Here is a 45,484-nt window from a genome sequence, read left to right on the forward strand (position 1 = left end):
CCGGCTGACAATTTCGCCTTCCGGTTTATGATACAGCAGGACCTTGGGCAAACTTTCTTCCAGATTGAGACGGATCACACGCTTGCCGATGCGTACGAGATCATGCGCGCCGACCCGGTCGCCTACCACAGCAGTTTTGCCGTTGATACTGACTGCGCCGGAAGCAATTAACACTTCCATTTCCCGCCGTGAACCCAATCCCTTTTGTGCCAGAAGTTTCTGTAATTTGAAAGTGGGTGTTGCCGGTGCGCTGGGAAGCGCTGGTGTTTGTTCTGCTTCATCAGTTTGTATTTGTATAACGGGTACTTTTTTCTTTATTGGCCTGATGGGCCTGTTTACTTTCATGAATGCTTAAATCCGGGAAGTGTGCTGACGAAAAAAACTACTTGATGAAACGTGAGTGGAAGGATTTTAAACCATTTAGCGTTTAATTATGAATTTATCAATCGCTACTTTGTAAATTCTGTCACAGAGATAGATAACATCTGGTGCGTCAAAGTGAATACTCGCTTGGCAAGCGCGAGTAATTTTATGATCAGAGATTGAATTTATTATGCTTACTAAAATATCAGATTGCCTGCTACCAGACCGGTACCATCATTATGGGTCACGATACCGAGAACCTGGACATCCGAAGCAACAATCGTATCATCGCCGCCGGATCCAGCGGTATACAGTACGATCGCTGATTGTGTGGTAGAAAAGTTCATGACGAATAGACATTCTTCACCCGTTGCGATTCCGGTGAAGTCGATTTCTTCTCCTAACTCAGAAATTAACCCGGCTAGCCCGGAAGTAGTATATGCAGCTAACGCAATCTCAATTTCGGCATCGGACAGCACGATTGCTTCCTGATCAGTACCGCCAACAATGGCTTGATTTCCCAAATCAGCACCATCACTCGTTGCATAATCCAAGATCCCATCGCTGTCATCATTCAGTAGTGTTTTTAAAGTTCCAGTGATCTGAAACAGGTCATCGGTAGCGTCGTTAGCATTGGCATCAAATTGGGTTATTGCGTCAGCGCCGCTATTCGCGCCGGCCGCCGCACCATCTGAAGCGGAACTGTAAATCACTGTCTGCCGGGTATTATCGTTTGCACTGCTACCCAAAGTAATTGTATCCGCGCCGGTATTGCCTGTGATGCTGTCATTGCCGGCGCCACTGGTGATACTGTCATTGCCGGCGCCGCCGATGACCGTATCGTCGCCAGTGGCTCCAGCAAGTGTATCGTTACCGGCACCTCCGGTGATGCTGTCATTGCCAGTGCCGCCATTAATTGTGAAGGTACCATCCGTTTCTGCGCTGCCAATGAATGTCAGCACGCCGGAATTGGCGGCATTCGTGAGTGTCAACGTTGAACTGGATGCAACCAGAATATCTTTCGTAGTGATAGTGACCGCGGTATTTGTATTGGCAAGTGTGATGGTTTCAATATTTCTGATGTTGTCGAAGTCATTGGACGTAGTAAATGCTGTATTTCCGGTTAAGGCGACTGTATCTGTACCCGAGCTTCCATCTACAACATCTGAGCTGGTTAAACCGGTGGCAGCGGCAAATGTGAAGGTTTCGTTACCTGTGCCGCCGGTAATCGTGTCGTTACCTTGGCCCGCTGTGATGGCATTGTTTCCCGCGCCACCGTCAATGATGTCATTACCTGCTCCCCCTGTAATAACGTCTGCTGCCCCACCGCCGGTAATATTGAAAGTGCCATTTGTTTCTGCGCTCCCATTAAACGTTAAGATGCCCGTGGTCAGTGTCGTTGCTTGAATTGTTAAGGTGGCCCCGGCTGCGACCAAAATATCTTGGGTGGTAATCGCGACATTTGTCGTGGTATGCGTGAACGAGATGACCTCGATATTGCTGACATTGTCAAAATTGGTCGCAGTAACCGCTGTAGTGCCGGTCAGGGAAATTGTGTCGATCCCAGTTCCGCCATCCACTGTGTCTGCCGTAGTTAAGCCCGTGCTTGCCGCAAATGTCAGTGTGTCATCACCGCCACCACCGGCGATGACGTCTGTACCGGTGCCGCAAGTAATACTGTCATCGTTATTGCCGCCGGTAATTGTGTCATTAGCAGCTGCGCTACTGGTAAGATTAAAATCGCCATCTGTTTCTGCGGCGCCGTTAAAAGTTAGTCCGCCGGTAGTCGCAGTGGATAACGTCAGCGTGGCACCCGCAGCAACCAAGCTATCCTTAGTTGTAATCGAGACAGCCGTGGTCGTGTTTGCTAATGTAATGACTTCAATATTAGAGACATTATCGAAATCGGTGGCTGCGGTAAAAGCGGTATTCCCAGTCAGAGCAATCGTATCCGATCCTGCGCCACCCTCCACAGTATCTCCACTGGTTAAGCCAGAAACAGCAGCAAAAGTAAATGTGTCATTACCAGTACCCCCGGTCAGTGTGTCATTCCCCAAGCCAGCGGTAATACTGTCATTACCGATTCCACCGGTAATGGTGTCATTTCCAGAGCCACCGGTAATAGTATCGTTACTTGTCCCCCCGGTGATATTGAACGCACCGTTGGTTTCTGCGGCGCCATTAAATGTCAGTATTCCCGCATTTGCCGCATTGGATAATGTCAGCGTGGCAGCTGCCGCTACCAGCGCATCCACTGTAGTAATGGCAATCGCCGTGTTGGTCATGCTGGGTAGTGTAATGACTTCGATGTTACTCACATTATTGAACTGAGTCGCAGTAACCGCTGTGGTGCCGGTCAATGTCACCGTATCCGTCCCGGTGCCGCCGTTGACTGTATCGGTAGTCAATCCTGTTCCTGCGACAAAGGTAAACGTATCATCGCCAGCCCCGCCCGTAATGCTATCGATACCTGTGCCGCCCGTGATATTGAATTTACCATTTGTTTCTGTACTGCCAATAAATGTCAGCACACCTGAATTGGCCGCATTCGATAGCGTCAAAGTAGCGCCTGCTGCTACCAAAGTATCTTGCGTAGTAATTGCAACCGTCGTATTTGTATTGGCGATTGTAATGACTTCGATATTGCTAACATTGTTAAAGTTAGTTGCAGCAATCGCTGTGTTACTAGTTAGTGCGACCGTATCCGTGCCAGCACCGCCGTTTACCGTGTCGGCACTGGTCAAACCAGTGCCGGCAACAAAAGTAAACGTATCTTCACCAGCGCCTGTGGTGATGCTGCTTGTGCTCGTGCCCGTGGTTATATTGAATTTCCCCGTGGTATTGGCATTCGCCCCAGTCAATGTTGTTCCGGTAAATCCAGTGATCGTCACAGTATCGCCATCCGCTACGCCTGAAATTGCTAGATTGGATGCGCCGGCAGCGATGGCGATTCCATCGTCAACCGTATTATCCGCCACGGTAACGCCGATTGTGCCACTGGTCGGGTTTGAAACAGTCATATCTCCAACCAGGTTCGTGACATTGATTGTGCCAGCCGCAGCACCGCTCGAGGTAATGGTTAGGCCAATGTTATTGGTTAAAGCGGCCGCGTTGATATTTACGGTATCGGATGCCGCGCCAGCGGCCACATTCACTGATGTCGCAGCGGTTCCTGTTGTAATACTGATTCCGTTATCCGCTGCATTGGCTGTGGTTACTGCCAGCGTTCCGCTCAGATTGGAGGCAACCATATCGCCGACCAAGCCAGTGACTATCAGCGCCGAAGCGCTTGCTGCTGCTATGGTGAGTTCTGTATTCTGCGCCAGCGCCGTCGCATTTATTGTGACGGTGTCCGTGGCATTATTCGCAGTCAGATTCAGCGCGGCTGAACCGGTTGTCAGTGTGCGGGCGTTGGTCGTGTCATCACCCAATTCATAGGTTTCAATATTGGATAAGGCCGTCACTGCACCATCACCGCTAATGGTGATTTTTTCCCCGCTAACTCCGGTGCCCGCCGCCGTGACAGTGCCTGTGAAATTCTGATTTTGTGATGCTGATAAGGTGACCAATGCCCCCGACGTCAATGTCAGCACTTCTACATTGGTTATGGTGCCGCCGCTAACATTTGCACCGGTATTCAAGCTGAGAACATCGTCCACTGTATTATCACCCGTGACGGTGCCAGTATAGGTCAGTGTACCTAGGCTAAAAGTGATCGCATCGGTTGTCGAGCTGGCGGTAACATTCGTGCTCGCACTAGCAACGGTTATAGTGCGCGCGTTCGTTGAGTCATCGCCCACAGTGTAATTTTCCACATCTGTTAATGTTGTGATGGCACCATCACTGATAATCGTGATTTTCTCACCATTTGCGCCCGTGCCAGCCGCCGTGATTGTGCCGGTAAAAAGTTGATTCTGTGAGGCTGACATGGTTACGTCATTGGTTCCGGTAACACCTGTCGCATCAAAGGCCAAATTAGGAAAATTGATTACAATCGCCGAGGTAATATTGGAGCCATCTTGTACGCTCAATGTGTTGGTGCCTGAACTTCCATCCAGGATAACCGTGGTCATTACTAGAGGCGTCCAGGTTGCCGCAGTGGAAATCGACAAGATGTCATTTGCCGAAGTGCCTGAAAACGCAGTCGCGCTGGTTGCTAAATAGGACTGGACAGTGGTTGGAGTCGAAGTGCCTCCGGCACCACCACCAGTTGATGGTGCCGGAGGCAGTGGCAATGGATCAGGCAATCCGTCACCGGTTACATCACCCACCGTGGTGCCAGCTATCGTGATTGCGTCGTTTAAAGTTGATCCTGTTGTGCTACTGACTGTACTCTCGATATTTCCTGTGGCAGAACCGGATTTCATCGTTGATTCAATGTGTTCGGATACAATCTGAACAGCGGCAATGCTGGACAGTATTTTTGATTTGTCAGAACTGCTTGTAGAAGCATTAACAACTGCTTCGTTTAAATTAGCAATGGCCTGTGAAGCATCGGCTGCCAAAGCGCCAATTTTGAATAACATGGAATTATTAGCGCCTGATAATTCGGTAGTTTCCTGAATGATCTGTGCGATGGTATTGTCGGCAGTCAAATCAATTAAACCGGTATTACTTACATTACTCGCTAGTGATGCAGCGAGTGCTTCATAGGTTAAATCAATAGCTGCAGCTTCATTCGTTAGAACGCCTGCGCCACGCAGTAATGCCCCGGTCTGACTGATGAGAATACTTACCTTAACAGCTGCAGTATGAATGGCTAAAGCAATATTTGATTCAGTTCTGCCAGTATCTGTTCGGCTGGTTTCAAAAATGGGATCAAAGTGAAGCAAATCGACACCGGGATGTAAACCCAGCGATGCCAGCACCTTTACGGTGGCATCTGTCACGGTCATGCCATTAATTTGCGTTAACTTGTCAATGAGTGTGGTTAGCGGAGTAATGACTGTCGAACCTGGAGGGGCCATCATGCTTCCGGTGAATGCTACTCCAGTGGAAATGTCGATTCCGCCGGATACAATTAGTTGACCAAAACCATTCACCCCAGGTAAAACAAAATTGCCCAATGTATCCGACGTGGTACTGGATTCATTGCTGTTGTGAATCCCATCACCATTTAGATCTGAGAATATAATCGCATCCTTGATATAACCATCGATTATTTTTCCACTCACACCCGATTCTAAAACCGCTTTCACTGAGGAAACGCTATCGGTATCTGCAGTAACATCTGCAGTGATATGCTGTAAAACAGTCAGACTCGTGGCTGATCCGCCCTGATCAATTGAATAGTAAGCAGCTACTTCGACTTTGTTATTAAATTGCTGAGCTGCGACACCCCAATGCGTATTGTCGGTATCGATCGATGCCAGTGCTGTGGCCGCCCAGTGAATGATTTCCCCACGGCTTTCCCCAACATCCAGCATTTTCTCTATTTCTACGGCGGCCCATGTCTTATCTTCCTGGCTTACTAGGGCCCCGACTGTATTTTCTACAAACTGATGGGCAAACGCACTATTGGAAAGCGTGTCAGAATAGAGTGACTGTTTGAAAACATCTGTTTGCGCAAGATTATTGGCCAGTTCTTTAACAGAACTGCCAGTATTGTTAATAAAAGCAACGAATTCATTTAAATAGCGTGCGCCTGGCGCCGCACGGAACATCGCTTCAACTGTTTGAACCACTTCCAGTTGTTTGTCATCCATGGTATTCCTCAAATTTACTTAGGCAGCATCGATGATGCCACGTAATTAATTGATTCTACCGAATGGATAGGTAAATGAATTACCAGAATAAGGTAAATAAATTACCGTATATCGTTATTATATATAAGTAATAATTCACTTTAGAAAGGTAATTTGATACCTGGCGGCAAGCCCAATCCGCTGCTCAGTTCCGCCATTTTTTCCTGGGTGGTGGATTCCACACGGCGTACAGCATCATTAAAAGCTGCGGCGACAAGGTCTTCCAGCATTTCTTTGTCATCGCCGACAAGACTGTCGTCAATGCTGATTCTTTTGACATCATGACGGCAAGTCATGACGACCTTGACCATGCCCGCCCCAGATTGACCTTCCACCTCGATGGTGGCGAGATTTTCCTGCATTTGCCGCATGTTTTCCTGCACCATTTGTGCTTGTTTCATCATGTTTCCCAGATTACCTTTCATCATTACTATCTCCTTTATTTGGAATGGATTTAATAGAAGGAACGATTAGTTTTGCATCAAATTGCTCGATCAATTCTTGCACAATCGGGTCTTTTTCAATTGCTGCAATGGCTTGTTCCTGTTTTTCTTCTTCTTCACGTTGTTGCAGTGCCACGGGTGTCAATCCTGTCAGACTGCCAACGGAAAAATTAAGCACGACAGGTTTGCCAAAATAACTATTTAATTCTGTCCGGATTTTATCCTGATATTTCTTTTCCAGCAGGTGCTTATGCACATCCGGCACATATAGCTCTATTTTTTCCGTTGAAAGAACTCTGGCTTCGCTATGCTGTGCCAGCATTTTAGCCATCCCAGTTAATTTTAATTGCTGAGTCAATTTTGGCCAATCCAGACCGGATAAATCTACACGGATATTGTCAGGTAAGGGCTGCGCAATCTGCTCAGGCTCCGCTCGCTGCGTAGTATCCGCTTTATTGGTTGGCTTGGTATCCATTGATACAACATGCCGCAGTTGATTATTTGCTGAAAGATCATCCGGCATGAAAGTCAACAAGCGCATCAGCGTCATGGTAAAACCGGCATATTCATCCGGTGCCAAACCTAGATCACTGCGTCCATGCAATGTAATCTGATAAAACAACTGAATGTCATCGGGCGAAAACGTTTTTGCCAATGTAAAGATACGTGCATATTCCGGTGTATCTTCACTGATAGCTTGTGGAACGGTTTGTGCCAGTGCGAGGCGGTGCAGTAAAGCTGCCAAATCCTGCAAGACTGAATCAAAAGAAAGGCATTGTGCTTCCATTTCATCGGCCAATGACAATAATTTTAAACCCTTCTTCTGTACCAGCGCTTCCAGCAGATCAAAAAGATAGCCTTGATCAATGCTACCCAGCATATCCCGCACACCGGCTTCCGCAACACTTCCTTCACCGAAGGCAATGGCTTGATCCAGTAGACTTAAAGCATCGCGCATACTGCCTTGAGCCGCACGGGAAATTAATTGCAGCGATGGGATGTCACATTGGATTTTTTCTTGCGCCAAAATTCTTTTAAGGTACTCGGCAATTTGTGTTTGCGGAATTTGCTTCAGATTGAATTGCAAACAACGGGACAAAACAGTGATCGGTATTTTTTGCGGATCGGTTGTTGCCAATACAAATTTAACGTGGGCGGGCGGTTCTTCCAATGTTTTCAACATAGCGTTGAAAGCTGATTTGGAAAGCATATGAACTTCATCAATGATATAAATCTTGTAGCGCGCGCTGGTAGGGGCATACAGCGTATTTTCCAGTAATTCACGCATATTATCGACCTGCGTGTTGGAGGCTGCATCCAACTCAATAAGATCAATAAAACTGCCAGAATCAATTTGCAGGCATGCCGGACAAGTACCGCACGGAGTTGCGGTTATGCCCGCTTCACAGTTGAGCGATTTGGCTAGAATACGGGCGATGGTTGTTTTGCCAACGCCGCGCGTGCCGGTCAGCAAATAAGCATGGTGCAGTCTGTTTTGCTCAAGCGCGTTGCTCAGAGCCTTGACCACATGCTCTTGTCCGGTTAATTCCGAGAAACTTCTTGGGCGCCATTTACGCGCAAGGACTTGTGTTTGAGACACGTTTTTTGATTGAATTGGAAAAGCGAATTTAACCGATTAATCCAATAAATAGTCCGAAAATATAGAAAAATCGATTCCAACGATATGTGTTGGGTGGCGAGCCAGACCCCCGGCACTCGCAATAAACAGCTGTGGCTGCTTCCTTCCGGACCTGACCAGATTCACCATCTTGCAATGCGGGGAGGCCCGCCATAAAACTTATCAAAGTGGCGGGAGTATACCAGTAGATGATTGATTACTTCAATTCGATTACTGAATAATGTGTGTTAGGAAAGTTGCGCGAGAAGATGGAAATCTCTGCGCATAAATGATCCTGGCCATATTTTGAAATTAATTTATTATGCAAAATAGTTATTTACACCAAGTAATCAAAGAATCTATCTCAAAATGGCTTCTCTTGGCTGCGCTACCATTCTTGGATTTCTTTCTAGAGTGAAGGGGTATTTGTGCCAATTTATTCCTTTACATAAGAAATTGGTTACAACACTGGTGGATGGTCTATCAACGCAGTGATAAAAAGAAAACTATCAACACAGAATAGTGTGGATTTTTTGACTAGAACAATCACCGGCATCAACCGGTGATTGTGTTTGTGGAATTTTTGTGCAGAAAATATGAATTCTTTTCTGTCAAATCACAGTTGATGATTTGAGTTAATGGCTGCTTTATTGACGCGTTGATTAGACTCTGCTGCCATTCTTTTGTGGAGATCCGCATTACTCAGGTTTTCTTGCAAAGCCTTTTCGTATTCGCGAATATTGGCAGTCGTGTGTGACAGAAGATCCTGGCCTTGACGTCCGTAATAATAAGGATGTGCCTCATAGTCCGCGAGTATTGCCCGGTTCTCTTGTAGCTTTGTTTTGGCGTCATTAGCCAGATTTTCGTACTGTCTTGCTACCGCATCATGGTCGCCACTAACGGCATCGGTTGGGGAAGCGCTAGCTGAACTGATTTGTGCAAAGAAGATCAGTGAAATAAACGCAAGCAGTGGTAGTTGTGATGAGAGTTTTAGTGCTTTCATGGTAAGTATCCTCCAGATAATTATTTAACCAACGATGCCATCTTAACTTCACTAACGCACTGTGTATATTGGGGAAACCCTTGTTTTTTACTAAAGGAAACCATTAAATAGAGATTACTCTGACTGGTTTGGCTGGTACAATCAAGCAGAGCGTGCTCATCAAAGTATTGCTAGGAGGCTGTCCGAGAATAGAGGGTCTACTGCAGAAAAGCTATTTTGGTCATATTTTCCGATTATTCTCGTTAAATAGAATAACTATTCGCCTCAAATAAACGAAAAATCTGTCTAAAAATAGCTTTCCCTCGCTACGATCACTATTCTCGGACAGCCTCCTAGGCGCACCGATGCGATCAAACGCTCAAAATCAATTTATTTCTTTAGATTTCCTTAACACATGAATTTATTTTTGGATCTTGATTTACCATCAGATTGGCTTGTTGGAGCGAGCTGCTTCGCATCGTGAACCAGGCTGCCATTATCCAAACGCTGCAAGCCAGTCTGCCCAATCTGCTGGCCATCTATGCTTTCGGCAGCCGCATTCAAGGCACAGCACAAATGGATAGCGATCTCGATCTGGCGGTGCTGGTCGCGGGTTATGCCGAGCCTCTGGTATTGTGGACGCTAGCCGGTGATCTGGCAGATGTGGCTGGCTGCCCGGTCGATTTGCTCGATCTGCGTGCAGCTTCTACCGTGATGCAATACCAAGTCATCACCACCGGTCAGCGCTGGTGGACGTCGGATGTGCAAGCGGCGTTGTTCGAGGCCGCCATCTTGAGTGAGAAAACAGAATTGGATACCGCCCGTGCCGGGTTGCTATCCGACATTCAAAAAAGGGGAAAGGTGTATGGCTGATGATGTGCTGATCAACAAGGCTGCCACCATCGAGCGCTGTGTGAAGCGGGCGAGGGAGGAATATGTAAAATCCGGCTCTTTTCCCATGGATTTCACCCGGCAAGATGCAGCAATTCTGAACATTCAACGTGCTTGCGAAGCAGCGCTGGACATGGGGCAACACCTAATCCGGCGTGAAAAACTGGGGGTGCCGCAAAGTGCGCGTGATGTATTTGAGCTGCTGGCGCAGGGCGGTTGGATCGATGCCGAACTTGCCGATAAGCTCAAACGTATGGTGGGTTTTCGCAACATTGCCGTGCACGACTATCAGGCGCTGCAACTACCTATTTTGATCAGTATTATCGAAACGCATCTGGATGAATTTTTAGAGTATAGCCAAGCGTTGTTATTGGGTGACGCTTCTCAGACAAAAGAGTAAGCATGAAACACGCCGACGAAAAGGCGTTCTGGCTAGCAAAAATTATGAAGATTATGAAATGGAATGATGGGACTGATGCGCCTTCTGGCATCGGCGCATCCTATCGAGCTTGGCTCCGGCTGCGATCAATGGAAGCCTGTCGAAGATAGGTCGCCCATCCACCTAAATTAGGAAATACTCGCCCAGCGGGTAGGGTGGATAAGTGAAACGCCATCCACCAAAATAATTTGCGATAATCGCATGAATGCTGGTGGATGACGCTGTGCTTATCCACTCTACTTGCATAACGGAAATGTTGGAATTCCTGGCGTCACTCAAGTCTATCGTGCTAGATATTAATAATTTCATCCTCGGTAATGCCATACTCTTGAGCAATAGAGTTCCGGATTGTTTCTACAATACTAACAACAGTATTTGGGTAAGTATTATTAGATGGATTATTAATCCAATTAAGAAAAGTATCTGCATGTTCACCAATTAGTTCTTCAAGGAAGTTCATTATTTCTGAAGGTTTTAATGGTTTTTTTGATTCTTTATCTAATATGTGACCAGAAACTTTATTTCTGAAATTCTCAACACCTTTTTTGCGAATTTTTTTGTTTAATTCTTTTAAATCTGCGTGATGACTTTCCGGTAATAATTGATGGTATCGATCCCAGAATTCTAGTAATTTGAAAAGTGACAGTGCAAGATGCGAAAAACACATTCTTTCCACTGCACTTAACTGTATTTCACTAAGCTTTTTTAATTTATAGCGTTCCCGATAGTCAATAAATACGATTGTTCCGGCAACAAAGTCTGCGATTAGGTAATTTAAAATAATCACAGCTTCGATGGCAGAATTACGATTTCTCATTATTCTGTTTTGCTTAGTCAAGTCTATCGCGTCAACCCCGCATACAACACCGGCAGTTTCTCCGGCAGCCGTTCCACATGATCCACCACCAAATAGTTACGCTCGCCAAAAATACGCGACACATATTGATCCGCGCGCGGATCGAGGCTCATGCAGTAGGTGAGAATGCTTGAGCGGCCGGCTTCTTCCACGGCTTTTTTGGTGTCGTGGCGCAGGTATTGCGGGTCGCGCACGTCGACGTCGGCGGGTTCGCCGTCGGTGATGACGAGCAGCAGTTTTTTCGCGGATTTTTGTAGTTTCAGGTAATGCGTGGCGTGGCGCATCGCGGCACCCATGCGGGTAGACAACTGGCCTGTCATGCCGGCGAGCCGGGCTTTGGGGATTTCGTTATAGGGTTGGTCGAAATCCTTGTAGCGGTAGTATTCCACGTCATGGCGCCCATCCGAGCAGAAGCCGTGAATCGCGAAAGGGTCGCCGATTTTGTTGATGGCGTTGGCGAGCAGTACCGTCGCCTGGCGGGTCAGATCCAGCACGGAGTAGTCATGGCCAGAAACTTTTTCGTTGGTCGATTCGGATAAGTCGAGCAACACCAGCACCGAAATATCGCGCACTTTGCGCACCGAGCGCATCATGATGCGCGGATCAGGCTGCATGCCCATGCGGATGTCGATCATCGAACGGATCGCGGCGTTGATATCGATTTCGTCGCCATCTTCCAATTTGCGGATGCGGCGCGTGCCTTGCGGTTGCATGGCATCGAGCAAGAATTTCATGCGCGCGATTTCACGTTTATATTGTTGCGCGATGTCGTCGATGCATTGTATGTCGCCAAGTTTCGGGCGTTTTTCTTGTACAGTTGCCCAATCCGGGCGCTCCAATTGAATCTGGTAATCCCATTCGGAATAGTGATAGGGCGCCGACACCGGTTCTTTGCCTTCTAGATCATTGTAGGAAACGCCGGTATCTTCATAAGGGAAAAATTCGGTACCCATAACCCAGATTTCCTGCGCATCATCTCCGGCGGTTTCCACTTCGACTTCGTTGGCGAATTCCATCACATTGACATATTTGCGAATTTGTTTGGGTGCTTCATAACCAGCCGACAGCGATTTATTTAAATCAAATTCCTCAAATTCCCAGAAATAACGATTGTCGTCGCGATACGGTGCGGTGAGTTGATCCGATAGCATGGCGTACGGAATGTTTTTTTCTCTAAAACTATGCGTCAGCTGAACGCCAATGTCCCATGAGATTTGATAGGTATCCAGTTTGTTCTGTGCGGCTGCAAAAAGCTGACGGCCTTCGGCAATCCAACGATCGTTGTCCTGATAATCCGGATCGAGTAAAGCGCGTGCCAAGCGATTGAGATAGTCGCCCATGGTGACAGCCCTATCCGGCGTGGCGGTATGCAAGGCTGCCCAGGTTTTACGCAATCCCGGAAAGCGGCGAATGGCAAGTGCTTCGACGCGTGCATCTTCGATCACGGAGATGACCGCCATTTGCATCGGGCTCAATCCTTCCGCAGAGATCGGTTGTTTGGTTTCCACCAGATGCGCGGCAGCGTGCGCGGCGGCGGCACGATAAACCTCGGTGGCGGTTACACCCGCATGGCTGTCATAGGCATCAGGCAGGTAAATGAAGTAATTTTCGATATAGGGTTTGTAACCTTCACGCGTTTCAAAGTCACCGGAGGTGGGTTTCATGAAAAAATCACGTGCCCAAAGTGCACGCAGATACATATTGATGCGGCGCTGCACATCCACAAACAGGGTGCCCTTGCGTTCTTTTTGCAGTACCGCGAGTGATTCCTTGGATTCCAATCCAAAATATTTTATTTGCTCTTCATAATTCGTGCGATGCGCATGCGCGCCCCACATCGCCCAGCGGCGCAAACCGCCCAGAGTCAGTTGACCAAACAGAATATCCAATTTGTTGAGCATCGGACGCATACCACGCGGCGCTTGTGCAATCAAAGTATTCAGGAATTGCAGATAATTCTGGAATAGCTGCGCATCACCGAGGCGTTTTGCCGCAGTGGGGGAGGTGGCCAATACTAGCTCAATCACTGCACCGGAAGTTCTGGAGGCGAGTGAGAGTGCAGTAGTCGCCAGATCGCTGATAATATCTTCACCAATTTCTTTGGCTACCAATGGGACTTCATCGATCCAACAATCCACCAGACTGCGTCCGCGCCCTAATCCGCGGATTGCCGAAGCACCTTTCAGATAATTATCCAACCCACGCGACGAAAAAGTTTTGACGGCTTCTGGCCATGCATGTCTGAGTAATTCAACCGATTCTGGCTCTAAATCTTCCAGTAATTCTTTGTAGTCATCCAGATTAATACTCATGGGAGCACCTGTTTATTTTTACAAAACAATCGATAGATTTCAAAATTATCAAAACACTTAATTAAAAAAAGTGCTGACTGCAGCATCCAATGCATCGCGCATATCGGGATCATCGGTAATGGGGCGCACCAGCGCAACACGGCAAGCGGCATGCGCGTCAACTTTTTTAGCGATGAGACTGCCTGCGTAAATCAACATGCGGGTAGAGATGCCTTCATCTAGTCCATGACCTTTCAGATTGCGTGCGCGTTCCGCAATCGATACCAGTTTCTCGGCAATTTCAGTGGATACACCCGTTTCATGCGACACAATTTCACTTTCAACGTCATGGTTAGGATAATTAAAATCCAGTGCGCCAAAACGCTGTTTGGTGGATTGCTTGAGGTCTTTCATCAAGCTTTGATAACCTGGATTGTAGGAAATGACAATCTGGAAATCAGCGTGCGCATGAACGAGCTCGCCTTTTTTTTCCAATGGCAAGACACGGCGATTGTCGGTTAATGGATGGATCACCACAGTGGTATCCTGGCGCGCTTCAACGACTTCGTCCAGATAGCAAATGGCGCCAAAACGTGCCGCAACAGCCAACGGCCCATCTTGCCAGCGTGTGCCGTTGGCATCCAACAAAAAGCGGCCCACCAGATCGGATGCGGTCATATCTTCGTTACAGGCCACGGTAATCAGCGGTTTTTTTAATTTCCATGCCATGTATTCAACAAAACGAGTCTTACCACAGCCGGTAGGACCTTTCAGCATCATAGGCATGCGCACCGAATAGGCGGCTTCATATAATTCCACCTCATCAGCTACGGGATGGTAATAGGGCTCGGTGGTTACACGGTATTGATCAATGATTTCGCTCATGATGAACTCCTGTTATAGCTGTCTGAAAAGTACTTTATTTTGGTCAAAAAAAACCCCCGATCCTTTTACAGGTAAAGGGGGTTCCAGGGTACGAAACCCGTTGTGTCTTAAACAGTCTTGCCGCGGTATATCACCATGGCAGTGCCTTGTGATTGGTTGAAATTGTTGTAACCAATTAAACGAACATGATTGTTCGGATTGGCTTTATGACATGCAGCAGCTTCTGCCAGCACGCGGTCTACATCGGTTTCGCCAAACATGGGCAGTTTCCACATATACCAGTAGGAATCCATTACATACTCTGGTTCTGTATGCTCAATGGCTGGATTCCAGCCTTTACTAATTAAATACTGTACTTGCTTCTTGATATCTTTGTCAGACATCGCAGGCAGGTAGGAAAATGTCTCAAACTTACGGCTCGCTGGATCACTGACACGTGATTTGTAATCAATTACTTCGCTCATTCTTTATTCCTCATTTTTAGAGAGATGAAGAAGAAAAGCTATGTTACTATCGGCTCTTCTTCTTTAGTTATGTGTTGCTTACTTGTGGGCTACGTCGAGCTTATCAACCGTATCAAACTCGAACTTAATTTCTTTCCATGTTTCCATGGCGATTTTTAGTTCGGGACTGCTCTTAGCAGCTTTGGTTAGAATCGCTTTGCCTTCCTTCTCGATTTCAACACCTTGGTTACGTGCTTCGACGCAGGCTTCCAATGCCACGCGGTTAGCAGCGGCACCAGCAGCATTGCCCCATGGGTGGCCTAAGGTACCGCCACCAAATTGCAAGCAGGCATCATCACCGAAAATAGCAACCAGTGCTGGCATATGCCAAACGTGAATACCGCCCGAAGCAACTGGGAATACACCTGGCATAGAACCCCAGTCTTGATCGAAGAACAGACCGCGGCTGCGGTCTTCTTTGATGAATTTGTCGCGCATGGTATCGATCCAGCCGAGGGTTGCTGCACGATCGCCTTCTAGTTTGCCGACTACGGTACCGGAATGCAGGTGATCACCCCCTGATAAACGGAGTACCTTGGTTAAAACGCGGAAATGAATACCATGGTGCGGGTTGCGATCAAGCACGGCGTGCATAGCGCGGTGGATGTGTAACAGCATGCCATTGTTGCGGCACCAGTTAGCCAGTCCCGTATTGGCAGTTAAACCACCGGTCAAGTAGTCATGCATGATGATCGGTGCGCCCAATTCTTTAGCAAACTCTGCGCGTTTATACATTTCTTCTGGAGTTGGCGCGGTTACGTTCAAATAGTGACCTTTACGTTCTCCGGTTTCACGCTCAGCTTTTTGGCAAGCTTCCACCACGAATTCGAAACGATCACGCCAACGCATAAAAGGTTGACTGTTAACGTTCTCATCGTCTTTAGTCAGATCCAGACCGCCGCGCAGACATTCATACACAGCACGGCCATAGTTTTTAGCAGACAGACCCAGTTTAGGCTTAATGGTACAACCTAACAGCGCGCGGCCATACTTGTTCAGGCGATCGCGTTCTACTTGAATACCTGCTGGCGGTCCGCCGCAGGTTTTGACGTATGCAATCGGAAAACGAACATCTTCCAGACGCAGTGCGCGAAGCGCTTTAAAACCAAATACGTTACCGACCAGCGAGGTCAGCACGTTAACCACGGAGCCTTCTTCAAAAAGATCGATCGGGTAAGCTACGAATGCGTAGAAACAGGTGTCATCACCAGGCACGTCTTCAATCTTATAAGCGCGTCCTTTGTAGTAGTCCAAATCGGTTAAAAGATCAGTCCAAACTGTGGTCCAGGTACCCGTAGAAGATTCTGCAGCTACTGCGGCAGCAACTTCTTCGCGAGGTACGCCAGCTTGTGGCGTAATTTTGAAACATGCCAGAAGATCGGTATCCAGCGGTGTATAGTCAGGGGTCCAGTATGTATGTCTATATTCTTTGACACCAGCGTTATATATTTTTACTGCCATAGTTTCTTCTCCAGTTAAGTTCCACTCAACTCCAGCCAACAGCATAGGCAGAAAAGAGAGGATATTGCGTTACAAACAAAACTACTCAAATCTATGAAACGGACTATAACGCTATTTATCTATAAGAACAAATCAATAATTCTAATATTTATGATAAGGTTGTACTTATAATTAAACTTACTGAATTAGTGAATGCTACATCTTACTTTGCGGCAATTAAAAGTATTTGAGTCGGTTGCCAGACACTTGAGCTATTCTCGTGCAGCGGATGAACTTCATTTGACCCAACCCGCTGTTTCTATGCAGATTAAGCAACTGGAAGGCAACATTAGTTTGCCGCTATTTGAGCAACTGGGTAAACGGATTTATCTGACTGATGCGGGGCGTGAGTTATATCAATATAGCCGTTCAATTTCCCAGCAATTAGCTGATATGGAAGTTGCGCTGGATGAATTGAAAGGCATGGAGCGGGGTAAGTTAAATATTTCTGTGGTGACAACTGCCAATTACTTTGCACCGCATTTATTGGCAAAGTTTTGCCAGCGTTATAAAGGGGTGACAGTGAGTTTAAATGTTTCTAACCGTGAAACCGTATTGAAACAGCTCTCTGACAATTTGATAGACCTTGCTATCATGGGGCAGCCGCCTGAGGATCTCGATATTGATAGTGAATCGTTTATTGAGAATCCATTAGTCGTGATAGCACCGCCGGATCATCCTTTGTGCAAAGAACAAAACATACCGGTTAATCGATTGGCCAAGGAAGTTTTTCTGGTACGTGAATCCGGTTCAGGAACGCGCGGCGCCATGGAGCGTTTTTTTGCAGCGCACGAAGTCAAAATCAATAAAGGGATGGAAGCAGACACGACGGAAGCGATCAAACAGGCGGTACAGGCTGGCATGGGATTAGGTATTATGTCGCAGCATACGGCAGAGTTGGAACTTGAAACGAATCGTTTGAAGATCTTGGATGTGCAGGGTTTTCCCATTATTCGTTATTGGCATGTGGTGAACAGGAAGAATAAGCGTCTATCCGGTGTCGCCAATGCTTTCAGAGAATTTTTGTTAAAAGAAGCTGCAGAATTGATGGCTAAATCAAAGAAATAGGAATTTCTTGGATATGATTCAAGTTGCTATTTGATGAGATGCATAAGAATATGCTTGCATATTAATGAGTATGACTTAAGGAAATTCATATACACTTACTCAATCAGAGTTTATTCAATAGTATTTGATATGGCCCACCCAGACTTCATCAATGAGAATATATTCGGTACAACTCACGAAACAAGAGTCAGTGTTTATCTGACGTGCGGTTTCGTCGCTATGGCGGTTTTACTGGTGGATTTTATGACACCGCTTGGCGTAGCGAGTGGTGTTCCCTATGTTGCTGTCGTGTTGCTCTCGTTAAAATCGCCTGAAAAGCGCTTTACCTTACTAGTGGCATCTATCTGTACCTTACTGGTAGGAGTTGGATATCTAGGATCACCGCCGAGTGATATTCCCATGTATCAAGTTTTTGCGAACCGTTCAATGGCAATATTGGTGATCTGGGTAACAGCGATATTGACATTGATACAACGAAATAAAGTACTTGAATTACACCAAGAGCGATTGAAGCGCATACAGTCAATTAAAGAAGTTGAAATAAGGGAAGAAAAGTTAAAGGTTTTAAAAGCTACGATGCGAACAGAACAAGACATCACAGGTAATTTCTTAAATAATTTACACTGTTTTAAGTTTGAGATTGAGACAAATAAAACACTGTCACCCGAATCCGTGAAGAAGCTTGATGCGCTTATCCAAGATACGTCGTTGCGCATTGATAAACTGGGTAGCATGGATGAGGTACGTGAAAAAAGGATGGCGGGTGATATGATGGGCATAGATTATGAGCATTCTGCAAAGGATGCGGATACAGTCAGCAGAAAATATTGAGTGCTGTGAAATATTAGTGAGAGGATGAACAATGTTAGGGCAGGGATCAGGCGGAAATGTATTGGCAGCAGTTTGTAGTTTCTTTATCCCGGGGTTGGGTCAACTGGTTCAGGGGCGTTTATTGTCGGCATTTTTGTTTTTTGTAATCGTTGGCGTGGGATACTTTTTTGCCGTGCTGATTATTCCTGCAGTAATTGGTGGAATTTTTCATCTATGGTCAATCATTGATGCCGCACGATTCACAGGGCCAGCCTAAAAATTAGGCTTGCAATTTGTGCAGGTAGTTTTCATCTGACCAGTGAATCTGTTCTGTATTTCTGGTATAGCGGAGATACAGTTTCAAAAGTAATCGGTAGTTTTTAACTTCTGCTGAATACTTCCAAAGAATCTTCAATAGTCTTGTTCCGGTTTGCATTCATTCAAGATAAATTGCATGATCCTAAATCATTTAAAGTGTTTCCACTTCCTTCAATACAAAAAATAAATTACTTCAATTTGCGATTCCACGTGGTCTTGCCACGAGGATAGGTGCAGGGCGCGGAGCAAAATTTATTCGGCAATTTACTGTTGCCAAACCGGATCAAGTTGCTGTCAGCGCTATCACATACGTCTGGACACGGGAAGGCTGGCTGTATTTGGCAATCGTAATAGTAATAGACTTATTTTCCAGAAAAATGGTCGGTTGGAGCATGAGCTCACGGATGAAAGCAACACTGGTTTGTGATGCATTGCGAATGGTTATCTGGTTGCGTCGGACACCACCTGGCTGATCGCGCAGCAGGACTCGCGGGCCGCAGTATGTCGGCAAATCATACCGCAATCTACTGAAAGCATATGGTTTTATTGGCAGTATGAGTCGTCTGGGAAATTGTTGGGATAATGCAGTTGCGGAAAGCTTCTTTGACAGTCTCAAGCAGGAACGCTGCCAATGACGGCATTACCAAACCCGCTATGAAGCACAGCAGGTCATTTCTTCTAGAAAGAAGCAATATCTTTTGCTGACTTAGTTTCGGCGGCTCGGGATAATTTCCCCCAATAATAACCGGAAAGTATGCCTATGACCCAACTGAAAACAACAAGAATTGGCATCAAGTGCGAACCATTCGTATCGCGAAATTGGGAAATCAATATGCCAAGCGGTGCTGCGCCGATAAGTATAAAAGCACAAGACGCTGTGGATCCTTTGCTCCAGAGAAACACAGCATAAGACAGAAGCAAAAATGGCAAAAGCATGATCAATTGAAAGTGCCAAGCTATACCGCTCCAAAGCAATCCGTAGCCGAGGAATGACAATAGAAAACCGCCTATCAAGGCTACTAGAATAATAAGCATAGCTTTCCAATTACTACGATGATTTGATTCTTCTTTCATTTTAATTTCCATTTTATTGCGTGCTGTTTTTACTTTTTAACAACCCGATCCCCAATATCGTCATACTAATAGAAACTAAAGGATTTAGTAAATTCAATAGAGCGTACGGTGCATAGTCCAATGTCGGGATTCCAAGGGTTGCAGCATAGAAGGTGCCGGCAGTAGTCCAGGGAATAAGTCCTGTGGTCAGCGTGGCGCCTTCTTCTACCGAGCGAGATAGTACAGCTTTATCAAGTTCACGTTCCTGATACGCACTTTTAAATAACTGGCAATTCAGGATAATCGAAATATACGCTTCTCCCATTGCCATATTACCAATCAGTCCGGATACGATGGTTGTGGCGACGAGTGTGCTGATTCGCCGGATGCGGGCGATGATATGCAGCAACAGCACGCGCAGAAAACCGGCATGATGCAGAATCCCGCCAAGTGCCAACGCCATGATGGATAATAATAATGTCCATGCCATGCTGTAAACACCGCCACGCCCGAGCAAAGCGTCGATACTTCCAATCCCGGTAGTGCCCGCCGAATTCAGCCAGAGCGCGTTGATCACATCAACACCATCCTTACCTTGATAAGCAATGGCGATCAACATGGCCAGTACAATACTGCACGTCATGCTGACCTCCGCAGCATAGCGTTTGATACTCAACCCAAGCATCACTAATAAGGGCAACAATGTTATCCACAAATTTAGCTGGTAAGTCCCCGCTAATGCCGTACGGATTTCGTCAATATGATCCCTCGGCAAGGCATTGTCATCATATTGCATACCCCAAAAGATGAAAATGCCCAATACAATTAGGAACGTAGGAATGGTGGTATAGAGCATGGCGCCGATGTGCCGGTAAAGATTTGTTCCGGCGCTCATGGCTGCCAGATTGGTCGTATCGGAAATCGGCGATAATTTGTCACCAAAAGTAGCGCCGGAGACAATCATGCCGGCCACGAGCGGTAATGGAATGCCAATCGCATCTCCAATACCCATCAATACCACTCCGACCGTTCCAACGGTTCCCCAGGATGTGCCGGTGGCAACCGACATGAAGCTGCACAAAATCAATCCAGTCGCCAGAAATATGCTTGGACTGAGCAGGTCTATGCCGTAATACAGCAGACTCGCAATGGTGCCGCTTTGCATGAAGCTGGCAATGACCATGCCGATCAATAGAAAAATATAAATGGCTGGCAGCGCCTTGGTGATACCGTCATCCATCATGTGCCGGATATCGATAAACGAATAACCCAGCCAGCGTGCTTGCAGACAGACCCAAACCAACGCCAGAAAAATGATCGCATGAATGCTGGCTACATACACAAACAGACCGATCGAAATCAGCAAGAATACACCGGCAAAGCAAATGGCCGCATGTAATAATGAAGGCAGCCGCTGGGCGGTCACTAATTCTTCAACAGGAGAATCGTTTTCTGCCATTGAATCTCTACTTTTCCGTCCCATCTTCGAACAATGCCACTAATTCCCCATATCCCATCGCCTGCAGATCTTCTTTTTTTATAAACTTTAATGCGGCAGAATTTATACAATAGCGCATGCCGGTGGGCGGCGGGCCATCGTTGAAAACATGGCCTAAATGGTTGTCGGCATAGCGACTGCGGACTTCCGTGCGCGGGATCCATAGTTCATAATCACTTTTGAGCTGAGTAGCCTGTTCATTAATCGGCTGGTAAAAACTGGGCCAGCCGGTGCCCGAATCAAATTTATGAATCGACGTAAACAACGGCTCTCCAGATACAATATCAACATAAATCCCGGCGGCTTTATGATCCCAGTATTCGTTTTGGAACGGTGGTTCGGTACCGGAATTTTGTGTCACCTGATACTGTAAAGTAGTCAAATCCGTTGCCAGTGACTCAGGATCTTTTTTAAAATTTTCATAGGGATTCGCCATAGCGGATTCTCCTTATCAATAAAACAAGAACAAATTATTCAATATGAAATTTAATGGCACGATTACACATTTATCACAAAAAGGCCTGGGTGTTGTCAAAAACGATCAAAATAACATGTCGTATTTTGTTTATGGCACGTGGCCGGGGGATGCCGGTGAGTTTGAAATCATCGATAAACCGCTCAACAACAAAAAATTTGCCTATGCCAAATTGATTGCGCTCACTCACCCATCCGCACAAAGACAAATGCCAATATGCCCCTATGTTGGCTTGGTAGAAAATTCCTGCACTGGTTGTCCCTGGATGATTGCCGATTATACAAGCCAACTTGAGCAAAAACGGAATCGCTTTGTGTATGCCATGAAAAGAGCCGGATTTGATACTACCCAATTAAGCATCGGCTCCATCCATCCTGCGCCGCATTTGTACGGCTATCGCAATCGCTGCCAGATAAAAACAGACGGTGAGAAACTTGGTTTTGTGTCTGAAAATTCTTATCAGATCGCACCGATCAATGATTGTATTGTCCTGAATGAGCGTTGCCGGGATCTTTTAAAAACAGCCCTTCAGCAATTGCCCAATGATGCATGGCAAGCGGATTCCGATCACAACTGGCAATTTATTGAACTGGATGATGACATGCAAGCCGATGAAATCCGCATCAATCAGAAGCGCCCGTTCAAACAAGGCAATACAGCACAAAAAGAATGGATGCAAGCCTGGTTGCGGGAGAAACTCGCACATAATCCGCATTTGGGAAAAGTAGTGGAATTATTCTGTGGCTCAGGAAATTTCACGGAAATCATTGCCGAATCGAATTGCACATCTATCATTGCTTACGAATCCGAGCACGGTGCGATCCAGGCACTCAAAGCCAGGAATCTAGGCAAAGTAACTGCTCAGGTCACCGATCTTTTTAAATCTTCTATCTGGAACGATATTAGAAGAAACGTCTTCGATGCAGAAACTTTGGTACTCGATCCGCCCCGCTCCGGATTAAAAAAACACCACGGCTTTTTCGCAAGCCTCGCTGCTTTAAGAACAATTTACTATATCTCTTGTAACCCGGAAACTTTTGCGCGTGATGCCTGGTTTTTTAATCAAAATGGCTGGTCAATTACAGATATTCAACTGGTTGACTTGTTTCCCCACACTCCGCATATTGAAGCTTTGGTAGAGTTTAGGAAGTGATGGCAAGCACGGGCATGCGGACTCATGAATAGTTTATGAGGCAGCTGTAGAAGGCAGATTTGTTTTTATGTACATAGTGAAAAGCTGTTTTTCCAATCGATAGAAATATTCTGCGAATTCCAGCAATGTCAAAATACATACTTAGTTCTTCAACAGTGTTACAGGAATCATCAATGCGCTATAATCGCCCACTTATTCCAACGATTGATCAAAAATAATGTTGCAAGGAATTAGTCTCGCATGTGTTCGTGGTGATCGCGAGCTTTTTAAGGATATCAATTTTTCTCTCGAGGCCGGCGGTTTAATGCAAGTGCGCGGCCCCAATGGCAGTGGCAAGACCAGTTTGTTACGCATGCTATGTGGATTGTCAAACCCTGCCGCTGGTGAGATTCTCTGGAGTGGCACCTCAATTCGCTCCTTAAATGGCGACTATTTTGCAGCTATGACCTATATTGGTCATTTGAGTGGCACCAAAGATGATTTGACGGTCATTGAGAATTTACGCATTTCAAGCGCGCTGGCAGGTTTTGAAATTAACGATGATCAGGCAAGTGAAGCGCTCGGGTATATGGGCTTGGGTGGAAGAGAAGCATTGCCTGTCAAGGTGTTATCACAAGGGCAACGGCGTCGCGTAGCTTTAGCTCGTTTGCTTGTATCTAAAACCGCTTTATGGATTCTAGATGAGCCTTTAGTTGCATTGGATGTAATGGCAGTTAAATTGATTCAGGAGTTACTGGAGCAACATCTGAAGCAAGACGGTATGGTGGTAATGACGACGCACCAAGAAATTGATTTGACGGCAGCGTCAACAACGCAGTTGCACTTGGCTTGATATGTTATGTGGATAATTAAACGTGATCTGTTACTGGCTATGCGACGCCAATCGGATGTTTTAACGACTCTATTTTTTTTCATTATTGTAGTCAGTCTTTTTCCTTTAAGTGTTGGACCGGAAATGAACATGCTGCGGACGATGGCACCCGGTGTGGTTTGGGTGGCAGCTTTATTGGCTTCAATGTTATCTCTCGGTAGAATGTTTTCTAATGATTATCTTGATGGCACATTGGAGCAAATGTTGCTGTCACCGCAATCACTATCACTTTTGGTGCTGGGAAAGGCTTTGGCGCATTGGCTGGTAACCGGAGTGCCGCTAGTACTGATGGCGCCTGTATTGGGTATTCAATATGATTTGCCAGTTGAAGCGCTGTTTGTTTTAACTACCGCTTTGTTGCTGGGTACTCCGGTATTAAGCTTAATTGGCGCTATCGGCGCAGCATTGACTCTAGGATTACGGGGAGGGGGTGTATTGGTTTCTTTATTAGTATTGCCTCTCTATATTCCTGTGCTGATTTTTGGTGCTGGTGCTGTCGAGGCAAATATGGCTGGAGTTGGTTTTGATGCACACTTATCATTAATTGGCGCATTTCTCTTAGTATCGCTTGTTTTCGCACCGTGGGCAGCCGCTTCTTCCTTACGTGTTTCACTGGAATAGCGCTAGTTATTTGCTATGCTGCAATGAATTCAATTTTTGGAATATATTTTTCAGTAATTTGCTACATTGACGAAACAAAATACGTTCTGTGAAAATTTCAATGTATTGAATCTGCTAATAGAAAGCAATTCTTGATTTTGTCATTTTAGTATAGAATTAGCGGTTACAAAATTCTGGGCTGAATCGGAAATGAAATTTAATAAAGAATTTTAAAATATAAATATGGCTATTAATTGGTTCAAATATTCTTCCCCTGCTAGTTTCTATTCACTGGCAGGAAAAATGATTCCGATATTTGTTTTTGTTGCGCTCATATTACTCGCAGCAGGGCTTTATGTTGGTTTCTTTGTTGCACCCACTGATTTCCAGCAAGGCGAGGCTTATCGGATTATTTTTATTCATGTTCCAGCAGCATGGATGTCGATGTTTCTCTATGTTGTAATGGCATTCTGGGCAGGTATTGGCTTGGCTTTTAATACACGGCTTTCCTCCATGCTTGCAACAGCGATTGCACCCACAGGCGCTATGTTTACCTTTATTGCACTATGGACAGGCGCGCTATGGGGAAAACCAATGTGGGGAACATGGTGGGTATGGGATGCACGATTAACGTCTGAGTTGATTCTGTTTTTTCTTTATATCGGTTTTATGTCCTTGCAGGCAGCCATTGATGACCCGCGCCGTGCAGATAAGGCAGGTGCAATTATCGCGTTGGTAGGCGTGGTCAATATTCCGATTATCTATTTTTCAGTGCAATGGTGGAATACCTTGCATCAAGGTGCATCGGTCAGCGTTAATCAAGCGCCTGCAATGGCGAGTACAATGTTGACGGGAATGCTTATTATGGTACTGGCAAGCTGGATGTATTCCATTGCAATCATATTAAAGCGCACACGTATCATCATTCTTGAACGTGAAAGTCATACAGCTTGGGTGGCAGAGTTACAAAAGAAGGGAGTTATGCGATGAATTGGTCAAGTTGGACAGAGTTTTTTGCGATGGGCGGATATGGACTCTATGTCTGGGGTTCATACGCTGTGACATTCATCTGTATACTCGGTGAAATTTTTCTAATTTCAAATCGCCGCCGAACTTTAGAGAGACAGTACGGTCTCATTAACGGCTTAAATAAAAAAGAGATAAAAAATGAAACCACGTCATAAGAAACTTGCAATTATTACTGCAGGGGTTGCTGCATTGGGTGTCGCTTCTGTTTTAGTACTAAATGCTTTCCAAAGTAATCTGGTTTTTTTCTTTAGTCCATCACAAGTTGCTGCAAAAGAAGCACCTATTGGAAAAAGCTTTCGTATTGGTGGATTAGTAGAGGAAGGTAGTGTTAAGCGTGAAGACAGTAGTACAACGGTACGCTTCTCGGTGACCGATACAGCTAAGACGATCCCAGTAGTATATACAGGTATCCTTCCAGATTTGTTTAAAGAAGGTAAAGGTGTTGTCGCGCAGGGAAAGATATCTGCCGATGGTATTTTTATGGCAGATGAAGTACTTGCTAAGCATGATGAAAATTATATGCCGCCTGAAGCTGCAGAAGCTTTAGAGCAGGCTGGTAAAGCACAGAAAGCCTCCTTGGCACAATAAAGGTTTCTTCAGGAATTTCTTGCTAATTCCTGAACATATCATAATTTAATCCTGAATAATCATTAACTTATAAGATATAATCATGATCCCAGAAATTGGTAATTTCTCTCTAATACTTGCGCTTCTATTGGCCTTAATCCAAGGAACACTACCGATTATTGGTGCGGCACGTAATATCCCTTCATGGATAGCACTAGCGAGGCCGGTAGTGCAAGGACAGTTTGTATTTGTTTTAATAGCTTTTTTATGTTTAGGGTATTCGTTTGTTAGTAGCGATTTTTCAGTAATGAATGTGGCAAAGAACTCAAATTCTGAACTGCCCTTTCAGTTCCGGGTAGCTGCTACCTGGGGTTCCCATGAAGGATCTTTATTATTATGGGTATTGATGCTTGCAGGCTGGTCTGTTGCGGTCAGTGTTTTTAGCAAGCAACTGCCGGATGATATTGTAGCGCGAGTTCTTGGTGTGCTGGGATTAGTGAGTGTAGGCTTCTTGTTATTCATGTTGTTTACTTCAAACCCATTTGATCGACTATTACCAGCAGCATTAGAGGGTAGTGATTTAAATCCATTGTTGCAAGACGCTGGTATGGTGATACATCCACCCATGCTCTATATGGGATATGTGGGTTTTTCAGTTGCTTTTGCTTTTGCCATTGCGGCCTTGCTTAGTGGAAGATTAGATGCGACTTGGGCACGATGGTCTCGACCCTGGACACTTGTTGCATGGGTATTTTTGACGATAGGAATTATGCTGGGTAGTTGGTGGGCTTATTATGAGCTGGGATGGGGTGGCTGGTGGTTCTGGGATCCCGTAGAGAATGCATCATTTATGCCTTGGCTGGTTGGTACGGCACTGGTTCATTCATTAGCGGTTACCGAAAAACGTGGCAGCTTCAAAAGCTGGACGGTTTTGCTGGCGATAAGCACATTTGCATTAAGCTTGTTGGGAACATTCCTGGTGCGCTCGGGTGTACTGACTTCAGTTCATGCATTTGCGACAGATCCTGCGCGTGGCGTATTTATCCTTGCATTCTTGGTCATCGTTATTAGCTGCTCGTTGTTGTTGTTCGCGTGGCGAGCACCTAAAGTTGGTTTGGGTGGCAAGTTTGATATGTTGTCACGCGAATCATTGTTGTTGGCTAATAACCTATTATTATTGGTAGCAGCAAGCAGTGTTTTACTCGGGACACTATACCCTTTGATTATTGATGCACTTGGACTTGGCAAACTATCGGTTGGCCCGCCATTTTTTGAAGCTGTATTCGTACCGGTTATGACACCAGCTATTTTTCTTATTGGTGTTGGTCCTATTTCGCGTTGGAAACAAATGAGTTTGCCTACATTAGCAATCCGCTTACGTTGGGCTTTTGCTGTCAGTGTAGTTTCTGCTTTGATCGCGCCGTATTTTATGGGTGAATGGAAACCGATGGTTAGCTTTGGTTTATTGTTAGCTTTCTGGATTATAGTTTGTGCTTTTGTTAACATAAAGCATCGAATAAACAATAGTGGGCAAGGTAGTATTGTTTCCCGGCTAGTTAGTCAATCCAGAAGTTATTATGGAATGCACTGTGCGCATTTAGGTGTGGCTGTCTTTATTATCGGTGTAACTCTGGTGAATAGTTATGAAACCGAGAAAGATGTACGGATGGACGTTGGAAGCAAAGTAACGGTTGGCGGTTATACATTCCAGTTTAATGGAGTAAGTGATGTCGTAGGCCCTAACTACAAAGCGGTGCGTGGCGATATTGCTGTTATTCAAGATGATAAGGTTATTCGTGAATTGCATCCTGAGAAGCGTACATATAACGCGTCAGGTATGGCAATGACTGAAGCGGCCATTGATACGGGCTTATTCCGGGATCTTTATGTTGCACTGGGTGAGCCTTTGGCCAATAATGCATGGGTAGTTCGCGCTTATCACAAACCCTTTGTAGATTGGATTTGGTTTGGATGTCTGTTGATGGCAATCGGTGGGATTCTATCTGTAACTGATCGCCGTTATCGTTTGAAGATAAGCAAAACAAGTTCTGTTAGTGTAAAAAACACAGCAGCAGAAAGTTTACAAGAAGAAGTTCCTGTGACAGCGGCTCCTACAGTAAGTAATGCTGTATTGGCAACGGAGACTAGAAAAGCATGATGCGATATTTAATCCCATTAGTTGCTTTTATAGTGCTTGCAGCATTTTTGCTGGTTGGCTTGACATTAAACCCACGGCAAGTTCCATCCCCGCTTATTGATAAGCCAGCGCCAATATTTCAACTTAATCATTTGCATGAACCCGATAGACTGATGGCATCTAAAGATAATCTTGGTAAAGTCTGGATGCTGAATGTATGGGCATCATGGTGCGTAGCTTGTCGTGATGAACATCCTCTGCTGGTTCAATTGGCTAATTCTGGTATTGTTCCGATATATGGTCTAAATTACAAAGATGAGCGTACTACCGCATTGCAATGGTTGAAACGCTATGGCGACCCTTATACGATTAGTATCGTTGACTCTGATGGAAGAGTTGGAATTGACTATGGTGTTTATGGTGTTCCTGAAACTTATGTAATTGATAAGAAGGGCATTATAAGACATAAACAAATTGGCCCAGTAACAGTAGATTCATTACAAAAAACAATCATTCCTCTCATAATTGAGTTACAGAAGCAAGCCTAGATAATTGATCTCATATGCTTAAAAATAATGATTTGTATCGCTTTGTGGTATCACGGCAATTTAATGGAATAAAAGGGCTGGTTTTTATTTTATTTTTATTCCTTATTACTACATCAGTTGGTTGGCCAAAAGAAGCTATTCCAGTAGCAGAGGATCCAGTGATCGAGAAGAGGATGCTGGCGTTAACAATGGATTTACGTTGCTTGGTTTGTCAGAATGAGTCTATAGCTGACTCTCGTGCTGATTTTTCAAATGATATAAGGCGCGAAATCCGTGAACAAATTAAGGCAAATAAGACCGACCAGGAGATTGTTCAGTTTTTAGTTGATCGGTATGGAGACTTTGTTCTTTATAACCCGCCAATAAAACCCACGACAATACTTTTATGGTTTGGCCCTGTGATTTTATTCATAATTGGATTGGGATCATTGATAGTTTATCTAAGACGCCGTCGTGTACAAATTGAAGATGTATCACTCTCTCAAGTGCAACTTGAGAGAGCTGAAGCTTTACTGAATGAAAATAAAAAAGGTAAGAACGTATGACGTCATTTTGGGTTATTTCTGGTATTTTTATCGTAACAGCTTTGCTATTTATTATTCCCACGCTCCTAAGAAATAGAGATACTCAGCTTGAAAATATAGAACATGATGCTGTAAATATAACTGTTTATCGTGATCAAATCGCTGAGATTGATAATGATTTGGAAAATGATATCCTGACCCAGGAACAATATAACAAAAGCAAGCAAGAGCTACAGCAACGTATGTTGCAAGATATTTCTGAGAAAGAAAAAATGGTTATCAAGAAAAATAAAAAAATTCATAATATTGCGATATCAACCTTTATAGCATTGACTCTACCACTTGCTGCAGTTTTTCTGTATATGGTTATTGGCGATACGCGAGGATTGTTGCCGCAAGCACAGCTTGCCAATGCAACCCAAATGAATCGCGGAAATGGTAACGACTCGCCCGCGGGTCATGACAATTTTTCTTCAGTTCTAGAAAATCTTATCGCACGATTAGAAAAAAACCCTGAAGACATAGAAGGATGGATAATGCTGGGTAGAACCTATGCAATTATGGAGCGCTATGCTGAAGCCAGTAATACTTATGCAAAACTGGTTGAACTGGTTCCAGATAATCCGCAAATCCTCAGCGATTATGCTGATGTGCTGGCAATGAAGAATCAAGGAAACCTGAAGGGCAAACCTGCTGAATTGATTTATGAAGCACTGCGCATTGATCCAATGTATCCAAAAGCCCTGGCATTGGCAGGGACTGTCGAGTTTGAACAAGAAAAATTCGAACAAGCAGCAGCACATTGGGAGAAATTATTGGAAGTGATTCCTGCTGACTCCCAATTGGCTAACTCAGTTAAAACCAGCATTGCAGAAGCTAAATTATTGGCATCTGGTGGTAAAGGGACGGTAGCGGAACCGGAACAGCAAGCTAAAGCAACAACTTCACAGCCAGCAACCGATACTCAGCCGGAGAAAGCCCCCTCAGATTCAGTTGCTGCAACTGAGCCAGTATTGCTTTCAGTTTCTGGTCAAGTAACCATTAGTCAAGAATTGGCATCAAAAACATCACCGAATGACACTTTGTTTATTTATGCACGGGCCAAAACAGGACCTAAAATGCCTTTAGCGATTTTGCGCTTGAAGGCAAGTGATCTTCCAGCTACATTTACATTGACTGATGATATGGCCATGACACCCACCATGAAAATGTCGAGCTTTCCCGAAGTGGTTATTGAAGCAAGAATTTCGAAATCAGGACAGGCTGTTCCTGCTAGCGGAGATCTTCAAGGGTTTAGTGATCCCGTCAAGATTGGCAATAATACGATTACGGTGGTAATCAATAAACAAATACCATAATAGAATTATAATGATAGCACTTGATCATGTGGTAAGTGATTTTGTATTGCCATCGACTGGCGATAAGGAATTTTCACTGGCAGCCAACGTTGGAAAGAACGTGGTAATTTATTTTTATCCAAAAGATGATACACCAGGCTGTACAACAGAGGGTCAGGATTTTCGCGCTCATTGGCAGGCTTTTTCTAAGAAAAACTGTGTAATTGTGGGTGTTTCTCGTGACAGTATTGCATCACACGAAAATTTTAAGGAAAAAATGCAATTTCCTTTTGAGTTATTAAGCGATGAGGATGAAAAAGTTTGTAAGCTATTTGATGTTACTAAAATGAAAAATATGTATGGTAAGCAAGTTATTGGTGTTGAACGTAGTACCTTTGTTATAGATGCCAAGGGTATATTGAGAAAAGAATGGCGCGGTGTCAAAGTGCCCGGCCACGTACAAGAAGTTTTAGATTTTGTTACCACTTTGTGATGGCGTGCATAAATTAATTTAAATTACCTCCGGGAGAGCCAGCAGCTCTGTTGGGTAAGCGCCTCAAGCTCCTAAACGCTAAACGTCGATTTCATTTGGTTGTGTAGCGTTCATCCTCATGCTCTTGGTTGCGGATATTTTCCTTACTATCCCTTCACCAAGCCCAACCGTCGAAACAAAATACCCTTGAGCCAAAAAAACCTTGCCAGTGAAATTCTTTACTCGGCCGCCGAAGCGTCTCGCCCTTGCAATTGTGCTCTTCCCTTTGAAGTACTTCATCACGTTCGATACCGCTTATTTCCATGGAATGCTGATGCACATGTGCACGTGTGATCTGCCAACTAGCCTAACTGGCAAGGGCGACTAGACTCATCCTAGAAATGGCCAGAATCCCGCCAGAACCACTACGTTTACGGTGAAAAATGGTTTGAAACTCAGCTTAAATGTGGTGGTTCTGGACGGTTGAAGGGGGCAATTTACGTCTACTGTTATCCATGCAAACCCATGGCCTCCTCGAGAATGACTATCATTCTTTGTTCGCGACCTGACCCCTTGTGTGCGAATCCGAAACAGGTGATGCGCACATCACAAGGCCGCTAAACAAAGCTATGCCTAATTCTAATTCATTGGCTATATTCTCAACTCGCGACCTGACCCCGTGCTATTTATTTCCGTGACCCCGTGCTATTTCGGAATTAGGCGTCACTGCGGTAGATTTGGATGCAGAAGGTCCTTGCGTATGGCTTCTTGCACTATGTGGTATGGAATGATGAGCTGGGGCTTGAAATGACTATCCCTTGCTGGAGCTAGGAAATTGTTGAGTTCCAGGAGTTCATCCAGCACAAGTTTCCCTTGCCGCAGTGCCTGCGTTCCTCGGAATTTTTCGTACTCACCAACGATATTTGACAGATAAGTCTCCATTGAACGAATGGAGTTAACAAGTTGATCCGCATTGGAAAATGCAACCTTGCTGTTGCCAACGTCGCGGGCTAAATTTTCGAGTTCAAGCTGTGCGTCATTGATAGTCTCGAGGCAACGGTCATACTTCGGGTACTACAAGGTTGACCTCCAGATCCTCGTGTATCTGTAGGCCCTTTGCTCGAAACAATCGACGCGCCTTCTTAACTTGGCTGTAGGAAGCCATGGCTCTTGCGAGTGTAGACTTCAGGAGGTCTTCGCGATACTCAAGCGCCCGACGGTCCAGATCTCTCTGCTTGTCAGTGTTGTTTCGAGCGCGTTGATATTCGAAGACAAGTACGGAAATTACAACACCAACAACAGAAACCACACCGAGTTGCAGTAGCGCCTTTGCAAGTTCCATCTCGAAGGATAAATGTTCGGGTTTTGGAATTAGAATTAGAACAAAGACAGTAATTCCAAAGATTGATGCTAGCGCAGCGACGAGGCGCGATATAGGGGTAGGTAGCATTTTGGTTCCTCTGACGCCTAACGTGGAAGTGAGCGGCCTGCGCGGCTTTTCGCGCAGGTCCACTCGACTGAAAGGTTATGCATAGGCGGCAAGATCCTCTCGCATTAGCTGGGTGAGCTTCTGCAACTCGACAAGAAGCGATTCGTGAGCCTTCTTCTCAGGCTCCTTGAACGGAGCCGTTGGATCGGGCGATTGAATCAATGTGGCGGTTTGACCACCGATGTCGATCTGGCGCGGGGACGCCTTTGCGTGAAGTTGCGACCAATCTTCCAATAGTGATGCCGCAACGAGGTATTGATCTGCGATGGGCTTCGGCGCTACGAGATGCATCTTGGCGTTTGTTTGGCTGAACTCGCACCCAAGACTGAATTGCTCTCTCTGCTTCACTTGCCGAATAGCCTGCTCGAAGAGAATGAAAGTGTTCTCGTAGAGCAGTTTGATTTCATCTCTCCGTTCCTTCTCGATAGCAAGCTTGCGAGTTGCATCGTCGCTCGCGGTCTTAAGCTTCCAAGCGAAAAAGGCCGCCACCAATGTGAACAAACCGCCGATGACCGCAACGAACTCGTTCATCGTAGCTTCCTATGCATAACGTGCAGCTTGAGGGGCGCGGAGACAGCAAGCGAAGCTTGCTGGCGGAGCACAGCCGGGGTCAGGTCGCGAATCAAGAAAAACAAGTTGGTATCCGGTCCATAATGAAGAATTATTGTTTTTTTATTTGGAAATTCTACAGGGGACGATCTTATCATGGCTTAAAATATAAGCATATTATTCTCTTTTCGCGACTTAATCCCTTAACCCCCTCACTGTGCAATTGAATAGATATCCCTATAAAAAATTTTCTCCCGATGACATCACAAGGCGTCTTGCTCATCTTCCCTGCCCAACGTATGCGGAAGATTTGCCGGTCAATCTGCGTCGGGAAGAAATCAAACGTGCCATCGAAAGCCATCAAGTCGTGATCGTATCCGGTGAGACCGGGTCGGGTAAAACCACGCAAATCCCTAAAATCTGCTTGGAACTCAAGCGCGGTGTGCACGGATTGATCGGGCATACGCAACCGCGCCGCATCGCCGCGCGTACTGTGGCCGCGCGTATTTCTGCCGAGCTGAATAGTCCGCTGGGTCAGGCAGTCGGTTATAAAGTGCGGTTTTCGGACAAAATCAGCGCGGATTCCTATGTCAAACTGATGACGGACGGTATTCTGCTCGCTGAAACACAGGGCGATCCACTGTTGCAGGCCTACGATACATTGATTATCGATGAGGCTCACGAGCGCAGTTTGAATATTGATTTTCTGCTCGGTTATATCAGCCAGTTATTGCCGAAGCGGCCTGACCTTAAGCTGATTGTCACTTCTGCCACCATCGACGCGCAGCGCTTTTCCCGGCATTTCAACAATGCACCGGTGATTGAAGTGACCGGCAGGCTATATCCGGTCGAAATCTTTTACCACCCGCCGGTTGTCGACGATGAGGAGGAGGGCGATATGCAGAAAGCCATCCTCAATGCGGTTGATGAATTGATATCGCTGGGCTCAGGCGATATTCTGGTTTTCCTGCCCGGCGAGCGCGAGATCAGGGAGACCGCCGAAACACTGCGCAAACATCATTTTGATCGCTTTCGAACAGGTATTTCCGGCGTGGAGATATTGCCGCTATTTGCGCGCTTATCCTTTGCCGAGCAGGAACGTGTGTTTCAGACCGGCGATACCCGCCGCATCGTGTTAGCCACCAATGTTGCCGAAACGTCGTTGACCGTTCCAGGTATCCACTACGTCATAGATACCGGATGGGCGCGTGTTAACCGCTACAGTTACCGCAACAAGGTCGAGCAGTTGCTGGTGGAGAAAATCTCGCGCGCATCGGCGAATCAAAGGGCAGGGCGTTGCGGGCGGATAGCCAACGGGGTTTGTATTCGCCTGTATACAGAAACAGATTTTCAGGGGCGCGTCGAATTTACTGACCCGGAAATTCTGCGTTCTTCGCTGGCAACGGTAATTTTACGCATGAAATCACTTAACATCGGCGATGTGGAAGATTTTCCGTTTCTGGAGCCGCCATCGCCGCGGATGATCACCGATGGCTATCAATTGCTGGCAGAGCTGGGCGCTGTTGATGACGACCGACAACTGACGGCGATTGGCTGGCGTTTGGCCAAATTTCCGATTGATCCCAAAATTGCCCGCATGATATTGGCGGCAAAAAATGAAAATTGCCTGCACGAAATACTGATCATTACGGCTGCATTAAGTTTGCAAGATCCGCGCGACCGGCCATTTGATCAGCAGATGGCAGCCGATAATGCCCATCGCCGGTTTCAGGATGAGCGCTCGGATTTTCTGTCTTACCTTAAGCTATGGGATTTCTTTGATGAGTTATTGAAACATAAGAAATCAACCCGCAAACTGGTCGACCAATGCCGGGAGCATTTCTTATCTTACCGGCGCTTGCGCGAGTGGCGTGAGATTCATGGCCAATTGCACGTTCTGGTCAGTGAACTCGGTTTAAAACCCAACGAAATTCCCGCCGGGTATGATGAGATCCATCGCGCTTTGTTGGCCGGATTGCTCGGGAATATCGGGTTTAAAACCGAGAAGGAAGGCGAATATCTGGGGGCTCGCGGCATCAAGTTCGCCATTTTTCCCGGCTCGGTGCTCAAAAAAGGCAAAGCCAAATGGGTCGTCGCTGCGGAATTGATGGAAACCAGTAAGCTGTATGCGCGTTGTGTCGCCCGGATTGAGCCCACCTGGCTGGAAAGAATCGCGGGGAATTTATGCAAGAAACACCATTTTGATCCGCATTGGGAAAAGAAACAGGCGCAAGTGGTGGCTTATGAGCGCGTCACGTTGTATGGCTTAATCATTGTTACCAAACGGCCGATCCACTACGGCCCGATCAATCCCAAAGAATCCCGCGAGGTTTTTATCCGCTCGGCGCTGGTTGCCGGGGAGTACGTCACGCAAGCGCCTTTCTTCACGCACAATCAAGAACTGATTCATGAGATCGAGGAACTGGAGCATAAAGCGCGGCGGCAGGATGTGCTGGTTGATGAGCAAGAAATTTTTGCTTTTTACGATGCCATCATTCCGGAAAAAATAACTAACGGTGCGGAATTTGAAAAATGGCGGAAACAGGCTGAGCAACAAGATTCCCAGTTGCTTTATCTGAAACGGGAATTGCTGATGCGCCATCAGGCCGGTCATGTCACGGAAGTGCAGTTTCCAGAAAGCATGACACTGTCCGATGGCAGCGTGTTACCACTTACTTACCGCTTTGAACCCACGCATCTGCTCGACGGCGTAACCGTTTCTGTGCCGTTGCCATTGCTCAACCGGTTGGATGCCAATCAACTGGATTATCTGGTTCCCGGTTTGATTCGTGAAAAAGTGACCTGGTATTTAAAAGCATTACCCAAGCAGATTCGCCGCAACCTAGTCCCATTGCCGGAATCCGTCACTGAATTTCTGCAGGGAACGTCGAACACTTTGCAAAAGGGCTCATTGCGGGATGCTTTAGAGAAATTCATTCTCAGAAAAACCAACCTGCCGGTTCCCGCGGAAACCTGGCAAGACAAAGACATGCCCACGCATCTGTTGATGAATATTCAAGTGAAGGATGATGCAGGACAAGATTTGGCCATGAGCCGCAATCTCGCCGAACTGCAAATGCAGCTCGGCAAAGCCGCACAAATGACATTTGTAAAACGCGATGCCGGAAACGAAAAAATCAGTATTGAGCGCGATGCCCTCACGCGGTGGGATTTTGGCGATTTGCCGGCGGAAGTGGTGTTTAAACGCAATGGTCAGCAACTGACTGGTTATCCGGCGCTGATCGAGCAAACAGACTGTGTCGCTATCCGGCTATTCGATACGCAAGAAGCGGCGGATACAGCGATGCGCCTGGGGGTAAGACAGTTATTGTGTTTGGCATTGAGAGAACAGCTCAAACAGTTGGATAAGAATTTACCCGGACTCAAACAAGCCAGCTTGCAATTATCGACCCGGATGAATCCGGGAGAGCTGAAGCAAGATATGCTGAACGCCATCATCGATCGCGCGTTGCTGGGGGGTGATCCACTGCCGCGCAGTGAATCCGAATTTGCAGTACACAACCAACGCGCTAAAAGCCGCCTGCCGGAAGTCGCGACCGCACTCGCCAGTTTGCTGCAACAAATAGGCAGTGAGTATCAAGTCCTGATGGGGCGATTAACAGCGCTTCGCAACAACACAATAAAAGCTGAGTTCAGTGAGCAGCTCGACAATCTGATTTATCCCGGATTTCTCAGCCATACCTCTTGGAAAAGATTGCAACAGTTTCCGCGCTATGTGAAAGGCATGACTTTGCGCCTGGAAAAACTAGCCACCAACCTGGAACGCGACGAACGAAATAGCAGGGAAGTGGCCGCAATCTGGCAACAATATGTGCAGTGCCGGGAAAAGCATCAGAAAATCGGGCTGATTGATGAGAACCTTAATGAATTTCGCTGGCAGATCGAGGAATTACGCATATCGCTTTTCGCGCAGGAATTGAAGACGCCGTATCCGGTATCGAGTAAACGATTGCAGAAGCTATGGGAGAGTGTGCGGCATAACTTAAGGAAGCTCTGATTAAGTTGATTACATTCATGGTTCGACAAGCCCACCACGAACGTAATCAATCTATTACCGTTCGTCCTGAGCCTATCGAAGAAACTTCCTTAAGGAACCGCTGAATAACTGTCATTTCGGGCAAAGTGAGAAGTCTGTAGAATGAGTTGCATAAGATTACTCATTGCATTCAGAATGACAAATGTGGGCTATTCAGAGACCCTCTAATAATTTGATAAATCTTTACAGCGCCGAATAAACCACCGCTGCAATCAGTCCGCCGATAATACCTCCCACTATTGGTACATAGGCGTAACCCCAATCACTGTCGCGTTTATTGTTCATTGGGAGAATCGCATGCATAATGCGCGGCCCCAGGTCACGTGCGGGATTAACTGCAAAGCCAGTAGGTCCGCCGAGTGATAAGCCGATACCAAACAGTAGCAGTGCAGCCGGTAAGGCATTCAATGTACCCAGACCTTCCTGCGGCGCAGCCATCATCATCACGCCAAACACCAACATGAATGTGCCGACTGCTTCCGTAATGATGTTATTGAACGGGCTGCGAATTGCTGGTCCGGTGCAAAATGCCGCGAGTTGCATATCTGGATCGGTCGTTGCGTTAAAATGCTGACGATAGGTGATCCAGACAATCAATGCACCCAGCATCGCGCCAAGCATTTGTCCCAACGCATAAATCGGTACCAAATCCCATGCAAACTTACCCGCAGCAGCGAGACCGATACTCACCGCAGGGTTTAAATGCGCGCCACTGGAAGCGGCCACGGCATAAACCGCCACGAAAAGCGCAATGCCCCAACCGGCTGCGATGGTTAGCCATCCGGCATTATTGCCCTTGGATTTATTCAGTACGACGTTGGCAACGACACCGTTACCCAATAAAACCAGTATAAAAGTACCTATTAATTCACTAAGAAAAGGAGTCATAGTTTTTACCTTACAATTAAGTTGAACTTCGGAGAGACTGCTTCTAGATACGCAAAAAAGTTTAATTTATTGGTTTTATTGTGGAAAAGCTTTCTGGCAATTCTGGAATGCGAGTTGATTATCACACAAAAATTGCGAGAGATAAATTTAGCAGGTTGATGAAAAACTATTTACATTGCTGCGGTGGGATTAAAAACAGGTCAAGATGCATTCTTTCATGTATAAACTGTACGATCTAATCTGAGCTAACGCAGGCTGGAATGGATATATGAAATGGCAGAACAGGTTTGCGCCGAGTAATTCTTCAGCAAGGGAATTTAATTCTCTAACCGTTTATTTGTAGCGTCTATTCGGAATAGAAAACTCTCAATCATTGCAACGGATTGACTGCAGTGCAGCGTTCGCCAACCCAGCGACCGTACGTTTCAGCCAATGCATGAACCGGCGTGCCATTTACGGTGCTGTCGAATTCGGTATTTCCAGAGAAGTTTTCCGGGCTGCTGAAAGTCCCTCGTGCGGTTCCATTGCCTTGGAAATGCTGGTTTGTACAGACGAGATCCAATTCATAGCTGTTGCCGATACGTTTTGCATTCTGGACGATGCAGCCGGAACGGTCTTCATAAAAATAGGCGGGAATTGCCTGTTTTGCCATTTCTGCTGTGATGCAGATTTTTGAGGTGGCTGCGCCATTTTCTATTTGAGGCAGTTGAAGGCCATAGCGACGGGCGAGGTCGCTGAGTTGCTGCATTTGTTCCGAGGGAATATGCGGCACCAGCGCCAACAAATCCGATTTTGTGGTGATTTCCCATAGCCCGGGGCGGATGTGTTGGTGCGCGAAACTGGAAGTTGCCATCGTTAAACTCAGGCTAAATAGGAATGAAATAAGGGTCTTATGCATTGGGGTTTCCACATTGTGTATTTTGAAACAAACGATTCTGCAAAAGTTTATTGAAATCATGCCGTCAATTAACCACACGTACGGTCAACGGTGATTTTCAAGTGCCAGTAAGTTTAGCTGATAACCGGAGAAACCTTTTAGATTTTAAATCTGTCTGAACGGCTACATATAATTTGTAGACATATCATTATAATAATTAATTATTTATAGCCGTATCAGTAACTACGGTATATTTCGAATATTTTCTCAGGAGTATAAAACTATGGAATGGCAAGGCTGGTTTGCACTGATTCTATGCATCGCTGTGTTGGCGACACTTATCTTTACTCGGATTGGTCCGCATTTAGTCATGCTTGGGGCGCTGACGATACTCAGTGCATCCGGAATTCTGAGCGCTAACGATGCGTTAAGTGGGTTTAGTAACTCAGGGTTGATTACCGTTGCGGGCATGTTTGTAGTTGCCGCAGGGATGCATGCCTCCGGCGCGATCGATTTACTAGTGACTGCCTTGTTAGGCAGACCGAAAACGGTGCGAGGCGCAATTTCCAGGATGTTTTTCCCGGTCGTGTTTCTTAGCAGCTTTCTGAATAACACTCCGGTGGTTGCCACCATGATTCCGGCCATTTATAGCTGGTCGCGCAAGATTGGGATTTCGCCTTCGAAGTTGATGATTCCGTTAAGCTATACCGCTATTTTGGGCGGCACGATTACATTGATTGGAACTAGCACCAATCTGATCGTTAACGGTCAGTATCAGGTGTTGACCGGTGAATCCGGTTTTTCTTTGTTTTCGATAACGGCTGTCGGTATACCCGTTGCCATTGCCGGTTTTTTATTAATGTGGCTAGCCTTTCCAAAGTTGTTGCCAGACCGGACGCAAGGCCAGGTCTTTTCCAATCTGCGCGAGTTTACTCTGGAAGTCTCCATCGCACCCAATGGTCCCTTGGTCGGAAAAACTATCGAGCAGGCCGGGTTAAGGCACTTACAACGCGTATACCTGGTTGAGATTGATCGAAATGGAACCGCGATTACCGTGGTCTCACCCGAAGAAGTGCTTCAAGGTGGTGATCGGTTGGTATTTGCCGGTGATACCGACGCAATCTCTGATTTGATGCGAATTAATGGAATTGTTCCATCGACTGAGGAAGAACAAACTCAAGCGTTCACCATGCAACATGCTGAACGGCGTTTGATCGAAGCCGTCGTGTCACCACATTGTGCAGCACTGGGGTACGCGATTCGCGATGCGCGCTTTCGTTCTCGCTATGGCGCAGCAGTATTGGCTGTAGCACGTAATGGCGAGCGCATTAAAGGCAATCTTGGAAGCATCATATTGCAGGCCGGTGATACGTTGTTGCTGGAAGCAAGACCGGCTTTTGTCAGCCGCCAGCGCTATAACAAGGATTTTCTGCTGATTAATGATCTGAACACAGAATCGCCGCGTCATGAACGTGCGTATGTTGCTTGGGCTATTCTCGTAGGAGTTGTAGCAGCAGCAAGCTTTGAAGTCATAACTATGCTTAATGCGGCACTGATTGGCGCCGGTCTGATGATTATTTCTGGCTGTTGTTCTGCCAATCAGGCAGAAAGAAGTCTTGATTTGACGGTTATCATTACGATTGCATCATCATTTGCCTTGGGTATGGCTTTGGAGAAAACCGGTGTCGCCAAATATCTTGCGGCAAATATCGTGGATTTGAGCGGTGGTACACCCTGGCTGCTACTCATTTTGGTCTATATATCCATCTCAATATTAACCGAAGTCATTACCAATAATGCCGCAGCGCTTTTAATGCTGCCGATTGTGCTGGAAATTACAGAGAAAGCCAGCTTAAGTAATGAGCCTTTTGTGTTCGCTATCATGATGGCGGCTTCTGCTAGTTTCGCAACACCATTAGGGTATCAGACGAATATGATGGTTTATGGCCCCGGAGAGTATCGATTTACTGATTTCCTGCGTGCTGGGATACCGATGAATATCATGGCCGGTGTTGTCACTATAACGGTACTGTTAATTGGCTGGCCGTTGACCAGATAGAACGCTAGTATTTCGTTAGGTTCTATTCGAATTCCTCGCTCCATTTTCCAAAGAACAAGGATAGCGAGCCATGCTGGACAGATTGGCGGATGGAGATCTTGGAAGACACTTCTGGTGGAGATTCTCGGGCGTTTTTACTTTCCAGAGTAAATACCCATAAAGCATTCTAGCTGTGGCATTAAAGAGATATCGATATCGTTACCCCTTGGCGTTGAATGGTTGTACCAGTATAACAAGTCCATGATCTCCAGGAAGTGAATTTGCGATTCCCCGTGGTCTTGCCGCGGGGATAGGTGCAGAGCGCGTGGAGCAAATTTATTTGGGTTTTCTGCTTTATTTCCTGATTTGCCAGCTTCATGTAGAAACACCCTCTGATCGTTTTCATAGCGTGGGTACCCGTTACCTATCCAACTATTTCGGATGGTGACGTATTTTAGATGAAACCAAAAATGCATATATATTACGAGCCGCTTTGGGCGTTTTGAGGTATCAACATTTAACGCGAACATGGTCTTATATTTATTAGTTTTTCTATCTAAAATTTAAATTAGATCGTTGAAAAATGTTATTCGTTGTGGTGGTTGCCACAAACTAATTCAACCTATCGTTCAGAGTTATGATCTGATTAAATTCGTTAGAATATATTTTCGACCGAGAAAAACTGTTTTCACATAAATCATTTCCGGGTGCAATACATAATTCGATGCAGGTGTAGATCTGCTTTCTGTAAATTGTATAAATACTTCAGGGTAAAGTCATTAAAGAATATAATCAAATAAGATACGGCTTGCTATAAAGCCGATGAATTACATAGTGCGCACACTTTGCTGTCGCCACTTGAACTAAGTCTAGAGCTAGAGCAGACGGATATTGCTATTGATCGCTTAAAAGGGAAGATGACCTGGTCAGGCTGCATCTGGTAGCAGCAAGTGACTTGAGGCGCATTACGGGCTATCAAGATTTCGCCGATGAAGCACCGCTGGATCTGGTGTATGTAGCCGATTATACGAGGATGCATCTAGTGCCGACAGGACAACGAGAATCCTACGCCGCTGTCGCAGCAGGTGCTATTGCCAAAAATGTATACTTGTTCGCTGTCAGTAATGGTTTGGCTACTGTAATTCGCGCCTGGATCAATTGCGCTGCGATTGCCGATGCACTCGGATTGGCACACAATCAACAGGTATTGCTATCACAGACAGTTGGATACGCAAGAACAATGACATAATACCGGGGGTAGTTACTTTTGCTCGCTGGTTAGGATGGTAAAGTAATCTGATGAAAGATAAGATAATTTCGCTTTAAATAAGTAGTAATCATTAATAATGAAGCGGAATCTAAACGACTAATCATGTTGAGAATATCAGATAATCTGGCAATACCCTTGGCGGAGATCGAAATCCAGGCGATACGCTCACAAGGTTCAGGTGGACAAAATGTGAACAAAGTGTCGACTGCGATTCATTTGCGGTTCGATATAAAAGCGTCATCTTTGTCAGAAATATACAAAGAAAGACTGCTGAATTTAAATGATAGTCGAGTCTCTAGTGAAGGCGTTGTTATTATCAAGGCGCAGCGGTATCGCAGTCAGATTAAGAACAAAGAAGATGCACTCAATCGACTGGTGGAGATTATTAAGAGTGTCACTATCCAAATGAAGCTACGGGAACCCACTAAGCCAACTAGAGCTTCTAAGACAAAACGTTTGGAAGGCAAAGCGACTCAGAGTCGCAGAAAGTCGTTGCGCGGCAAAGTTGAAGAGGAGTAATAATATTTTAATTGTAGCGATCCCATGGATACTGCCCGCTAAACCATGTTTTCGCCAAGTTACGGAGCCCGCTAATTAACCGGCTTGGCTCCGGCAAAGCTAATCAATTAATTTTTTACTAAAACGAATTCGAAATTGTCAGCTCGTATCGACGCGCATGACTTAATTTTCTGGGGTATTTAAAATTACTATGGATATCGCAACAAACGAAAAAATAATAGTTGCGACCAAACTGTGGTTGGAGCGTGCCGTCATCGGCCTCAATCTGTGCCCGTTCGCGAAGGCCGTACGCGTGAAAAATCAGATAAGTTATATAGTGAGCAGTGCAACCACGCATGAGGATTTGCTAAATGACCTGATGCACGCACTGGAAATATTGGCTGAAACTTCAGCAGAAGATATCGACACAACCTTGCTGGTTCATCCCTATGTACTCACTGATTTTCTCGACTACAACGATTTTCTCAGTGTGGCCGATTTGGCGCTGGAAGACATGGGTTTGGAAAATGTGTTGCAAGTCGCCAGTTTTCACCCGCAGTATCAATTTTCCGGAACACAACCGGACGATATCGAAAACTATACCAACCGGTCGCCATATCCTATGATGCATCTGCTGCGCGAAGCCAGTGTCATGCGGGCGGTATTGGTTTTTCCAGAGGCCGGGAAAATATTCGATAAGAACATTGCGACATTGCGCGATTTGGGTCACGCTGGTTGGAATGATTTGGGGTTGGTTAAGATCAACCCTCCTTTGGAGAATAAATCAATGCGTAAAGAGCCAATACAGTGACGCTAGCTTTCTCTTTACTTACCCCCGATTGCGTCATGAATGCGTTAGATAGCTTGGGATGCCACAGTGATGGCAGACTGTTAGCGCTGAACAGCTATGAGAACCGCGTCTATCAGGTTGGCATGGAAGAAGGCTTGCCGCTGGTAGCAAAATTCTATCGGCCAGGGCGTTGGACAAATGAGGCCATACTTGAAGAACACGCTTTCGTACAGGAATTGGCCGAACACGAGATTCCTGTGGTACCTGCATTGGTGTTGGATGGAAAAACCCTGCACACTGTCGAAGAATTCCGCTTCGCCGTTTTTTCCAAACACGGTGGACGTGCACCAGAATTTGAAGACCGGAACACGCTGGAATGGATGGGGCGCTTTTTGGGTCGTATCCACGCCATTGGCGCACTTAAGCCGTTCCAGCATCGCCCCACACTGGATATAGCAAGTTTTGGTGTAAAACCGCTTGATTTCTTAATGACAAATAATTTTATTCCGGCCGATCTTGAAACTGCCTATCATAGCGTGGCTGAGCAGGCACTGACCGGTATTCGTCTTTGCTTTGAACGTGCCGGAAACCATATGAAAGCGTTACGCCTGCATGGAGATTGCCATGCGGGTAATGTGCTATGGACAGATAGCGGCCCGCACTTCGTGGATTTTGACGATAGCCGCATGGGTCCTGCTGTGCAGGACTTATGGATGTTGTTATCGGGTGAGCGCACAGATATGGTACGACAGTTGAATGACGTGCTAGTAGGGTATGAAGATTTTTGCGATTTTGATTCAAATGAAGTGCATCTGATCGAAGCACTCCGTACCTTGCGCCTGATTCATTATTCCGCATGGCTAGCACAGCGATGGGACGACCCAGCCTTTAAACAAGCATTCCCGTGGTTTAATACGCAACGCTATTGGCAAGAACGAATACTGGAATTGCGCGAGCAGATCGCGCTGATGGACGAACCCCCGTTAGGGCTGGTTTGATTGATATGCAACCAGTCGAGCTAGCTATGGTACTCAAAACCACTGTGCACTTTCAATGCAAAGTAGTTGAGTTTGGAAACACATTAAACTACTGAGTGACGGGGTAAATCAGTAGTATTCGGTTAAGTGAGCTACTAAAACGATAGAGCCAAGTACTGAAGCGGCTCTCCGAGAAAATATTTTGGTACCGATTTGAAATCATATTTCGCAAATTCGGGTTCGAGTAATCTCCAGAAGTTAAGTTTTCTGGAGGTGGTGTATGAATTTTGGAAAAATGCTGTTCGCACAATTCATGGAGTTTGTGCCATGGACGAACTTCGCGAGAATCGAAGCTCATAATGGCGGCGATTTGAGCGTTCGTAATCAGAGTTGTACCGAGCAATTTCGAGCACCCGTCAAACGTTTGACATTGGCAGACGTCAACGAAGCGCGCAACTGGAACATCTGGGAAGACCTGGCGATATTGCTGATCTGACGTGCACGTAAACTGTATCGCAACAACAGCTTCGGTGTCAATCTGACCAATACGGTCTACGCATTAAATGCATCTGCTATTGACCTTCGTCTATTCATATTTCCATCAGGCCGCATTGTAGTCGCCGAGGGGTTGCAGCAATTATGACTGGCATAACCAACTGACAGAGAAAGGCATATTCTTTGTTACATGCCTCAAAGATAAAGCACCCCGCCGCAAGCAGCGGGGTATTAGCTGAACTCTTCAATCTGCTGGTTTCCAGCCAGCTTTCGACCCAAGAGACGAGGAATTAAACTCGCAGAGATTAACAGAAGAATGTTTGGCGTCAATGTATTCACCCCGCAGTTGGAAATTCAGGCTTTCTGGTCCTGGTGGAATCCGAATACACTGAGCCTAATAAAGCGTTCGGTCATCACAAACTACTTCCTTTATTAGATTCCTAGTGTGCCGATTAACAGTTCTGTTATAAAAGTTATTATGATTGGTGCCCCTGACAATCTAGCCAATATGGATAATCTTAGCAATGGATGGTACCCCTGCAGCGTTCCAGGCATAAAGCAGATAAAAACCCGGAGGAGCT

Annotated in this window: 41 protein-coding genes, 1 other RNA gene and 3 pseudogenes; 25 read left to right on the plus strand and 20 right to left on the minus strand. The window is 45.9% G+C overall.

Translation table 11 applies throughout. The features are described from left to right. The 6 genes from K2P83_RS07995 to K2P83_RS08020 all read right to left on the minus strand — a co-directional run. A partial coding sequence (locus tag K2P83_RS07995; protein WP_292928028.1) for a S4 domain-containing protein occupies positions 1–345 on the minus strand: 345 nt, incomplete at its 3' end. A 215-nt stretch (positions 346–560) separates the two neighbouring features. After that, a complete protein-coding gene (locus K2P83_RS08000; protein WP_292928030.1) occupies positions 561–6,068 on the minus strand; it encodes a calcium-binding protein in 5,508 nt (1,835 codons plus the stop codon). A gap of 140 nt (positions 6,069–6,208) precedes the next feature. Continuing rightward, positions 6,209–6,532, minus strand: a complete 324-nt coding sequence (locus K2P83_RS08005; protein WP_292928101.1) for a YbaB/EbfC family nucleoid-associated protein — start codon at positions 6,530–6,532, stop codon at positions 6,209–6,211. Then, positions 6,522–8,150, minus strand: a complete 1,629-nt coding sequence (dnaX, locus tag K2P83_RS08010; protein ID WP_292928032.1) for a DNA polymerase III subunit gamma/tau — start codon at positions 8,148–8,150, stop codon at positions 6,522–6,524. The genes K2P83_RS08005 and dnaX overlap by 11 nt, the downstream gene beginning before the upstream one ends. 92 nt (positions 8,151–8,242) lie before the next feature. Beyond that, positions 8,243–8,341, minus strand: an RNA gene (ffs, locus tag K2P83_RS08015) — signal recognition particle sRNA small type. A gap of 443 nt (positions 8,342–8,784) precedes the next feature. Beyond that, positions 8,785–9,171, minus strand: coding sequence for a hypothetical protein (locus K2P83_RS08020; RefSeq protein ID WP_292928034.1), 387 nt, complete (start codon positions 9,169–9,171; stop codon positions 8,785–8,787). Positions 9,172–9,630: 459 nt separating this feature from the next. On the opposite strand from K2P83_RS08020, the gene K2P83_RS08025 reads away from it, so the two are divergent. From K2P83_RS08025 to K2P83_RS08035, 3 genes are read left to right on the plus strand one after another with little or no spacing between them, the layout of a single operon-like run. Then, a complete protein-coding gene (locus K2P83_RS08025; RefSeq protein ID WP_292928036.1) occupies positions 9,631–10,023 on the plus strand; it encodes a nucleotidyltransferase domain-containing protein in 393 nt (130 codons plus the stop codon). Continuing rightward, positions 10,016–10,441 carry a DUF86 domain-containing protein gene (locus K2P83_RS08030; RefSeq protein WP_292928038.1) on the plus strand — a complete coding sequence of 142 codons (426 nt, stop codon included), beginning with the start codon at positions 10,016–10,018 and terminating at the stop codon, positions 10,439–10,441. Before K2P83_RS08025 ends, K2P83_RS08030 begins: the two co-directional genes overlap by 8 nt. Positions 10,442–10,443: 2 nt before the next feature. Further along, the gene (locus K2P83_RS08035) at positions 10,444–10,590 is read left to right on the plus strand and encodes a hypothetical protein (RefSeq protein WP_292928040.1); all 147 of its coding nucleotides are present in this window, start codon (positions 10,444–10,446) and stop codon (positions 10,588–10,590) included. Positions 10,591–10,769: 179 nt separating this feature from the next. On the opposite strand, the gene K2P83_RS08040 is transcribed toward K2P83_RS08035, so the two are convergent. From K2P83_RS08040 to K2P83_RS08060, 5 genes are all read right to left on the minus strand, one after another. After that, entirely contained in the window at positions 10,770–11,297 is a 528-nt protein-coding gene (locus K2P83_RS08040) for a hypothetical protein (protein ID WP_292928042.1), read from the minus strand. 23 nt (positions 11,298–11,320) lie between these two features. Continuing rightward, positions 11,321–13,648 carry a nitric oxide reductase activation protein NorD gene (locus tag K2P83_RS08045; protein ID WP_292928044.1) on the minus strand — a complete coding sequence of 776 codons (2,328 nt, stop codon included), beginning with the start codon at positions 13,646–13,648 and terminating at the stop codon, positions 11,321–11,323. Positions 13,649–13,705: 57 nt separating this feature from the next. Continuing rightward, on the minus strand, positions 13,706–14,512 hold the full coding sequence (locus tag K2P83_RS08050) for a CbbQ/NirQ/NorQ/GpvN family protein (protein ID WP_292928046.1): 807 nt from the start codon (positions 14,510–14,512) through the stop codon (positions 13,706–13,708). A 107-nt stretch (positions 14,513–14,619) separates the two neighbouring features. Beyond that, positions 14,620–14,976 (minus strand): ribulose bisphosphate carboxylase small subunit, encoded by a 357-nt coding sequence (locus tag K2P83_RS08055; RefSeq protein ID WP_013965372.1) that lies wholly within the window; start codon positions 14,974–14,976, stop codon positions 14,620–14,622. Between the two features lie 78 nt (positions 14,977–15,054). Next, positions 15,055–16,476 carry a form I ribulose bisphosphate carboxylase large subunit gene (locus K2P83_RS08060; protein ID WP_013965373.1) on the minus strand — a complete coding sequence of 474 codons (1,422 nt, stop codon included), beginning with the start codon at positions 16,474–16,476 and terminating at the stop codon, positions 15,055–15,057. Positions 16,477–16,668: 192 nt separating this feature from the next. Between K2P83_RS08060 and K2P83_RS08065 the strand changes: the two genes are divergently transcribed. From K2P83_RS08065 to K2P83_RS08080, 4 genes and pseudogenes are all read left to right on the plus strand, one after another. Further along, a complete protein-coding gene (locus K2P83_RS08065) occupies positions 16,669–17,583 on the plus strand; it encodes a LysR family transcriptional regulator (protein ID WP_292928051.1) in 915 nt (304 codons plus the stop codon). Between the two features lie 129 nt (positions 17,584–17,712). Continuing rightward, positions 17,713–18,414: a hypothetical protein gene (locus tag K2P83_RS08070; protein ID WP_292928053.1), complete on the plus strand. Its 702-nt coding sequence runs from the start codon at positions 17,713–17,715 to the stop codon at positions 18,412–18,414. 31 nt (positions 18,415–18,445) lie between these two features. Next, entirely contained in the window at positions 18,446–18,670 is a 225-nt protein-coding gene (locus K2P83_RS08075) for a hypothetical protein (protein ID WP_292928055.1), read from the plus strand. A 298-nt stretch (positions 18,671–18,968) separates the two neighbouring features. After that, positions 18,969–19,343: pseudogene (locus tag K2P83_RS08080) on the plus strand (DDE-type integrase/transposase/recombinase); the annotation flags it as partial. Positions 19,344–19,389: 46 nt separating this feature from the next. On the opposite strand, the gene K2P83_RS08085 reads toward K2P83_RS08080, so the two are convergent. Genes K2P83_RS08085 through msrB form a run of 3 tightly spaced genes read right to left on the minus strand, consistent with a single transcriptional unit; the run spans position 19,390 to position 21,698 of the window. Then, positions 19,390–19,785 (minus strand): lysophosphatidic acid receptor, encoded by a 396-nt coding sequence (locus K2P83_RS08085; protein WP_292928057.1) that lies wholly within the window; start codon positions 19,783–19,785, stop codon positions 19,390–19,392. A 13-nt stretch (positions 19,786–19,798) separates the two neighbouring features. Next, positions 19,799–21,223, minus strand: coding sequence for a Na+/H+ antiporter NhaC (nhaC, locus tag K2P83_RS08090; RefSeq protein WP_292928059.1), 1,425 nt, complete (start codon positions 21,221–21,223; stop codon positions 19,799–19,801). Positions 21,224–21,230: 7 nt separating this feature from the next. Then, entirely contained in the window at positions 21,231–21,698 is a 468-nt protein-coding gene (gene msrB / locus K2P83_RS08095) for a peptide-methionine (R)-S-oxide reductase MsrB (RefSeq protein WP_292928061.1), read from the minus strand. 43 nt (positions 21,699–21,741) lie between these two features. On the opposite strand from msrB, the gene K2P83_RS08100 reads away from it, so the two are divergent. The 11 genes from K2P83_RS08100 (at position 21,742) to K2P83_RS08150 (ending at position 30,996) form a co-directional block, all read left to right on the plus strand. Further along, entirely contained in the window at positions 21,742–22,890 is a 1,149-nt protein-coding gene (locus K2P83_RS08100) for an RNA methyltransferase (RefSeq protein WP_292928063.1), read from the plus strand. A 217-nt stretch (positions 22,891–23,107) separates the two neighbouring features. Beyond that, positions 23,108–23,722 (plus strand): cytochrome c biogenesis heme-transporting ATPase CcmA, encoded by a 615-nt coding sequence (ccmA, locus tag K2P83_RS08105; protein ID WP_292928065.1) that lies wholly within the window; start codon positions 23,108–23,110, stop codon positions 23,720–23,722. 6 nt (positions 23,723–23,728) lie between these two features. Then, positions 23,729–24,382: a heme exporter protein CcmB gene (ccmB, locus tag K2P83_RS08110; RefSeq protein ID WP_292928067.1), complete on the plus strand. Its 654-nt coding sequence runs from the start codon at positions 23,729–23,731 to the stop codon at positions 24,380–24,382. A 222-nt stretch (positions 24,383–24,604) separates the two neighbouring features. Then, the gene (locus K2P83_RS08115) at positions 24,605–25,351 is read left to right on the plus strand and encodes a heme ABC transporter permease (protein WP_292928069.1); all 747 of its coding nucleotides are present in this window, start codon (positions 24,605–24,607) and stop codon (positions 25,349–25,351) included. Positions 25,352–25,380: 29 nt separating this feature from the next. Continuing rightward, positions 25,381–25,545 (plus strand): heme exporter protein CcmD, encoded by a 165-nt coding sequence (gene ccmD / locus K2P83_RS08120; protein ID WP_292928103.1) that lies wholly within the window; start codon positions 25,381–25,383, stop codon positions 25,543–25,545. Continuing rightward, on the plus strand, positions 25,529–25,978 hold the full coding sequence (gene ccmE / locus K2P83_RS08125) for a cytochrome c maturation protein CcmE (protein ID WP_292928071.1): 450 nt from the start codon (positions 25,529–25,531) through the stop codon (positions 25,976–25,978). Before ccmD ends, ccmE begins: the two co-directional genes overlap by 17 nt. A gap of 82 nt (positions 25,979–26,060) precedes the next feature. Beyond that, a complete protein-coding gene (locus K2P83_RS08130; RefSeq protein ID WP_292928073.1) occupies positions 26,061–28,115 on the plus strand; it encodes a heme lyase CcmF/NrfE family subunit in 2,055 nt (684 codons plus the stop codon). Beyond that, positions 28,112–28,642: a DsbE family thiol:disulfide interchange protein gene (locus tag K2P83_RS08135; protein ID WP_292928075.1), complete on the plus strand. Its 531-nt coding sequence runs from the start codon at positions 28,112–28,114 to the stop codon at positions 28,640–28,642. Before K2P83_RS08130 ends, K2P83_RS08135 begins: the two co-directional genes overlap by 4 nt. 14 nt (positions 28,643–28,656) lie before the next feature. Then, positions 28,657–29,187, plus strand: coding sequence for a cytochrome c-type biogenesis protein (locus K2P83_RS08140; protein ID WP_292928077.1), 531 nt, complete (start codon positions 28,657–28,659; stop codon positions 29,185–29,187). Next, positions 29,184–30,524 (plus strand): c-type cytochrome biogenesis protein CcmI, encoded by a 1,341-nt coding sequence (ccmI, locus tag K2P83_RS08145; protein WP_292928079.1) that lies wholly within the window; start codon positions 29,184–29,186, stop codon positions 30,522–30,524. Before K2P83_RS08140 ends, ccmI begins: the two co-directional genes overlap by 4 nt. Positions 30,525–30,534: 10 nt before the next feature. After that, positions 30,535–30,996 (plus strand): peroxiredoxin, encoded by a 462-nt coding sequence (locus K2P83_RS08150; RefSeq protein WP_292928081.1) that lies wholly within the window; start codon positions 30,535–30,537, stop codon positions 30,994–30,996. Between the two features lie 91 nt (positions 30,997–31,087). Here the strand turns inward: K2P83_RS08150 and K2P83_RS08155 are convergent. From K2P83_RS08155 to K2P83_RS08165, 3 genes and pseudogenes are all read right to left on the minus strand, one after another. Continuing rightward, positions 31,088–31,341 (minus strand): annotated as a pseudogene (locus tag K2P83_RS08155) (transposase); the annotation flags it as partial. 694 nt (positions 31,342–32,035) lie between these two features. Then, positions 32,036–32,425 carry a hypothetical protein gene (locus K2P83_RS08160; protein WP_292928083.1) on the minus strand — a complete coding sequence of 130 codons (390 nt, stop codon included), beginning with the start codon at positions 32,423–32,425 and terminating at the stop codon, positions 32,036–32,038. A gap of 75 nt (positions 32,426–32,500) precedes the next feature. Beyond that, complete coding sequence (locus tag K2P83_RS08165; RefSeq protein WP_292928085.1) at positions 32,501–32,995, minus strand: hypothetical protein; 495 nt, start codon at positions 32,993–32,995, stop codon at positions 32,501–32,503. 235 nt (positions 32,996–33,230) lie between these two features. Between K2P83_RS08165 and hrpA the strand changes: the two genes are divergently transcribed. Then, on the plus strand, positions 33,231–37,031 hold the full coding sequence (gene hrpA / locus K2P83_RS08170; protein ID WP_292928087.1) for an ATP-dependent RNA helicase HrpA: 3,801 nt from the start codon (positions 33,231–33,233) through the stop codon (positions 37,029–37,031). Positions 37,032–37,253: 222 nt separating this feature from the next. On the opposite strand, the gene K2P83_RS08175 is transcribed toward hrpA, so the two are convergent. Together K2P83_RS08175 and K2P83_RS08180 are read right to left on the minus strand one after the other, a co-directional pair. Continuing rightward, positions 37,254–37,958 carry an MIP/aquaporin family protein gene (locus tag K2P83_RS08175; protein WP_292928089.1) on the minus strand — a complete coding sequence of 235 codons (705 nt, stop codon included), beginning with the start codon at positions 37,956–37,958 and terminating at the stop codon, positions 37,254–37,256. Positions 37,959–38,328: 370 nt separating this feature from the next. After that, on the minus strand, positions 38,329–38,856 hold the full coding sequence (locus K2P83_RS08180; RefSeq protein WP_292928091.1) for a DUF3617 domain-containing protein: 528 nt from the start codon (positions 38,854–38,856) through the stop codon (positions 38,329–38,331). A 262-nt stretch (positions 38,857–39,118) separates the two neighbouring features. Here K2P83_RS08180 and K2P83_RS08185 point away from each other — a divergent pair, with 262 nt between their 5' ends. The 6 genes and pseudogenes from K2P83_RS08185 to K2P83_RS08210 form a co-directional block, all read left to right on the plus strand. Beyond that, complete coding sequence (locus K2P83_RS08185; protein ID WP_292928093.1) at positions 39,119–40,894, plus strand: SLC13 family permease; 1,776 nt, start codon at positions 39,119–39,121, stop codon at positions 40,892–40,894. A gap of 934 nt (positions 40,895–41,828) precedes the next feature. Next, the gene (locus K2P83_RS08190) at positions 41,829–42,122 is read left to right on the plus strand and encodes a nitroreductase family protein (RefSeq protein ID WP_292928095.1); all 294 of its coding nucleotides are present in this window, start codon (positions 41,829–41,831) and stop codon (positions 42,120–42,122) included. Between the two features lie 123 nt (positions 42,123–42,245). Then, entirely contained in the window at positions 42,246–42,662 is a 417-nt protein-coding gene (arfB, locus tag K2P83_RS08195; RefSeq protein ID WP_292928097.1) for an alternative ribosome rescue aminoacyl-tRNA hydrolase ArfB, read from the plus strand. 190 nt (positions 42,663–42,852) lie between these two features. Further along, entirely contained in the window at positions 42,853–43,452 is a 600-nt protein-coding gene (locus K2P83_RS08200; RefSeq protein WP_292928099.1) for a DUF1415 domain-containing protein, read from the plus strand. 35 nt (positions 43,453–43,487) lie between these two features. After that, positions 43,488–44,429 (plus strand): serine/threonine protein kinase, encoded by a 942-nt coding sequence (locus tag K2P83_RS08205; protein ID WP_292928105.1) that lies wholly within the window; start codon positions 43,488–43,490, stop codon positions 44,427–44,429. A gap of 259 nt (positions 44,430–44,688) precedes the next feature. Then, positions 44,689–45,006 (plus strand): annotated as a pseudogene (locus K2P83_RS08210) (DUF4372 domain-containing protein); the annotation flags it as partial. A 396-nt stretch (positions 45,007–45,402) separates the two neighbouring features. On the opposite strand, the gene K2P83_RS14320 reads toward K2P83_RS08210, so the two are convergent. After that, positions 45,403–45,484, minus strand: an 82-nt coding sequence (locus tag K2P83_RS14320) for a galactose oxidase-like domain-containing protein (RefSeq protein WP_363279460.1), incomplete at its 5' end; no start/stop codon positions are given.

It is taken from the genome of Nitrosomonas sp., from assembly GCF_019752415.1.
Lineage (GTDB): Bacteria > Pseudomonadota > Gammaproteobacteria > Burkholderiales > Nitrosomonadaceae > Nitrosomonas.

Coding starts and splice junctions, on each gene's coding strand:
- ccmD (WP_292928103.1), top strand. CDS start 25,381: ATGGGCGGATATGGACTCTATGTCTGGGGTTCATACGCTGTGACATTC.
- K2P83_RS08100 (WP_292928063.1), top strand. CDS start 21,742: ATGAAATTTAATGGCACGATTACACATTTATCACAAAAAGGCCTGGGT.
- msrB (WP_292928061.1), bottom strand. CDS start 21,698: ATGGCGAATCCCTATGAAAATTTTAAAAAAGATCCTGAGTCACTGGCA.
- K2P83_RS08160 (WP_292928083.1), bottom strand. CDS start 32,425: ATGCTACCTACCCCTATATCGCGCCTCGTCGCTGCGCTAGCATCAATC.
- ccmA (WP_292928065.1), top strand. CDS start 23,108: ATGTTGCAAGGAATTAGTCTCGCATGTGTTCGTGGTGATCGCGAGCTT.
- K2P83_RS08045 (WP_292928044.1), bottom strand. CDS start 13,648: ATGAGTATTAATCTGGATGACTACAAAGAATTACTGGAAGATTTAGAG.
- ccmE (WP_292928071.1), top strand. CDS start 25,529: ATGAAACCACGTCATAAGAAACTTGCAATTATTACTGCAGGGGTTGCT.
- K2P83_RS08035 (WP_292928040.1), top strand. CDS start 10,444: ATGAAACACGCCGACGAAAAGGCGTTCTGGCTAGCAAAAATTATGAAG.
- K2P83_RS08005 (WP_292928101.1), bottom strand. CDS start 6,532: ATGAAAGGTAATCTGGGAAACATGATGAAACAAGCACAAATGGTGCAG.
- K2P83_RS08070 (WP_292928053.1), top strand. CDS start 17,713: ATGGCCCACCCAGACTTCATCAATGAGAATATATTCGGTACAACTCAC.
- nhaC (WP_292928059.1), bottom strand. CDS start 21,223: ATGGCAGAAAACGATTCTCCTGTTGAAGAATTAGTGACCGCCCAGCGG.
- K2P83_RS08030 (WP_292928038.1), top strand. CDS start 10,016: ATGGCTGATGATGTGCTGATCAACAAGGCTGCCACCATCGAGCGCTGT.
- K2P83_RS08065 (WP_292928051.1), top strand. CDS start 16,669: ATGCTACATCTTACTTTGCGGCAATTAAAAGTATTTGAGTCGGTTGCC.
- K2P83_RS08085 (WP_292928057.1), bottom strand. CDS start 19,785: ATGAAAGAAGAATCAAATCATCGTAGTAATTGGAAAGCTATGCTTATT.
- K2P83_RS08175 (WP_292928089.1), bottom strand. CDS start 37,958: ATGACTCCTTTTCTTAGTGAATTAATAGGTACTTTTATACTGGTTTTA.
- K2P83_RS08205 (WP_292928105.1), top strand. CDS start 43,488: ATGAATGCGTTAGATAGCTTGGGATGCCACAGTGATGGCAGACTGTTA.
- K2P83_RS08000 (WP_292928030.1), bottom strand. CDS start 6,068: ATGGATGACAAACAACTGGAAGTGGTTCAAACAGTTGAAGCGATGTTC.
- K2P83_RS08075 (WP_292928055.1), top strand. CDS start 18,446: ATGTTAGGGCAGGGATCAGGCGGAAATGTATTGGCAGCAGTTTGTAGT.
- ccmB (WP_292928067.1), top strand. CDS start 23,729: ATGTGGATAATTAAACGTGATCTGTTACTGGCTATGCGACGCCAATCG.
- K2P83_RS08020 (WP_292928034.1), bottom strand. CDS start 9,171: ATGAAAGCACTAAAACTCTCATCACAACTACCACTGCTTGCGTTTATT.
- K2P83_RS08150 (WP_292928081.1), top strand. CDS start 30,535: ATGATAGCACTTGATCATGTGGTAAGTGATTTTGTATTGCCATCGACT.
- K2P83_RS08130 (WP_292928073.1), top strand. CDS start 26,061: ATGATCCCAGAAATTGGTAATTTCTCTCTAATACTTGCGCTTCTATTG.
- K2P83_RS08060 (WP_013965373.1), bottom strand. CDS start 16,476: ATGGCAGTAAAAATATATAACGCTGGTGTCAAAGAATATAGACATACA.
- K2P83_RS08140 (WP_292928077.1), top strand. CDS start 28,657: ATGCTTAAAAATAATGATTTGTATCGCTTTGTGGTATCACGGCAATTT.
- K2P83_RS08180 (WP_292928091.1), bottom strand. CDS start 38,856: ATGCATAAGACCCTTATTTCATTCCTATTTAGCCTGAGTTTAACGATG.
- ccmI (WP_292928079.1), top strand. CDS start 29,184: ATGACGTCATTTTGGGTTATTTCTGGTATTTTTATCGTAACAGCTTTG.
- K2P83_RS08185 (WP_292928093.1), top strand. CDS start 39,119: ATGGAATGGCAAGGCTGGTTTGCACTGATTCTATGCATCGCTGTGTTG.
- K2P83_RS08135 (WP_292928075.1), top strand. CDS start 28,112: ATGATGCGATATTTAATCCCATTAGTTGCTTTTATAGTGCTTGCAGCA.
- K2P83_RS08050 (WP_292928046.1), bottom strand. CDS start 14,512: ATGAGCGAAATCATTGATCAATACCGTGTAACCACCGAGCCCTATTAC.
- K2P83_RS08165 (WP_292928085.1), bottom strand. CDS start 32,995: ATGAACGAGTTCGTTGCGGTCATCGGCGGTTTGTTCACATTGGTGGCG.
- K2P83_RS08200 (WP_292928099.1), top strand. CDS start 42,853: ATGGATATCGCAACAAACGAAAAAATAATAGTTGCGACCAAACTGTGG.
- arfB (WP_292928097.1), top strand. CDS start 42,246: ATGTTGAGAATATCAGATAATCTGGCAATACCCTTGGCGGAGATCGAA.
- K2P83_RS08040 (WP_292928042.1), bottom strand. CDS start 11,297: ATGAGAAATCGTAATTCTGCCATCGAAGCTGTGATTATTTTAAATTAC.
- K2P83_RS08055 (WP_013965372.1), bottom strand. CDS start 14,976: ATGAGCGAAGTAATTGATTACAAATCACGTGTCAGTGATCCAGCGAGC.
- K2P83_RS08115 (WP_292928069.1), top strand. CDS start 24,605: ATGGCTATTAATTGGTTCAAATATTCTTCCCCTGCTAGTTTCTATTCA.